Genomic DNA, 56,610 nt, shown 5'->3' on the forward strand with positions numbered 1-56,610 from the left:
GCTCTAGATCACCAGAACGTGAACATAGCAGAGCGGCTTCTTGCCCCACTGTTCCGCGACGGCTGCCCGCACCGCGCGGCGCAATGATTCAGCCATCGCATCCGGATCGCGCCGCAGCGTCCGCGAGAACCCTTTCGCCGTCGAAACCACCGTGTCGAAAACGATGTCGTCGAGCACCTCGCCGGCCATGTTCTTTTCCGGTATGCCGACGAGATCGACTTCGGGATCCTCGATCAGTTCACCCTTGGCCGTGACGGCGATCGCCACGAAGACGCAGCCGGCAAACGCCATGCGCCGCCGCTCGACGACCGCGCGCGACTTCGAATCTTCCAGGATGACGCCATCCTTGTAAAGCCGTCCTGACGGCAATTCATCAATGATGCCCGGGTCTCCGGGCCCAAGCCGGACCAGATCGCCGTTCTTGCAGATCAGGACTTTCGGCACGCCGGAAGCCCGTGCCAGCCGCGCGTGTTCGGACAGATGCAAGGCCTCACCATGCACCGGAATCAGCAGGCGTGGACGAACCCAGGAGATCATGTCCCGCAATTCGTCGCAGCGTGGATGACCGGAGACATGAACCAGCTGGGTGCGATCGGTGATGACCTCGATGCCCTGGGCCACAAGACCGTTGATGATCGCGCCGACGGCTTTTTCGTTGCCAGGAATGGTGCGTGAGGAAAAGATCACGGTGTCGCCACGGTTCAGCGTGACCTCTGGATGATCATCCCTCGCGATGCGGGCGAGCGCCGCCCTTGGCTCGCCCTGGCTGCCCGTGCACAGCGCCAGAACCTTGTCGGGTGGAAGATGGCCATAGACATCGGCGCTGCGAAAATCCTGCATCCCGTTCAGATGTCCGGTCTCGCGCGCGACCTGCACCACGCGCGCCATCGCGCGGCCGACCACCACGACCTCGCGCCCCGCTTCACGCGCGGCATCAGCCACGGCGCGCAGCCGCCCGACATTGGACGCGAACGTGGTCACCGCGACCCGGCCCTTCGCCGCCTTCACCAGATCGGCGATGGTTCTTGCAACCTCGGTTTCGGACGGCGAGCGCCCGTCCCGCACCGCGTTGGTTGAATCGCCGATCAGCGCCAGCACGCCCTCGTCGCCGAGTTCGCGCAGGCGCCGTTCGTCGGTCGGCGGCCCGATGATGGGCGTCGGATCGATCTTCCAGTCGCCGGTATGCACGACGATTCCGGCCTCGGTATGGATCGCAAGGGCATGGGATTCCGGAATCGAATGCGCCACCGGAATGAACTCGACGCCAAAGGGACCGATATCGATGCGTCCCCCCGAGGGCACGACAGTCACCGGGATATCCGGCGCATTGCGTTCGGCCGCGCATTTGGCCTCGAATAAAGCCGCGCTGAACTTCGTCGCGTAGATCGGGCATTTCAGCCGCGGCCACAGATCGATGATGGCGCCGAAGTGATCCTCATGCGCGTGCGTCAGCACGAGGCCGACGAGGTTCTTTCGTTCCTGCTCGAGAAACCGGATGTCCGGCATGATCAGATCGATACCCGGCAGATGCTCCTCGTCGCCGAAGGACACGCCGAGATCGACCGCCAGCCAGCTTCGCTGATGACGGTTACCGAGCCCGTAGATCGACAGGTTCATGCCGATCTCACCCACACCGCCGAGCGGGGCAAACATCAACTCATCAGGCCGCGCTATCATGTTGCTCCGACCGAGGCAGCCGCGCCGAAATACACATCACCGGCGGAGACAGCCACTCGCCTGCCGTCGGACGTCACGACGATCAAACAACCGTCCTTGTCGATGGTATCAAACAGGCCGGATATCGTCGATGAATTAGACCGGATCGAAACGTGTTGACCTACCCCGGCCGCCCGATCTAGCCACAGGCGCCTGATCTCGCCAAAGCCATGACCGTTGTCCCAGATGGCCCGAAACTCAGCCCAGGCCTCGGTCAGCGCCCGAAACAAATCCTCCGCACCGATGTCGATCCCGATGTCGCGCAGCGAGACCGCCGGATACGGCATTCCCCCGGGCGCGGCGGCGACATTGACACCTGTGCCGACGACAACGGCCAATCGGCCCTGTGCGACGGTCTCTGCCTCCAGCAGGACGCCCGCGAGCTTCCCCCCGCCTGCCAGCACGTCATTGGGCCATTTCAGATGAAACGTCACGTTCTCAGAGCCCGGAGACCTCATGCGCGCTTCAAGGCTGACGGTTCGCAGCGCGGCTTCGAGCGCCAGCCCCGCCGCGAAGCTCAGGGTCGCGGCGACGGCGGGCGAGGTATCGATCACCTCAAGCACGCTGCATGCCAGATTGCCCCGGGGAGATATCCAGCTTCGCTGCCTGCGGCCGCGTCCCGCTGTCTGCTCCGCCGCGACCAGCCAGATCGGGCCGGTCTCGCCCGCTCGCGCGCGCACCAGCGCTTCGGCGTTGGTCGAGCCGATGCGATCGAAGACCGCCAGTCGGTAACCAGCCGATGCAGCTCGTGGACCGAGCGAAAATGCCATTCGAACAATGCCGTCAGAACAATGACTTCGCAGCCGCCGTGGCGGCGCTGACCAGAGGCCCGGGATAGGCGAAGAACAGCATGTTGAAAAGCGCGGTCGCGGCCACGATCGAACGCAATTCGAGATGAACGGCGTCCGTCGCCTCGGCCCGCTCGTCGAAATACATCACCTTGATCACGTTGAGATAGTAGAACGCGCCGACCACGCTGGTGATGACGCCGATCACGGACAGCGCGAACAGCCCGGCCTTGATGGCCGCGCTGAAGACATAAAACTTGGCGAAGAAACCGGCCAGCGGCGGTATTCCGGCCAGGGAAAACAGCAGCATGGCAAAGCAAAACGCCAGCAGCGGATTGGTCCGCGACAATCCCGCGAAATCGCTGATCTGCTCCAGGGGCTGACCGTTACGGTTCATGGCGAGAATGACCGTGAAGGCCCCAAAAGTCATCACGGTATAGATGACGAGATACAGCACAACGCCCTGCGCGCCCTCGACCGTTCCGGCCGCGAGACCGACCAGCGCGAAACCCATGTGACCGATCGATGAATAAGCCATCAGGCGCTTGATGTTGCGCTGCCCGATCGCGCCGAACGAGCCCAGCGCCATGGACGCGATCGCCACGAAAACCACGATCTGCTGCCACTCGGCGACGACCCCTGAGAATGCCGTCAGCACCACCCGGGTGAAAACCGCCATCGCCGCGATCTTCGGCGCCGAGGCGAAGAAAGCCGTGACCGGCGTCGGCGCTCCCTCGTAAACATCAGGCGTCCACATATGGAACGGCACCACCGACACCTTGAAACAAAGGCCGGCCAGCAGAAAGACGATACCGAAGACGACGCCGATGCTGCCGCTCTTCGCAGCGGCGGCAATGCCGGCGAAGCTGACGGTTCCCGTGAAGCCATAGAGCAGTGAAGCGCCGTAGAGCAACATCCCCGACGCCAGCGCGCCAAGAACGAAGTATTTCAAGCCCGCCTCAGTCGACTTCACATTGTCGCGGTTGCTCGCCGCCACCACGTAAAGCGCAAGGCTCATCAATTCGAGCCCGAGATACAGCATGATCAGGTCAGCCGCCGAAATCAGCACCATCATGCCGACCGTCGAAAGCATCACCAGGATCGCGAACTCGAACATCCGGCGCGACTGATCCTGAAGAAACTCCCGGGACAGGACGAGCGTTGCCGCCGAGCCGAGCAAGGCGAGTATCTTCAGAAATCGCGCGAAGTCATCGACGATGAAGCTGCCGCCGAACGTAATCAGCTTGCCGCCCGGCAACAGATACACGATCACGCCGGTCCCGATCAGGACGCAGATCGCAAGACCGGTCACGAGACCGGCCGCGCGCTGGCCGCACCATGCCCCGATCAGCAGCAAAACCATCGCGCCGACCGCCAGAGCTACCTCCGGCAAGACGGGAAGAAGTTGATATCCGGCGGCCTCAAACATCATAGCTGGCGTCCCTGACCTGCCGTCATCATGGCAGCGCCGCCGCCTTGATGGCGGCTGTCGCGCTTGCGTAATTATTGACGAGATTTTGTACGGAAGCCGCCGAGAAATCGAGCACCGGCTTCGGATAAACGCCGAACAGGATCGTCAGCACCACAAGCGGCGCCAGCGTCAGGCCCTCGCGGAAAGTCAGATCCTTGATGGTCGCGAGCGACGGCTTGACCAGCGCACCGAACACGATCTTGCGATAGAGCCACAGGGCGTATGCCGCCGACAGGATCACGCCGAGCGTCGCCGCCACCGCCGTGGGAATGCTGACCTTGAAGGTTCCGATCAGCGCGAGGAACTCGCCGACAAATCCGGACGTTCCGGGCAGCCCGACATTGGCCATCGTAAAAATGAGAAACACCAGCGCATAAAGCGGCATCCGATTGACGAGCCCGCCATAGGCCGCGATTTCGCGCGTGTGCATTCGGTCGTAAACAACACCGACACATAGAAACAGCGCGCCCGACACGATGCCGTGCGAGACCATCTGGAACACGCCGCCGTGAACGCCCTGCATGGTGCCGGCAAAGATTCCCATGGTCACGAAGCCCATGTGAGCTACCGACGAGTAGGCGATCAGCTTCTTCATGTCCTCTTGCATCAGCGCGACCAGCGAGGTGTAGACGATCGCGATCGCCGACATCGCAAACACCAGCGGCGCGAAGTCATGCGACGCAAGCGGGAACATCGGCAGCGAGAACCGCAGGAATCCGTAACCTCCCATCTTCAGCAGGATCGCAGCGAGGATCACCGATCCCGCCGTTGGCGCTTCCACATGCGCATCCGGAAGCCAGGTGTGCACTGGCCACATCGGCATCTTGACCGCGAACGACGCAAAGAAGGCGAGCCACGCCCACTTCTGCAAATTGTACGGGACGGAGGTTTGCATCAGCGTCGGGATGTCGGTGGTCCCGGCGTTCCAGTAGAGCGCCATGATGGCCAGCAGCATCAGCACCGAGCCGAGCAGCGTATAGAGGAAGAACTTGAAGGTCGCATAGACGCGGCGTGGACCACCCCAGATCCCGATGATCAGGAACATCGGAATCAGACCACCTTCAAAGAACACGTAGAACAGCAGCAGATCGAGCGCCGAGAACGTGCCGATCATCAACGTTTCCAGAATCAGAAACGCCATCATGTAGGCCGGCACGCGACGGGCAATCGATTTCCAGCTCGCGACGATGCACAACGGCATCAACGCCGTGGTGAGAATGACGAACGGCAGCGAGATGCCGTCCACTCCCATGTGATAGCGAATGCCGGTGGCAAGCCAGGTCGCCTGCTCGACGAACTGGAATCCCGTATTGGTCGGATCGAAGCGCGTCACCAGGAGCAGCGACACCGCGAAGGTGACGATCGTGGTCCACAGCGCAATCCAGCGCGCGGTTCGGCTGGCGGCTTCGTCGCTGCCACGAGCCATGACGTAAATCAGAATCGCGCCGACCGCCGGCAGAAATGTCGTGACGGACAGAATAGGCCAGGTCGTCATTCTCACTGGCCTCCCGAGAACATGAACCAGGTGATCAGACCGGCAACGCCGATCAGCATCGCGAACGCATAGTGGTACAGGTAGCCCGTCTGTAGCCGGACGACATTGCGGGTGACATCGAGCACCCCGGACGAAACGCCATCGGGACCAAATCCGTCAATGACCAAGCCGTCGCCCTTCTTCCACAGGAAGCGGCCGAGCCACTTCGCCGGGCGCACGAAGATCACCTCATAGAGTTCGTCGAAGTACCACTTGTTGAGCAGAAACCTGTAGAGCATCTGATGCTCGCGCGCGAGCTGGACCGGGATATCGGGCCGGCGGATATAGAATAGCCACGCCACCGCAAACCCCAAGATCATCATCACGGTCGGCAGGAAGGCGATCGTCTTCGGAATGTGATGCATTTCCTCAAGAATGTGCGGATGCATCTTCACGGATTCCCGGAAGAACTCCTCGACCCCGTGCCCGGTGAACAATTCCTTGAAGGGAAAGCCCGCGAGGATCGAGCCGGCCGCAAGAACGCCGATCGGAATCAGCATCCAGATCGGGCTTTCATGCGCGGCTTTATAATGCGCCTGATCATGCGGCTTGCCGTGGAAGGTCTTGAAGATCAGCCGCCACGAATAGAAGGATGTTAGGCCGGCGGCCGCCACGGTCATGAGGAAGCCGTAATAGGCGAACGGATTGTGAGACACGTAGGCGGATTCGATGATCGCATCCTTCGAAAAGTATCCGGCCGTCAGCGGAAACCCGGTCAGCGCCAGCGTTCCGATCACCATGACGAAGTATGTATACGGAATGCGATCCTTCAGGCCGCCCATGTTGCGGATGTCCTGTTCGTGATGCATCGCATAGATCACCGATCCCGAACCCAGGAACAGCAGCGCCTTGAAGAAGGCGTGTGTGAACAGGTGGAACATGCCGACGGTGTAGGCCCCTGCTCCCATCGCCACGAACATGTAACCGAGCTGCGAGCAGGTCGAATACGCCACGATCCGCTTGATGTCGTTCTGCACCAGACCGACCGTCGCCGCGAAGATCGCCGTCGTCGCGCCGATGAACATCACAAAAGCCTGCGCATCCGGCGCCAATTCAAACAACGGCGACAACCGCGCCACCATGAACACGCCCGCGGTCACCATGGTTGCCGCATGGATCAGCGCCGACACCGGCGTCGGGCCTTCCATCGCGTCGGGCAGCCAGGTGTGCAGCAGCAACTGAGCCGACTTGCCCATCGCGCCCATGAACAGCAGCAGGCAAATCAACGTGAGCGCGTTGACGTCCCAGGCCAGGAAATGGATCGTCTTCCCGGTCAGCCCCGGCGCCGCGCTGAAAATGGTATCGAAATCGGTCGAGCCGACCAGCATGAACACCGCGAAAATGCCGAGCGAAAAGCCGAAGTCGCCGACACGGTTGACCACGAAGGCCTTGATCGCCGCCGCATTCGCCGACGGCTTCTGATACCAGAATCCGATCAGCAGATAGCTTGCAAGGCCGACGCCTTCCCAGCCGAAAAACAGCTGAACCAGGTTGTCCGACGTCACCAGCATCAGCATCGCGAAGGTGAACAGCGACAGATAGCCGAAGAAGCGCGGACGGTGGGGATCCTCGTCCATGTAGCCAATGGAATAGAAATGCACGAGCGACGACACCGTGGTGACCACCACCAGCATCACCGCCGTCAGCGTATCGACCCTTAACGACCAGCCGATCTGGAGATCGCCGGAGGAAATCCACGAGAACAGCGCGATCCGCGCGTCGTGATGCATGAAACCCACGTCGACCAGCGTGATCCATGACAGGACCGCCGACGCGATCAGCAAAGTGGTCGTGATCAGTTCGGCGGCGCGCGATCCTGCCGCCGGCGGTTCGCTGACGTGATGGTCGTCGTGGCCGTGGGAGTCACCATGCCCGTGATCATCATGCGCCGCCGCCGCGTGAGCATGACCGTGGCCGTCGTGATGATCGACCGCATCGCCGCTGGGATTACGCCAATGCGCGCCGAGCAGCGCGATCAGCCCGGCGAGGATCGCGCCGATCAGCGGCAGAAAGACGATTGCCTCGATCATTCACCCACCCCATGGAGCATGATCCCGCAGCCAATGCATCCATTGGCCGGAGAAAGCCGGTCCCCACTTTTCCGGATCATGCTTCAGCCCTTCATCAGATTGACGTCCTCAACCGCGATCGAACCGCGGTTGCGGAAATACACGACGAGAATAGCAAGGCCGATCGCCGCCTCGGCCGCGGCGACCGTGAGCACCAGCAGCGTGAACACCTGTCCGACGATGTCGCCCAGGAACGTCGAAAACGCCACCAGGTTGATGTTGACCGCCAGCAGGATCAATTCCACCGACATCAGGATAATGATGATGTTCTTGCGGTTCAGAAAGATGCCGAGCGTCCCCAGCGTGAACAGGATCGCGCCAACCGCCAGGTAGTGTCCGAGGCCGATTGTCATTTCACCCACTCCGCCTGGTCAGCGTCCTGCAATCCCTGCCCCGAGGCGACCTGGCGCACGCTCATGGCCATCTCGGGCGTCCGGGCGTTCTGGACGTTGATATCCTGACGCTTGACGCCGGCCCTGTGCCGCAGCGTCAGGACGATGGCGCCGATCATGGCCACCAGCAACACCATGCCGGCGAGCTGGAAGTAATGAATGTACTTCGTGTAGAGCACGAGGCCGAGCGCCTCGGTATTGCTGACGTCGCCCGGAATAGCCGCCGTGATCGATTTCGTGACCGTCGGATTGAGGGTCCAGCCCCCGACGACGAGCAGCAGTTCCAGCAGGAAGATCGCCGCGATTACCAGACCGAACGGCAGGTATTCGAGAAAGCCCTCGCGCAGTTCAGCGAAGTCCACGTCCAGCATCATGATCACGAAGAGGAACAGCACCGCGACCGCGCCGACATAGACCACGATGAGGATCATCGCGAGGAATTCCGCACCCATCAGGATGAACAGACCGGCGGCGTTGACGAACGCAAGAATGAGAAACAGAACCGAGTGCACGGGATTGCGCGACGAGATGACCATCGCGGCCGATGCAACGCACACGCCGGCGAACAGATAGAAGAACAGCGCGGGAAGGATCATGCCCCTACCTCACCGATACGGCGCGTCGAGTTCGATCGCCTTCGCGATCTCGCGTTCCCAACGGTCGCCGTTGGCGAGCAGCTTGGCCTTGTCATAATAAAGCTCCTCGCGGGTCTCGGTCGCGAATTCGAAGTTCGGTCCCTCGACGATGGCGTCGACCGGACAGGCCTCCTGGCACAATCCGCAATAGATGCATTTCACCATGTCGATGTCATAGCGCACCGTGCGGCGGGTGCCGTCGTTGCGGCGCGGCCCGGCCTCGATGGTGATGGCCTGCGCCGGACAGACCGCCTCGCACAGCTTGCACGCGATGCAGCGCTCCTCGCCGTTCGGATAACGGCGCAGCGCGTGCTCGCCGCGGAAGCGCGGGGAAATCGGATTCTTCTCGAACGGGTAGTTGATCGTCGGCTTCGGCTTGAAAAAATACCGCATGGTGAGGAAGAAAGCCGAGATGAACTCGGTCAACAGGAGCGAACGGGCTGTTGCGTTGATACTCATGACAACCTCAATTCCTCACTTCGGCGCGATGCCGGCGAACTGCAACACGCCCGCCACGATCACCACCATCGCCAGCGACAGTGGCAGGAACACCTTCCAGCCGAGCCGCATCAGTTGATCATAGCGGTAGCGCGGGACGATCGCCTTCGCCATCGCGATCAGGAAGAACATGAAGAACAGTTTCAGCGAGAACCAGATGACGCCGGGCACCCAGTTGAACGGCGGCAGGTCGACCGGCGGCAGCCAGCCGCCCATGAAAAGGATCGCGCCCATCGCGCACATGGTGGTGATCGCGACATACTCGCCGAGCATGAACAGCAGGTACGGCGTCGAGCCGTACTCGACCATGAAGCCCGCGACGAGTTCGGATTCCGCCTCGACGAGGTCGAACGGCGGGCGATTGGTCTCAGCCAGGGCCGACACGTAAAACACCACGAACATCGGCAGAAGCGGCAGCCAGTACCAGTTCAGGAACGTCAGCCACGGCAGGCCGATCAGGCTGGCCAGCCCTTTGGTATGCTGCGCCTCGACGATGGCGGAGAGGTTCAGCGAGCCTGCGCAGAGCAATACGGTGATGATGACGAAACCGATCGACACCTCGTAGGAGACCATCTGCGCCGCCGAACGCAGGGCAGCAAGAAAAGGGTACTTCGAGTTGGACGCCCAGCCGCCCATGATGATGCCGTAGATCGACAGCGACGAGATCGCGAAGATGTAGAGAATCCCGACATTGATGTCGGAGATCACCCAGTTCAGATTGACCGGGATCACCGCCCATGCCGCCAGCGCCAGCACGCAGGAGACCAGCGGCGCCAGAAGGAATACGCCCTTGTTGGCGCCGGAGGGGATGATCGGTTCCTTCAGCACGAACTTCAGAAGATCGGCGAACGACTGAAACAGACCCCATGGTCCGACAACGTTGGGGCCGCGCCGGATCTGCACCGCGGCCCAGATTTTCCGGTCGGCGAGGAGGATGTAGGCGATCGCTATCAGCAGGACGACGAGCAGCAGCACGCTCTGCGCCACCATCACGATCAGGGGCCAGAGGAAGTCCGTCCACAACGGCATTGCGAAGAAATCGGCCATCACGCTTACTCCGCTGCCGTCAGCATGCGACCCGACGCAAGACGCGAGCATTCGGCCATCACCGCCGAGGCCCGCGCGATCGGATTGGTCAGATAATAGTCGTCAATCGCGGCCTTGAACGGCGACTTCTCAATGCTGCCGCCGCTGCCCGCCAGGTCCCTGATCGCGCGGCTATCGCCGGCCTCGATCTGGTCGATCCGCATCAGGTGCGGCACCGTCCTGAACATCGCCTGCCGCAAGGCAGGCAGCGAGTCGTAACCCAGGGTCTTGCCGAGCACTTCCGACAGCGCGCGAATGATCGCCCAGTCCTCGCGCGCCTCGCCGGGCGGGAAGCCGGCCCGGTTCGCCATCTGGACCCGGCCTTCCGTGTTGACATAGACGCCGGTCTTTTCGGTGTAGGCAGCGCCCGGCAAAATGACGTCGGCGCGGTGAGCGCCGGCATCGCCATGGGTGCCGATATAAACGAGGAAAACGCCGTCCGGCGCCTTGATCTCGTCCGCGCCGAGCGAAAACAGAACATCGAGCCCGCCCGGTGCGGTCATTCGCGCTGCGTTCAGGCCGCCCTTCCCCGGCGCGAAGCCGAGATCCAGCGCGCCGACCCGCGACGCCGCATCGTGAAGCACGGCAAATCCGTTCCAGCCGTCTTTCAGCCCGCCGATATCAATCGCGAGCTTGGCCGCGGCCGCAAGAATGGCTGCGCCGTCGGGACGGGACATCGCGGCCGCGCCGACCAGCACGATCGGATTGCTGGCATTCTTCAGCACGTCGCGGAAGTTGTTCATGCCCGCCGCGAGATCCGCAAGCGACTCCCCGCCGGCGCCGAGATAGTCATACTCGTAGGTCAGATCGGCTTTCTCTCCGATCACGCCGATCCTGAGCTGTCCTGTCCGCCAGCGCTTGCGGATGCGCGCATTGAGGATCGCTGCTTCCTTGCGCGGGTTCGACCCCACGATCAGCAGCGCATCGGCCTGCTCGATGCCAGCGATGGTCGGGTTGAAGATGTAGGAAGCCCGCCCCCGCGCGGGGCTGAAGGCGTCGCCGCCCTGCACCGCCATGTTGACCGAGCCGAGTTTCGACAGCAGGTCCTTGAGCGCGAACAACTCCTCGACCGCGGCAAGATCGCCGGCGATCGCGCCGATCCGCTTGCCGTCGGCCTGCTGCACCTTCGCCGTGATGGCTGCGAAAGCCTCCCGCCACGAGGCCGGGCGCAACGCGCCGTTCTGGCGAATGTAGGGGCGATCGAGCCGCTGGGTGCGAAGCCCGTCGACGATGTGGCGGGTCTTGTCCGAGATCCACTCCTCGTTCACGGCCTCGTTGACGCGCGGCAGGATGCGCATCACCTCGCGTCCGCGCGTATCGACGCGGATGGCCGAGCCGACAGCATCCATCACGTCGATGGATTGAGTTTTTCCAAGCTCCCACGGCCGCGCCGCGAATGCGTAGGGCTTCGACGTCAACGCACCGACCGGACAGATATCGACGAGATTGCCCTGCAATTCCGACGTGAGCGCGCTTTCAAGGTAGGTGGTGATCTCCATGTCCTCGCCGCGGCCGGTCGCGCCCATTTCCGGCGCGCCGCAGATCTCGGCGGAGAAGCGCACGCAGCGCGTGCACTGAATGCAGCGGTTCATGGAAGTCTTGACCAGCGCGCCGAGATACTTGTCCTCGACCGCGCGCTTGTTCTCGGCGAAACGCGACGTATCGACACCGTATCCCATCGCCTGATCCTGCAAATCGCACTCGCCGCCCTGATCGCAGATCGGGCAATCGAGCGGATGGTTGATCAGCAGAAACTCCATCACGCCTTCGCGCGCCTTCTTCACCATCGGCGAGCGCGTGGAGATTTGCGGCGGCTCTCCGTTGGGACCGGGACGGCAATCGCGCACGCCCCAGGCGCAACTCGCGACCGGCTTCGGACCGCCCTTCACCTCGACAAGGCACATCCGGCAGTTGCCGGCGATCGACAGCCGCTCATGGTAACAGAAGCGCGGAATCTCGGCGCCCGCGGCCTCGCACGCCTGCAGCAGCGTATACTCGGCGGGCACCTCGATCTCTTTGCCGTCGATGATGAGTTTCGTCATGGCCCTACTCCGCCGCCACCATGTGCGCGGGATCGAGGATGCCCTGATCGTCGCGGTCGGCCTTATGCGAATACTGGTCGATGCGCTCCTCGATCTCGTGCCGGAAATGCGCGATCAGTCCCTGAATAGGCCAGGCTGCCGCATCGCCCAGCGCGCAGATGGTGTGGCCCTCGACCTGCTTGGTGACTTCCAAAAGCATATCGATCTCGCGCTTGTGGGCGCGGCCTTCGGCCATCCGAGTGAGCACCCGCCACATCCAGCCGGTCCCCTCGCGGCACGGCGTGCACTGGCCGCAGCTCTCGTGCTTGTAGAAATAGGAAATGCGCGCGATCGCCCGGATCAGGTCGGTCGATTTATCCATGACGATGACGGCGGCGGTGCCGAGGCCGGAGCGCAGCTTGCTGAGGCTGTCGAAATCCATCGGCGTATCGATGATCTGCTCGGCCGGCACCATGCGCACCGACGAGCCGCCCGGAATGACCGCCTTGAGATTATCCCAGCCGCCGCGGATGCCGCCGCAATGAGTATCGATCAATTCACGAAACGTGATCCCCATCGCCTCTTCGACGTTGCAGGGACGCTCGACGTGACCCGAAACGCAAAACAGCTTGGTGCCAACATTGTTGGGACGGCCGATCCCGGCGAACCACGCCGCGCCGCGCCGCAGGATGTCCGGCGCGACCGCAATCGACTCGACGTTGTTCACGGTCGTCGGGCAGCCATAAAGACCGACATTGGCCGGAAACGGCGGCTTCAGCCGCGGCTGGCCCTTCTTGCCTTCCAGACTTTCCAGCAGCGCCGTTTCCTCGCCGCAGATATACGCTCCCGCGCCATGGGCGACGTACAGATCGAACGGGAAGCCGTGGATGTTGTCCTTGCCGATCAGCCTGGCCTCATAGGCCTCGTCGATGGCCGCCTGCAAACGCTCGCGCTCGCGGATGAATTCGCCGCGTATGTAGATGTAGCCGGCATGGGCACCCATGCCGACACCGGCCAGCAGGCACCCCTCGATCAGCAAATGCGGATCGTGCCGCATGATCTCGCGGTCCTTGCAGGTGCCCGGCTCGGACTCGTCGGCGTTGACGACGAGGTAGCTCGGGCGGCCGTCGGCGTTGTCCTTCGGCATGAAGGACCATTTCATGCCGGTCGGAAATCCGGCCCCGCCGCGCCCGCGGAGTCCCGACGCTTTCATCTCGCTGACGATCCAGTCGCGGCCCTTGCCGACGATCGCCTTGGTGCCGTCCCATGCGCCACGGCGGCGCGCGCCGGCGAGCCGCCAGTCGTCGAGGCCATAGAGATTTCGGAAGATGCGATCCTTGTCGTCGAGCATCAGGTCTTGCCCTTCCTGGTCGCGTCATCGGCGGGCGGCTTCGGCATGGGGCTTTCCCGCCGGCTTGCGGAATCGGTCGGTTTCTTGGCGTCCGCATCCGTCAACGCCGGCTGAGCGGCGGATCGCCGTCCCCCGTCGCCTTTCGCCGCCGTATTCAACGTGGTCAGGCAGCCGACGGGCGCGGAAAACTGGCGGTCGATCTGAGGACCGGGCTTTGGCGGCTGGCCCGAGGCGAACCCGTCAAGCACCTTGCCGAAGTTTTCCTTCGTCAAATCCTCATAGGTATCTTTCCAGATCAGCACCATCGGCGCGTTGACGCAGGAGCCGAGGCACTCGACTTCCTCCCATGAGAAGTCGCCGTCTTTTGAGAGATGAAACGGCTCGTGATGGATACGGCTCTTGCAGACGGCGAGAATGTCCTCCGCGCCCCGCAGCCGGCAAGGCGTGGTGCCGCAGACCTGGATGTGGGCCTTCCTGCCGACCGGCTGAAGCTGGAACATGGTGTAGAAGGTCGCGATCTCCAGCATCCGGATGTAGGGCATGTCGAGCATGTCGGCCACGGTGCGGATCGCGGCCTCGGAGATCCAGCCGTCGTGCTGTTCCTGCGCGCGCCACAAGATTGCGATCGCAGCCGACGCCTGGCGACCTTCCGGATATTGCGCGATCTGCTTCCTGGCCCAAGCGAGGTTCTCCTCGCTGAACGCGAAACTCTCGGGCTGCTGTTCTTTCGGTGCCAGGCGGCGAACGGACATCGTACTCTAGTCTCTCAATGAACACGTTGCGACGCGGTCGCGTTCATGCGGTGAAAACGATCCTGCCAGAATGCGCTCGAGGTTCCGAACACGTTGTATCCAACGTGAGAGGCGACCTTGATGCGGTCCAGAATGGAGAGTTCGGTCAACGTCTCGAAGCGACCACTGGCCGGATCGTGCACGATCAGCGTCAGCGGCGTCTGTTCGAGAATGTAGCGCGATACCGTGTGGTTTCGGTCATTACCGTGCTCCTCGCACAGGATCACGGCGTCACCCTGCAGCACGCGCGTGCCACCCTTGATGGCTTCGATCTCGACGCCTTCAACGTCGAGCTTGATGAGGTGCTTGCCGCTCGGGGAAATCCGGCCCTCGTCGAGCAGGTCGTCGAGCGAAAGCACGGGTACGCTTTCCCCGCCCGCACCGGCAGCGCCCGCGATGCTGAAAGCCTCGTGCTTGGTGCCGGACAGGCGCGCAATACCACGCGTCGCGCCGATCGCGCTTTGCATCACCTCGAACCGGTCGCCGTTGATGACCGCGTTGTGAGCAAGCCTGGCGAAATTCTTCGACGAGGGCTCGATTGCGATGGCCTTGCGCGACCCGAACGGCTTGCTGGTGACCAGAACCGACCAATAGCCATAATTGGCGCCGCAATCGAGCAACGTATAGTCGACGTCGGCCGACGCGCGAAACAGCAGCTCAAGCTCCTCTTCGTACGTGAACGAACGATTCAGCAGCTTGCTCCAGTAGCCATCGCCATAGGGAAACGCGAACGTTGCATCGGGATTGAGCCGGACGGCGATATCCCGCTCCGGCAACGTCTTGCGTAGCAGGTTGGCGCACCAGTTATAGCCACGATGCGCAAACAGCGACGACACCTTGGAACCTGCCACCAGCGCCAGCGACGCCGCGCGTTCCCAGGCGTTCGCGCCCTCAAGGAGGCCGGAGGTCCGGTCGAACTGTATCGGCGGCTGTGCAATCACCGGTCGACCTCTCCAAACACGATGTCGAGCGAGCCGAGAATGGCTGAAACGTCAGCCAGCAGGTGCCCTCGACAGATGAAGTCCATCGCTTGCAGATGCGCGAAACCTGGCGCGCGTATCTTGCACTTGTAGGGTTTGTTGCTGCCGTCGGAGACGAGATAGACGCCGAACTCGCCTTTCGGCGCTTCCACGGCCGCATAGATTTCACCCGCCGGAACGTGGAAGCCCTCGGTGTAAAGCTTGAAGTGATGGATCAAAGCCTCCATCGAGCGCTTCATCTCGCCGCGACGCGGCGGGAAAATCTTGTTGTCCTCGACCGCCACCGGCCCCTGCCCGTCCGGCGCGTGCAGCTTGGCGATGCACTGCTTCATGATGCGAACCGACTGTCGCATCTCTTCCATGCGGATGAGATAGCGGTCGTAGCAGTCGCCGTTCTTGCCGATCGGAATATCGAAGTCCATCTCGGCGTAGCATTCGTAAGGTTGCGCCTTGCGCAAATCCCATGCGGCGCCCGAGCCGCGAACCATGACGCCGGAGAAACCCCATTCCCACGCCTGCTGCAGCGTGACCACACCGATATCGACATTTCGCTGCTTGAAGATGCGATTGGCGGTCAGCAGCCTGTCGAGGTCGGCGACGACCTGAAGGAACGGATCGCACCACGCATCGATGTCGTCGATCAACCGCGGCGGAAGATCCTGATGCACACCGCCGATGCGGAAGTACGCCGCGTGCATCCGAGAGCCGGAGGCGCGCTCGTAGAACATCATCAGCTTCTCGCGTTCCTCGAAGCCCCACAGCGGCGGCGTGAGCGCGCCGACATCCATCGCCTGCGTGGTGACATTGAGAAGGTGAGAAAGGATGCGTCCGATCTCGCAATAGAGCACCCGGATCAACTGGCCGCGCCGCGGCACCGCGATCCCCAGCAGTCTTTCGGCGGCGAGACAGAAGGCGTGCTCCTGATTCATCGGCGCGACGTAATCGAGCCGATCGAAATACGGGATGGCCTGAAGATAGGTCTTCTGCTCGATCAGCTTCTCGGTGCCACGGTGAAGCAGGCCGATGTGCGGATCGACGCGCTCGACCACCTCGCCGTCCAGCTCCAGCACCAGGCGCAACACGCCGTGCGCCGCCGGATGCTGCGGGCCGAAATTGATGGTGAAGTTACGCATGCCGGGAGTTACGGCGCCAAGTGCTTCTGTCATCAGCTGCCCGCCTTTCCGCCCGTCGCCTTCTCGTCACCCGGCAGCGGATAGTCAGCGCCCTCCCACGGTGACATGAAGTCGAACTTGCGAAATTCCTGGTTGAGCCGCACCGGTTCGTACACCACCCGCTTCTCGGCGTCGTCGTAACGCACCTCGACGAAACCCGTGAGCGGAAAATCCTTCCGCAGCGGATGCCCGTCGAATCCATAATCGGTCAACAAACGCCGCATGTCGGGATGCCCGGTGAAGATCACGCCATAGAGGTCGTAGGTCTCCCGTTCGAACCAGTCCGCGCCGGGAAACACGTCGATCAACGATGGCACCTGCGTGGTCTCCGAAGCGTGAGCACGCAGGCGGATGCGCGCGTTCAGCGTCGGCGACAGGAAATGATAGACCACGTCGAAACGCTTCTCACGGCCGGGATAATCGACCGCAGTCACGTCGATAAAGTTGACGAAGCGGCAGCGCCGGTCGTCGCGGATGAAGCGGGCGACCTCGACAATCTTCGCGGCCTCGACCGTCACGGTCAGTTGACCGAACGATACGGAATGATCCGTGGCCGCGCCCGGAAGCGTGGCGACGATCATCTGGCCCAAGGCATCGAGCCTGCTCTCGTCCATCCTCATCAACCTCAGCGTTCGATGGTTCCAACTCGCCGGATCTTCTTCTGCAGGAGCAGAATTCCGTAGAGCAGCGCTTCCGCCGTCGGCGGGCAGCCCGGCACGTAGATATCGACCGGCACGATGCGGTCGCAACCCCGCACCACAGAATATGAATAATGATAGTAACCGCCACCGTTCGCGCACGATCCCATCGAGATCACGTAACGCGGTTCCGGCATCTGGTCGTAGACCTTGCGCAGCGCGGGCGCCATCTTGTTGGTCAGCGTGCCGGCGACGATCATCACATCCGACTGGCGCGGCGACGCCCGCGGCGCGAAGCCAAAACGCTCGACGTCATAACGCGGCATCGAGACCTGCATCATCTCGACCGCGCAGCAGGCGAGGCCGAAGGTCATCCACATCAGCGAGCCGGTGCGCGCCCAGGTGATGAGATCGTCGGCGGCGGCGACGAAGAAACCCTTGTCGGACAGTTCGTGATTGACCTCGAGAAAGTACGGATCGCTCGCGCCGACCGGCCGGCCGGTGGCGGGGTCCAGAATCGAGGTTCCCGCCGCGCCCGTGACGGGGCCGCCGGCGTAAGCGACCTTTGCCGTGGGAGAGTTCAATCCCATTCGAGAGCGCCTTTCTTCCATTCGTAGGCAAAACCGACCGTCAGCACCCCTAGAAACACGATCATCGACCAGAAGCCTGTCACACCGAGCTTGCCGAACGTGACCGCCCAAGGAAAGAGGAACGCAACTTCAAGGTCAAAAATGATGAAAAGAATGGCGACCAAGTAAAACCTGACGTCGAACTTCATCCTGGCGTCGTCGAATGCGTTGAACCCGCATTCGTAAGCCGAGAGCTTCTCCGGATCCGGCTGCTTGTACGCGACGATGAAGGGAGCGACCAGCAGCGCAACGCCGATCGCAGCCGCTATGCCGATAAACACCACAAGCGGAAGATAGTTCTGCAAAATGCCGTTCATCGGCGCGCTTCCCCTCGCTGCGATGCTTTGCTCGCAGATTTTTGGATATTGGAACTTTTGAGAGGCTTTAGCCTAGCAAAACAGGGGTGGCAAGATAGCCTATTTTGACGCACCCGGGACGGAGATTTTGCGGCTTGACATCGAAGTCTGGAACAGCACCGGGCGATCGCCTCGCTGCTCGCTCGTCCATTGAACCACAAGCCTGAAAAATCAGGTCCGATGAAACCATTTCAGGAGTTCCGCGAAGCCGACCTGAAACAAACCGGCTGTATTGCTCTTGTCTGCAAACAAAGAAACGCCGCGAAGCGGAGGCAAGTTATGAACCATTCGATGCAGAGCGCAGACCGCGCCACCCATGTGAAGATCGTGATTGTCGCGCTTGTCGCAGGCGCCGTGCTGACAGCTTTCGGGACTTCCCTTCGCCCGAACACCGACGTCGTCCAGACCGTTCATGTGATCAAGGCCGGACAGCCAACGATGGTCTCCAGTTCGGGAACATCGGTCGTGAGATGATCCTGACGTCCCGCGGGATCATCCGCCATAAGCGTTTGATTTAGTTAATCTTCCATAGCGTTTTCGAGTGAGGTCGATGACCTGTTCGCTCGAAAACGTTCTCGCCGCATATCATTGCGCGCGGCCCCCATCGTCTTGCGTTCAGCGCACGCGCTTCTAAATCGTGCCCTATCCGAGAAGGAAAGGAGGACGATATGAAGCTCTTTGCATCAATCCTTCTTGCCGCGGGTACCGTCGCGATGACGTCTGCGGCACGCGCGCTGCCAATTCCGCCAGCGCCGAACGTTCCAGGCGCCGCCACGCAAGTCGGTTGGGTCAGCGGCCCAGGATAGCATCTCACCCCATGGGGCAATTGCGCCCCGAACCGGGCCCTTCTATCGGCCATGGGGCTATCGGGGAGGCTATTGGGGTCCGCCCCGCTTCTTCGCACCCCCACCCTATTGGCGTCCGTGGCCTCACCCCGGCTATTGGCGGCGCTGGTAAGTCATGGAGCCCGGCTTTACGCCGGGCTTTTTCCGGCGCGGGGTTCGAGAAGTCGCGCTCCCTTGTGAACGCCACGCCACGGCAGGACGGCTTTCCGGCCGCCGAGGCCCATTGCCGCCCGGCTTTCTACGCACGCACCAGCCAGAACTCGACCGCCGTCGCAACGGCGATCGCAAGGGCAATGCCTCCCACAAGAATCCAGTTGACCGGATACTTTTGCTTGAAGGCCCTCACGCCGCGCCACCACGCAATGCCCATCAGGACAAAGGCGGCAATCAACAGCAACGGGAGCAAGGATGTCGGGAAAAAGGATAGATCGAGCATCAGCCGGCGCGATCATCGCGAATAAGACGGAAAAGGCGAATCCCAACTGAAGGGACGATAAGCCTATGAAACCGGCCCGGAAACTGGCGCGAGAGACGGGACTCGAACCCGCGGCCTCCGCCGTGACAGGGCGGCGCTCTAACCAACTGAGCTACTCCCGCGGATGCCGTGTATCCGCAATGTGGAGAGGGCTTAAAGGCGAGACCTTTCCAAGTCAAGGCGGTTGCGGATCTCCTTCATTGGCAGGTCTTTCCGAGGCGCCGATTTAAGAAATACGCTATTTGCAGGCGAAACCGCGAGGCCGGCACCTCCCCGAATCAAACAAGGGCTGATACGCCTTGCTTACCGAAACAGCAAAGACGAGGAGAGCCATATCATGGCGAAGAAGGCAGCGACCCCGAGCACCGTGACGCTCAAGCATCTCGCGGCGGCCCTAGCCGAGGACCATGAATTGTCAAAGAAGGCCGCCGAGGCGATTCTGAGCGACATGGTCACGCTCATCACCAAGCATCTCAAGAAGGGTGATCGCATCCGCATTGTCGGACTCGGTATTCTCCAGGTCCGTAAGCGCGCCGCCCGCAAGGGGCGTAATCCGGCCACCGGCGAGGAAATTCAGATCAAGGCCTCCAAGAAGGTCGCGTTCCGCGCCGCCAAAGAACTCAAGGAAGCCATCTGACCAGAATGCCGGGTCTAAAACACTCCGTTCAATCACTGGAGGATTGGCCCGCATTCAACCGATTGCCAACGCAAGGCCGGGGTCTCACCTGGCGAGGTTGATTCCCTGCTTTACGGCTCTGCCCTGGATTTCCGATGGCCGCTCTCCTGACGTTCAATCACACGGTAACGGAGCGCTTCCTTCGCTATGCCGCCATTGATACCCAGTCCGATCCGGCGTCTTCGAGTTATCCTTCCACCGAGAAGCAGAAGGATCTCGGGCGTCTGCTGGTGAGCGAGTTGCAGGAACTCGGCATCGCGGATGCTCATCTCGATCCGCACGGCTACGTGTACGCGACGCTTCCGGCGAATAGCTCGAAGCAGGTTCCGGTTATCTGCTTCTGCTCGCATATGGACACGTCGCCGGACTGTTCAGGCGCAAACGTCAAACCACAGATCATCCGGAACTATCGCGGCGGCGACATCCCTCTCCGCGGCGATCCGTCGCAGACCATCCGCGCAGCAGATCATCCTGCGCTGGCTGATCAAGTCGGCAACGACGTCATCACGTCCGACGGCACCACGCTGCTCGGCGCCGACAATAAGGCCGGCGTTGCGGAAATCATGGATGCGGTCCAGGTCCTGCTCGCCAATCCGAAGATCAGGCATGGCACGATCAGAATCCTGTTCACGCCCGATGAGGAAATCGGACGCGGCGTCGACAAGGTCGACCTGAAAAAACTTGGCGCGGACTTCGCCTACACAATCGACGGCGAAACCGCGGGTCATATCGAGGACGAAACGTTCTCGGCCGATGCCGCGCTTATTACCATCAAGGGAGTCAGCGCCCATCCCGGATTCGCCAAGGGAAAGATGGAACATGCGATCAAGATCGCATCCCGCATTGTGGAGCGGCTCCCCAAGAATACCTGTTCGCCTGAGACCACCGACGGCCGCGAAGGCTTCCTGCATCCGACCGACATCAGCGGCACGCTCGAGAGCGCGGCGCTGAGCCTCATCGTGCGCGATTTCACGGAAACGGGCCTGATCGAGAAGGAGGCCCTGCTGAACGACATCATCCGCGATGTCATGACGGACTTCCCGCACTCGACCTGTGGGCTGGAAATTCGGCCGCAGTATCGCAATATGAAAGAGGTTGTGGATCGTCACCCCGAGGTTATCGACCACGCGATGGAGGCAATCCGCCGCGCCGGTCTGACGCCGGTCAAAGGCAGCATTCGCGGCGGCACGGACGGTTCGCGGCTGTCATTCATGGGACTTCCCTGTCCCAACATCTTCGCCGGCGAACACGCCTTCCACTCGCGCACGGAGTGGGTCAGCGTGCAGGACATGGAAGCTGCCGTGAGAACCATCGTGCACCTCGCCGCGATCTGGGAAGAACGCGCCTGAAGGCGCGGTTGTCGCAAATAACGGCAGACGCCGACGACGCAGGCTTGCTTCTGCCCGAGAATGCTACAACGTGAGCATCGTATTGCTCCTCGTCGTCCCGGCGACCACGTAACCGCACTCCAGCATCAGCGCGATGCAGTCCGTCGACCATTCCGAGCGCGACAAGTGTTCGATAACGATGGCTTGAGGCCAGATCGATCGCGGCGCGTCCTGGAAAAATCCGACCAGAACCCGGTCTTCGTAACCCTCGACGTCGATCTTCAACGCATGGACATGCCGGATGCCCGCCCTCTCCAGAGCCTGCCGCAACTGAACCGAGCGCACCGTGATCGCATCCCTCGACGCGCCGGCGCTGACAACGTGGCTGGCCCCGAGATTGTTGCCATCCGTCGCGATCAGCAGGTCGCCGTCGCTCTCTCCTGCCGCGGCCTGCATCAGGTGGACATTGCGGGACCCGGATGCTTCGCGGTTGAAGGCCAGTCTCTCATAGGCAACCGGATGAGGCTCAATGGCGAGAACAACCCCTCCAGCGCCGACGTGCTGCGCCATCGCCAGTGCATATGTCCCGACATTGGCTCCGATATCGACGAAGCATCCGCCAACCGTCGTGTGCTTACGCAAAAACTGCAATTCCTCGAGGTTGTAATCGGGATTCAGCAGAGCGCCGCGCTCCGTGCCGCTGTACTGATGATAAAATCTGAAAGACGCTCCCTGATAGGTATCGTCGATCGGTCCGGGCCGGAGCAGATCGAGAAGCCGCGACATCGCGGGACGAAATGCGCCCCGCCTGAGGCGCGACCGTCTCACGGCATGGAGAAGTTTTTTCTGTGCCCAGTTGGGTGCGAGTGAACCGAACGGCCGCGCGAACATCGTTAATCTTTCCTAAATGTCGGCTGATATGATCCTCGAATCATCGAGGATTCAAGAATGCTACGCACCATTTCGCTTGCGGCCATCGGAGTCGCCATGATGGGAGCGACGGGATCAGCCGCCGACCTTCCGGCGCATAGCCGCATCGGAAAAATTTTCGCGGAGCCGGCGCCTCCACCGGTCCGCGTCGCGCAGGAGAAAGATTATCCCGAAAGCGTGCTCTACCGTTTTCGGATTCCGCCGCCGGTGCCGGGCTATTACGGAAGGCCGAACGATTTCTACTATCGCCCGTATTATGAGGATCGGCCGGTGATCTCGCTCTATTTCGACCGATTGCCCTACGCCTGCGGCCTGTACGGATATTGCTAGAGCCACCACCCGAAAGCCGGAGCCAGTTTTCAGTCAAACAATGCGCCGCGATTACAGGTTGCGCGCGGTCACGATCCAGATCGAGGCGGGAAGCACCACCGTCTGATCCCGGGCGAACGGAGCAAGAGCTTCCCGGATCGAGTTCTCCGCGGCGGCGATGACCTCAGCAGGCTGCCCGTCAAGCGCGCGGCTGGCGGGACCGATCTGAAGCGCGGACTTGACCGCGGCATCCAGTCCGCCGCCGACCGAGATGTCCAACGCAAGCTCGCAGGCCTCCATCTTTACGTCGGAGAATCCGGCCTGGCCGAGAATGCGATGAACACGCTCTTCGGACGCGAACGAGAAAGGACCGGGATCTTCCGGCCCGAGATCCGGCAGCTTCGGAACATGCTTGTAGGCAGCCTGGAGCGGAGCCATCAACCAGGGATTGAGGCGAGGTTCCCGCCAGCAAATGAATGCCAGGCGGCCGAGGGGCCGCAACGCCTTGCGCAGGTTCGCGAACGCTGAGACTGGTTCGGCGAAAAACATCACGCCAAACCGGGAAGCGATCAAATCGAACCGCGCCGGCCGGAATGGGTAATCGGCGGCATCGGCCAGCCGGAACTCCACCCGGCCCGCCTGCGGCGTGATCCGCCTTGCCCGCTCCAGCATCGGCGCCGACACATCGATTCCCTGGACGTAGCCGGAAACACCGACTTGCTCGGCGAAGGCGCGTGTGGTCGCACCGCAGCCGCAGCCGACGTCTATGATGCGTTCGCCGGGCACGGCTCTGGCCCGATCCAGCAGAATGGTGGAAACCGGCTCCAGCAGTTCATCCTGCACACGCTGACGATCGGCCCAGCGCTCGCCACCGGGTCCATTCCAGTAAGCGATCTGGTCCGCGTTTTTTGTCTCAGGAAACCCCGCCATCGCCGCTCCCACGAAATTCGGGCGATCGCCCTTCACAAAATCCGTGACTTAAGCCCGATTATGAAGATAACCACGTCATCCATAGCGTTTTTCAAGCGCAGCATATCCGCCGGACCAGCCCGGAGCAAAACCAGAACACAACCTATCATACCCAGGCAGTCGGGGATATTCCGCGATGTGACCGCGTGAAGTCCGGCGCAGGCGGGTAAAGCAACGGCTGGACCGAGAATTCGGATCACGTAAAAAGCATGCATCTCGCATACGCCACAGCAGCGAGGTTGCCCGCAGTTCGCACCAGGATGGAGGAGACGAGATGGCTGATGAGGAAGACAAGACGATCGTCGAACAAGGCCCTTCCATTGGCGAGTACCGCCGGGAGTCTATTCCGGAATACATCATCGATTCGAGCGGCGCCCGTTTTGATTTTGATCGCATCGCCCTTGAAGGCGATGGCGGCCTCGAACCATCGCAACTGGCCCGAAATGAATGCCTTATCGCGCCAGGTCTGATCTATCGCAGAGCTTCGTCATGATCGATGCGAGTGTAAGCAAAGCGTCTGCGGCTTCTGGTTTGCACCGGGATCGACGGGCGAGCCGTATCCGATAGACTGCAGCTGCGGACAGCAGCTTGCATGCAGGGATACGTCGGGGCAAAATAAGGAGCCGAGGGCGGCTAGCTCAGCTGGTTAGAGCATCTCGTTTACACCGAGAGGGTCGGGAGTTCGAATCTCTCGCCGCCTACCAATTACTTAGCTGTTTTTGATTCGGCTCCCCGACAGTTTTCCCGAACTTTCCGGCCTAGGGGCGCTCCAATGAAGCGCTCCGCTATCCACCCTTTCCACATTCATGACCCTCGACGGGCGGGCACAGTCACATCCATAACATAACGCAAAAACGGCGCCCTCCAGGGGCGCCGTTTCATCAATCATGGTCCATGACGTTCAGTGGGCGGTCAGGCCACCGGCCGCCTCGTCAGCGGCATCGGGATTGACCGGGAGCTTGGTATCCTCCTCCCAGACAATCGGCTTGGGCTGCCGCACCAACGCCTTGGCGATCACCTCGTCCATCCGGGCGACCGGAATGATCTCCAGCCCGCCTTTGATGGCTTCGGAGATCTCCGTGAGGTCCTTGGCATTCTCATCCGGGATGAGCACCGTCTTGATGCCGCCTCGCGCCGCCGCCAGCAACTTCTCCTTGAGGCCGCCGATCGGCAACACCCTGCCCCGCAGCGTGATCTCGCCCGTCATCGCGATGTCGCGCCGGATCGGAATCCCGGTCAGCACCGACACGATCGTCGTCGCCATCGCAACACCGGCCGACGGACCATCCTTCGGGGTAGCACCCTCGGGAACGTGAACGTGGATATCGCGCCGCTCGAACAGCGGCGGCTCGATCCCGAAGGTGATCGCGCGCGAGCGGACGTAGGAAGCCGCCGCCGAGATCGATTCCTTCATCACGTCGCGCAGGTTGCCGGTCACCGTCATGCGTCCCTTGCCGGGCATCATCACGCTTTCGATCGTCAGCAACTCACCGCCGACGTCAGTCCATGCCAGACCGGTCACGACGCCGACCTGATCGTCGGTTTCGATCTCACCGAAGCGATACTTCGGCACACCGAGGAATTCCTCGACGACCTTCTCCGTGACTTCGACCGACTTCTTCTTCGAGAGCATCAGTTCCTTCACCGCCTTGCGGGCGAGTGTGGATAGCTCACGTTCCAGATTGCGCACGCCCGCCTCGCGGGTGTAGCGGCGAATGATCAGCAGAAGCGCCTCGTCATTGATCGACCACTCCTTCGAATCCAGACCGTGCTTGCTGAGCGCGTTCGGAATGAGGTGCTTGCGAGCGATCTCGACCTTCTCGTTCTCGGTGTAGCCGGCGATCCGGATGATCTCCATGCGGTCCATCAACGGTCCGGGAATATTCAGCGTATTCGCCGTCGTGAGGAACATCACGTTGGAGAGATCGTAATCGACCTCCAGATAGTGGTCGTTGAACGTCGAGTTCTGCTCGGGATCGAGGACCTCAAGCAGGGCCGACGACGGATCGCCTCGGAAATCCGCGCCCATCTTGTCGATCTCGTCCAGCAGGAATAGCGGATTCGAGGTCTTGGCCTTGCGCATCGACTGGATGATCTTGCCGGGCATCGAGCCGATATAGGTCCGGCGGTGACCACGGATCTCCGCCTCGTCGCGCACGCCGCCAAGCGAGACGCGCACGAATTCGCGGCCCGTCGCCCGCGCGATCGACTTCCCGAGCGATGTCTTGCCGACGCCGGGAGGACCGACAAGGCACAGGATCGGCCCCGTCAGCTTGTTGGCGCGCGACTGCACCGCCAGATACTCGACGATGCGATCCTTGACCTTCTCAAGCCCGTAGTGATCGGCGTCCAGCACCTCCTGGGCGGCGTTGAGATCCTTCTTCACCTTGGACTTCTTCGCCCACGGAATCGATAGCAGCCAATCGAGATAGTTGCGCACCACCGTGGCTTCGGCGGACATCGGAGACATCTGCCGCAGCTTCTTCAGCTCGTGCTGGGCCTTCTCGCGAGCCTCCTTCGAAAGCTTGGTCTTGGCGATCTTCTCTTCGAGGTCGGCGAGTTCGTCACGGCCCTCGTCGTCGCCGAGTTCCTTCTGGATCGCCTTCATCTGCTCGTTGAGGTAGTACTCGCGCTGGGTCTTCTCCATCTGGCGCTTGACCCGCGAGCGAATGCGCTTCTCGACCTGCAGGACGGAGATCTCGCTCTCCATCAGGCCGAGCACCTTCTCCAGACGCGCGGTGACCGACAGCGTCTCAAGGATGCCCTGACGATCCGCGATCTTGGCGGCCAGGTGCGACGCGACGGTATCACCGAGCTTGGCGAAATCCGTGATCGCCTGCACGACACCCACCACTTCGGGCGAGATCTTCTTGTTCAGCTTCACGTAGCTTTCGAAATCCGACACGACCGAACGCGACAGCGCTTCGGCTTCGACGCTGTTGGTGTCGGTATCAGCCAGCGCGACCGCCGTCGCCTCGTAGTAGTCGGTGCGGTCGGAATAGGCCTCCACGCGCGCCCGCTCAAGACCTTCCACCAGCACCTTCACCGTGCCGTCGGGGAGTTTCAGCAGTTGCAGCACGCTGGCGAGCGTTCCGATCTTATAAATTGAATCTGGCGCGGGATCATCGTCCGACGCATTCTTCTGCGTCGCAAGCATGATGAGCCCATCGTTCTTCATCACCTCTTCCAGCGCCCTGATCGATTTCTCGCGGCCTACGAACAGCGGCACGATCATGTGCGGGAAGACAACGATGTCGCGAAGCGGAAGCACGGGATAGGCATGGATTTCGCCGTGGACTATAGCTGGCCGGGGTTTTGAGGCGGTCATAGCCTTGTTCCTTTTGTTGCGCCCCCCTGTTCGCAGCCGCATATCATGCGCAACCGCCACAAGGTGCCGAGTTTCCTGAGAAGAATGGGCCCTTGCGAACCGAGGCCTCACCTGCCCGAGGTCGTGAGCGGCCAACGCAGCGCGTCGCCGCCGACAGCATTAGGTGGCCATCCACCGCCGACGTGTCAAGTGAAGGAAATCAGCGGCTTGTAAGCTGGGAGAGACCACCCGCCGGTAAAGCATAACGAACTCGCGGTTAACCCACCCGCGAGTCGAACCGGCGGCAGACTGCGCCAATATGTCCTTATCAGGCGCTGGCGCTGCTTTCGCTCGCGCGATCGGTGCGATCCGCGTAAATGTACAGCGGTCGCGCGGTTCCTTCGACCACTTCGCGCGAGATCACGACCTCCTCGACCCCTTCCAGGCCCGGAAGATCGAACATGGTTTCGAGCAGGATGCTTTCGAGAATCGAACGCAGGCCCCGCGCGCCGGTCTTGCGCTCGATCGCCTTGCGCGCCACCGCGCCCAGCGCCTCGTCGGCGAACGTCAGCTCGATATTCTCCATTTCGAACAGCCGCTGATACTGCTTCACCAGCGCATTCTTGGGATCGGTCAGAATCTTTTTCAGCGATGCCTCGTCGAGATCCTCGAGCGTGGCCACGACAGGCAGACGCCCGACAAATTCCGGAATCAGGCCGTACTTGAGCAAATCCTCGGGCTCGACATGCCTGAAGATTTCGCCGGTGCGGCGGTCTTCCGGCGCAAGCACCTGCGCCGCGAAACCGATCGACGTCGTGCGCCCTCGCGCGGAGATGATCTTCTCCAGGCCGGAGAACGCGCCGCCGCAGATGAACAGGATATTCGTCGTATCGACCTGCAGGAACTCCTGCTGCGGATGCTTCCGGCCGCCCTGCGGCGGAACGGACGCGACCGTGCCTTCCATGATCTTCAACAAGGCCTGCTGCACGCCCTCACCCGATACGTCACGCGTGATCGAGGGATTGTCGGACTTGCGCGAGATCTTGTCGATCTCGTCGATGTAGACGATGCCGCGCTGCGCGCGCTCGACATTGTAGTCCGCGGACTGCAACAGCTTCAGGATGATGTTCTCGACATCCTCGCCGACATAACCGGCCTCGGTCAGGGTCGTCGCGTCCGCCATGGTAAAGGGAACGTCCAGGATACGCGCCAGCGTCTGCGCGAGCAGCGTCTTGCCCGATCCGGTCGGGCCGATCAGCAGGATGTTCGACTTCGCGAGTTCGACGTCGTTGTGCTTGGTCTGATGATTAAGCCGCTTGTAGTGATTGTGGACGGCGACCGAAAGCACCTTCTTGGCGTGGCCCTGCCCGATGACGTAGTCGTCCAGGACCTTGCAGATCTCCTTCGGAGTCGGAATGCCGTCGCGCGACTTCACCAGCGAGGACTTGTTCTCCTCGCGAATGATGTCCATGCAGAGTTCGACGCATTCGTCACAAATGAATACGGTCGGGCCCGCGATCAGTTTGCGAACCTCGTGCTGACTCTTGCCGCAAAACGAACAATACAGCGTATTCTTGGAGTCGCCCGTACCGACCTTACTCATTCCTGTCTCCGTCCGACGTTCGATCCCGCCTGTTCGCCTGCTCACCCGCTCCGATCCGGCACATCCGGCGCAATGAGATTACATATGACCAAAGTCCGTATCAGAAAAGACCCCGCGCCCTCAACCCCGCGCGGATCGCAGGCTCACCCGATTCTCCCGTGCGTACCACCAGTTGAAACCCGGCAACCGCACCATGGTGCCCCGACTCTCAAGAATTCGCTAATCGGCCAGTCATCTCCTATCCGGCGATAGCTGATCCGAACTCAGGGCGGCGATCCCTCTCCCCGATTAATCCAGCCTTGCGCCATCATCACGCGGATACGTCGCGGAAGGACGAAGGAACTTTTCGGAAACCATCGCCGTAAAATCGCGATGACCCGGACCGGATCGAATCAGCCGGCCCTTCCGTTGTCGCTGGACCGTACCCTGATACGTTACGACGAAGCTTTCGGCGCGGCCGGTTCCTCAGCGCGCTTGTCGATCACCTTGTCGACGATGCCAAAGTCGCGAGCCATGTCAGCCGTAAGGAACTTGTCGCGCTCCAGCGCATCCTCGATCGCCTGATAGGTTTGTCCTGTGTGCTTGACGTAGATCTCGTTGAGCCGCTTCTTGAGGCTCAGGATCTCCTGCGCGTGCAGCATGATATCCGTCGCCTGCCCCTGGAAACCGCCGGAGGGCTGGTGAACCATGATGCGCGCGTTCGGCAACGCGTGCCGCATATCCTTCTCGCCCGCCGCCAGCAGCAACGAACCCATTGAGGCGGCTTGTCCGGTGCACAGCGTTGCGACCGGCGGACGAATGAACTGCATCGTGTCGTAGATCGCCAGACCCGAAGTCACCACGCCACCCGGCGAATTGATGTACATCGAGATTTCTTTCTTCGGATTCTCCGCTTCCAGAAACAAAAGCTGCGCGACGACCAGCATCGACATATTGTCTTCGACCCCGCCGGTCACGAAAATGATGCGCTCCTTCAGCAGCCGGGAGAAGATGTCGTAAGCCCTCTCGCCGCGGTTGGTCTGCTCGACCACCATCGGCACGAGGTTCATGTAGGTTTCCACTGGATCGCGCATTGATCACCCAAAAGTTTGTGTCAGCGGTTGGCGACGAACATCCGGGACGAAACCGGGAGACTTCAATTCTTCCCCGTGCGGATGAATGTCCATGATGCAGGATTCGGCAAGCACCGCCCACAGATATAAGTTCATCGCTCGGGCGACAAGACTGAACCGGACGGCTTTCCGCTTCTGACGGAATTCAGAAGCAGGCTTCTATGATTTTGATTTGATGCGTTTTTCTTCAGGCTGACCAGCATCCATCCTCGGGTCAGGAGTCCCGAGGACATGCGTCGCTCGAACGATACAGGCCACGCCGGAATCGAAGGTACACCGGCAGCCCTTTCGATTCGGCTTCGCCGGGAATCTCGCCCGGCGCTTGGGTTCCCGATGGCGGCCCCGGTTGCGATGCGGCGCCAATCAGAGTCATCGGACCCGGCGCCGCTCACATCTCGGCGCTATGCGCCTCGTGCTCCTTGAAAAGATCCTCGCGCGTCACGCTCTTTTCCGTGATCGTGGCGAGCTCAAGGATGAAATCCACGACCTTGTTCTCGAACAGGGGCGCGCGAATCTGAGCCAGCGCTTGCGGGTTTCGCTGATAGTAATCCCAGATCTCCTTTTCGCGGCCCGGCGTCTGGCGAGCGCGACTGATCAACGCACGGTTGATTTCATCGTCCGCGACCGTGATTCCATTCTTTTCGCCGATCTCCGAGAGCACCAGGCTGAGCCGTACCCGGCGGTCGGCAATCCGGCGGTACTCGGCCTTGGCCTCTTCTTCGGTGGTGTTCTCGTCAGCGAAGGTCTTTTTCTCTTTTTCCATCTCCGCCATGATGGTTTTCCAAACCTGCTCGAACTCCTCCTCCACCAGGGTCGGGGGCGCATCGAACTTGTGGGTCTCGTCGAGGCGATCGAACAAGGCGCGCTTGACGTGCTGCCTCATCGCCCGGGCGAATTCGGCGCTGAGCTGCTCGCGGACGACCTGCCTCAACTGATCGAGTTCTTCCAGGCCGAGCAGCTTGGCGAACTCATCGTCGATCTTGAGATCCTCCGGCGCCTCGATCAGGCTCACCGTGGTCTCGAACTCGGCATCCTTCCCGGCAAGCTCGGAGTCGGCATAGTTGCCGGGGAACGATGCCTTGACCGTGCGCGTTTCTCCCACCCCGGCTCCGACCAGCTGCTCTTCAAAACCCGGAATGAGGGCGTTAGATCCCAGCACGACCAGAATATCCTCGCTGCTTCCGCCCTCGAAAAGCTCGCCGTCGATGGTGCCCTTGAACGAAATGGTGATGCGATCGCCATTCTCGGCCTTCGCACCTTCCGCCCTGGTGGTGTAGGTGCGGTTCTGTTCGGCGATCCGTTTGACGGCTTCATCGACATCGGCGTCGCTCACGTCGACCACCGGCTTCTCGAGGGTAAAGGACTTGAAGTCCGCCAGTTCGATCGGCGGCACGACCTCGATCGCCACGCTGTAGCTGAGATCGGACTTGCCCGCGAGGATGTCCTCGATTTCCTTCGATTCCGAAGGCATCGTGACCTTGGGATTGCCTGCAAGCTTGAGGCCGCGGTCGTTGACGATCTGCATGTTCGTGTCGCGGATCGTATCCTCGATGGTCTCGACCATCACGGAGCGGCCATAAAGCTTCTTGAGATGGTCGACCGGCACCTTCCCGGGGCGAAAGCCGTTGATCTTCACCTTGTCCTTGAGGTTCACGAGCCGCTCATCCGCCTTGGCCGTGATCTCGGCGGCGGGAATGCTGACCTGGAACTCGTGCCTCAGTCCCTCGGAGAGGGTTTCGTTCACCTGCATGGCGTCAATCTTCTTCCGCTCGATCCGGCGGAAACGGCCGGATCATTGTCAATCGGTCGATGCGCGGCGAAACGCCTGCATCGGTGTACGGCCGGCATATATCCGATCTGGATAGCTGCCTGAATGGTTACTGCTCAAACGCTTTAGCGCTTGGTGCGGGCGGAGGGACTCGAACCCCCACAACTTTCGTCACTGGAACCTAAATCCAGCGCGTCTACCAATTCCGCCACGCCCGCCAGTGGAACTAGGCGCATCAATCCGGCCTGCGATACCGAGCATGATGCCGAAAAATGCGAAGCGGATTTCGGTAGACGTCATGCTCCAACGAGTTGAAATCAGGCATGCCGACGAGGCTGGGTTTTCATCTCCCGCCGTCATCGACGCGCTCGATGCGGCGGGCTTATAACATGTGGAGACTGGTTCGCAGCAAAAAAATGGCTGCTCGGCCCAGCCGCTGGCGGCTGGACAGAGTCCGAAGAACATGATCCGCATTGGCATATGATGCTTCGTCCTGTTCGATTAACCCGGCGGCATCTTCTGGCCGGTTTCGGGGCAACCGCCGTGGCAGGTCCCGCGGCTCCGATTCATGCCCGATCGCAAGACCCGCAAAGGCTCGCCATCGACGCGATGCCCGCCCCCCTTTCACTCGGGCCGGATCATCACGAAACCACGGTCTGGTCCCTGAGGACCGGCGGCTCCTCCCAAATTCCGCGCTTCCGTCAAGGCGAGAGCGTGGACGCTGTCGTAACCAACGGCCTGACGACGCCATTGGTTCTGAACTGGCGCGGACCAGATGGCGCGGCCGCCATCGAGCCCCTGACCGCCCGCTCCTCCATCTCGCCGGGCAGGACCGACCGCTACGCATTCCCTTTACGGCAGGCCGGGACTTTCATGTGCGACGCCCGCCTGCTGGGAGACGGTATGACCCGGCCCTCGCCCGCGCAGGCTCTGATTGTGGAGGAACGGGAGCCGATCGAGGCTGATCGTGACGAGGTCATGCTGATCGAGGACTGGCGGCTGGACGCCGAAGGACGGCCTGTCGCGCCCGGCCCGACCGAAAACGAAAAAAAGATTGGACCGCCTCTCTACCTGGTGAACGGCAAGCCGTCGCTCGACCTCAACCTTCACGTCAACGAGCGGCTCAGGCTGAGGGTCATCAATGCCTGTCAACGCAATGCGATTGCTCTTGCAATCCAAAATCTGGATGTGCGGATCATGGCGATCGACAGCCAGCCCGCGGAGCCGTTTCTGGCGCGCAACGGGAGGTTGGTGCTTGCTCCGGGAACACGGATCGACGCCATCATAGACGCCACGCTTCCGGCGGGGACGGCATCTGCCATCACCCTGCATGACGGCGGCGGCAACCCGCGTCAGATCGCCCTCCTGAAGGTTTCCGATAGGCCGGCGCGATCCGCTCCGCTGCCCACGCCGACAGCGTTGCCGTCCGCCAACCTGCCGGCGCAGCTCGATCTCAGGAACGCGTTGCGTACCGACATGCCGCTGATCTCCCCTGCAGGAACTTCGTCATGGGATCGACCTGCGCTCTTCAGCACGCGCAGGGCACCCGCCTTCCGAATCAAACGCGGCCGGACCGCCGTGCTCGCGCTAAAGAACACGACAACAACGCCCAGGGTGTTTCATTTGCATGGTCATCACGCCCGCCTGCTGGACCGCCTCGACGACGGCTGGAAACCGTTCTGGCTGGATACGGTGCTGGTCGATGCAGGGCAGACCCAGCGTATCGCCTTTGTTGCCGACATTGCCGGAGCATGGCTGATCGAGACCATGGCGGTGGAATGGAGCGCGCCGCGGCAGGTCGGCTGGTTCGCGGTGGAATAACCAGAACTATCATAATCTTAGTAGTCAATCTCGAACCGATCGTAGAGCCGCCGCAGGACCGCGGGCAGAACCTCGGGCAAATCCTCGGCGATCAGGCCCGGCCCCGCCTCGCGCCCGGTCTCGCCGTGCATCCATACCCCCATGCACGCCGCCTCGAAGGCCGCCACGCTCTGCGCCAGCAGGCCGCCGATGATGCCGGACAGCACGTCGCCCGAGCCTGCCGTGGCGAGCCATGGCGGGGCGTTGGCCGCAATGGTCGCGCGTCCGTCCGGCGAAGCCACCACCGTGTCAGCCCCCTTGAGCAGAACAACCGCTCCCGCACGCCGCGCCGCGTTCCGCACCCGCTCAAGTTTTGATCGAAGTGGATGTTTATTACTCATCTCGCTGAAAAGTCGATGGAATTCGCCTTCGTGCGGCGTCAGGATAATGTCGGAGCTTCCCGACTGCCTGATGGTCTCGAACAGACGATCCGGGGTATCGGCGAAGCTCGTCAGCGCGTCGGCGTCGAGCACCAGCGCCCGTCCGGCTGCGAGGACCGTGGAAACAAGGGCGCGGGTTTCCTGGCCGATCCCGGCGCCAGGCCCGATGACGCAGGCATTGAGACGCCGATCCGCCAGGACTTCCGCGAAGCCGGCCGCGCCGTTCATGCGGCGCACCATCACGGCGGTCAGCGCAGCGGCGTTCGCGCCCAGCGCATCGTCCGGCGAGAGCACGGTGACGAGACCGGCTCCGGCCCGCAGCGCGCCCCGCGCGGACAGTCGGGCCGCACCCGTTGATGTCAGATGGCCGGACACGACAACGGCATGGCCGCGCGCGTATTTGTGTCCGTCGATATGTGGCGCGGGAAACGCACCTTGCCAATAATCCGGGGTATTCTCGAAGGTTACAGGCCAAATCTCGTCCAGCACCGTATCGGCGATGCCGATATCGGCCACGCGAACCCGGCCGCAATGAATCCGGCCCGGCAGCAGCAGATGCGCGGGTTTCTTGCGAAAGAACGTGACCGTCTCGGTCGCACGGATCGCAGCGCCCATGACCGCGCCGGTGGTGCCGTTGATGCCGCTCGGCAGATCGATGCTGAGCACCGGCGCACCGTTGGCCATGATGGCTTCGATCGTCGCGAGAGCGTCGCCCTTGACCGGCCGGTTGAGGCCCGCGCCGAACAGCGCGTCGATGATCAGCGCGGGCGAACCGAGCGCGGAGAGGTCGCAAGGCAGCACAGGCCCTTTCCAGCCTTTGGCCGCGAGCGCGGCGTCACCCTTGAGACTGTCTCGCTCGCCCAGCAGGATGAGCGAAACCTCGTAGCCGCGCGCCGCCAGTTCTGTCGCGGCAACGAACCCGTCGCCGCCGTTGTTGCCGCATCCGGCGACAACCAGGATCGGTCCTTTCTCCGCAAGGTCGGCGGCCGCGTTCGCGACCGCCTGCCCGGCACGCAGCATCAAGGCGAAGCCCGACACGCCTCCCGCGATCGCGAGCCGGTCGGCCTGCTCCATTTCGCCGGTCGTCAGAATCTCCATGGCCCTGAACCCGATCGGGCAAGCTGCCCGTCTCGCAATCTCACCGCTGCACAAAAATTAAGCCGATTGCCTGTTTTATAGTCGAATGAGTGCCCGGACACCCGACCCCAGCCTGCCGGGATCCTCTTGATCGTATGATAGCATGGATATTCTTGTGGATTTACGTGTTGGCACGAACCCTGCTTTCAGAAAGAAAATTCGACCAGTGTGTCCACTGGCAGGCAATGAAGCGTGTCCCGCGACTTTGTGTTCGTCCGAAATCCAGTGCATGACCGCTGCTGCAGGCGGCAGTGTGAGCGCGCATCAGCCACTGGCTGGACATTGGAAGCGCCAGGAGACGTTCAATGAAGAAGATCGAAGCCATCATCAAACCGTTCAAGCTCGACGAAGTAAAGGAAGCCCTTCAGGAGATCGGATTGCAAGGCATCACCGTGATCGAGGCAAAAGGCTTTGGCCGGCAGAAAGGGCACGCTGAGCTCTATCGCGGCGCGGAGTACGTGGTGGACTTCCTGCCCAAGGTCAAAATCGAGATTGTGATCGGCGATGATCTGGTCGAAAAAGCCATCGAAGCCATCAGGCGCGCCGCCCAGACGGGCCGCATCGGCGACGGCAAGATCTTCGTATCCAATATCGAAGAGGCCATTCGGATCCGAACGGGAGAATCCGGCCTCGACGCCATCTAAATCCTTTGAGAACGACATCACTCATTAAGCCATCCCGACGGCCGCTTCGCGCCGGCGATTACGACGACCAGCAGAGACAAGGGGTGTTTATGAAGACCGCCAATGACGTCCTGAAATCAATCAAGGACAACGACGTAAAATACGTCGATCTGCGTTTCACCGATCCGCGCGGCAAGTGGCAGCATGTCACCTTCGACATCAGCATGATCGACGAAGAGTTTTTCGCCGAAGGCACGATGTTCGATGGCTCATCGATTGCCGGCTGGAAGGTGATCAACGAGTCTGACATGACGCTGATGCCAGATCCGGCGACGGCGACGATCGATCCGTTCTTCGCGGAAACCACCATGGTGCTCACCTGCGACATCCTGGAGCCGTCCACGGGCGAGCCGTATAACCGTGACCCTCGCGGAATCGCCAAGAAGGCCGAGGCGATGGTGAAGTCGATGGGCATCGGCGATACGGTCTATGTCGGCCCGGAAGCCGAATTCTTCGTGTTCGACGACGTGCGCTTTCAGACCACGCCTTACAATACCGGCTTCAAGCTCGATTCCGCCGAACTGCCGACCAATTCCGATACCGAATATGAGGGCGGCAATCTCGGTCATCGCATCCGCACCAAGGGCGGCTACTTCCCGGTTCCACCGCAGGACTCGATCCAGGACATGCGCTCGGAGATGCTCGGCGCCATGGCCCGCATGGGCGTGAAGGTCGAGAAGCACCATCACGAGGTGGCGTCCGCCCAGCACGAACTCGGCATGAAGTTCGATACGCTGACCTACATGGCCGACCAGATGCAGGTATACAAATACTGCATTCACCAGGTCGCGCACATCTACGGCAAGACCGCCACCTTCATGCCGAAGCCGGTCTACGGCGACAACGGCTCGGGCATGCACGTTCACCAATCGATCTGGAAGGACGGCAAGCCGACCTTCGCCGGCAGCAAGTACGCCGACCTGTCGGAAACCTGCCTGTACTACATCGGCGGCATCATCAAGCACGCCAAGGCGATCAACGCCTTCACCAACCCGTCCACCAACTCCTACAAGCGGCTGGTCCCTGGATACGAGGCGCCGGTGCTGCTCGCCTATTCGGCGCGCAACCGCTCCGCCTCCTGCCGCATCCCCTACACCACCTCGCCGAAAGCCAAGCGCGTCGAGGTTCGTTTCCCCGACCCGATGGCCAATCCGTATCTCGCCTTCGCGGCGATGCTGATGGCGGGCCTCGACGGGATCAAGAACAAGACCGATCCCGGCCCCGCCATGGACAAGGACCTCTATGACCTGCCGAAGGAAGAACTGAAGCAGATTCCGACGGTCTGCGGCTCATTGCGCGAGGCGCTGGAAAGCCTCGATAAGGATCGCGCCTTCCTCAAGGCCGGCGGCGTATTCGACGACGACTTCATCAACGCCTTCATCGAATTGAAGATGACAGAGGTGGAGCGCTTCGAGATGACGCCGCATCCGGTCGAATTCGAAATGTACTACTCGCTGTAACCGGCAACCTGCGCTGCCTCTCCACAGCTTTCGAGAATCTGAAGGGCGCCCATCACAAGGCGCCCTTTTTGTTGATGGTCGTGGCCCGCAAGGGTCGCGGCCCGCTTGATCCTTGCCGCGTTTGCGGAAAGAGTGCCTGCCTTGGGAATCGGTGAGGTTCAGCGTGGACGGTTTGCCTGAAAGTCAGGGCTTCGAACGGCAGTCTCTTGCCCGCTCCATCGCGGCCGGCGGGATCGGCATTATCGCCTTCGGCGCGGTCCTCGCATTGGCCTGGTATTCGTCGGCGACGCTGTTGATGCTGTTCGCTGGCGTCCTGTTCGGCGTGTTCCTTACGGCCATGGCCGATCTGCTGCGCCGGGTGTTCGGCGGCAACCAAACCCTGCGGCTGGTGATCGTCTGTATCCTGTTCACCGGCCTGTTGTCCGGAGTGGTTGTGCTCGGCGGCGCGACCATCGCCCAACAGGCCACGGCCTTGAGTTCGACCCTCCGTGCGCAGTTGGGCAACGCCAGGGATTTTCTGGAGAAGCAAGGGGTCGACACCAGCTTCCTCAACGTGGGCGCGAAGACGCCGTCAACCGACAACGGCGTCACGCCGATCCCCGCCCCCTCAGCATCGCCGTCGCGCGGCCCGAAACTTCCCGATGCCAGCACGATCGCGTCCGGAACCGGCGCGATCGTCAGTCAGACCATCAAAATTCTGGCGCGTGTTTTTGAGGGCGTCGGCAACTTCTTCATCGTCATATTCCTCGGACTGCTGCTGGCGGCACAGCCCAAGGTCTATCGAGACGGCATCCTGCGTTTCGTGCCGAGACAACGGCTCCCCGAAGCAGCAAGTCTCATCGACGACGTCAGCGAAACGCTGCGCCGCTGGTTGCTCGGCCAGATGGCCACAATGGCGTCGCTGTTCCTTTTGACATGGATCGGGTTGACTCTGATCGGCATTCCCGGCGCCCTCGTGCTGGGCTTCATTACGGGCCTCCTGACATTCATCCCCAATATCGGCGCCATTCTCGCGGGTACGCTCATCGTGCTGGCGAGCCTCGGCTCCGGACTCACCGCGATCATCAGCGCCTTCATGCTCTATCTCGCCGTGCAGTTTCTGGAAGGCAACGTGCTGACGCCGCTGATCCAGCGCCACGCCATCAGCATTCCGCCGGCGACGTTGTTCGCGGCGCAGATCTTCCTTGGTGTGCTGTTCGGCGTGTGGGGTCTGGCGCTGGCGCTGCCGTTGATCGCGGTCATCAAGGTCGTGCTGAACCACGTCTGGCCGGATCAAACCGCGACCGTATAGAGCTAACCTTGTTCAACCGCTGAAAGCCGTCACCGTTTCGGTGTGCTCGACCTCGGGGGGCGAGGCGAAGAATGGCCCGACCAACTCGCGCCATTCGGTAAAATTCGAGGATTCACGAAAATCCACGACGTGGTTCTCAAGCGTTTTCCATTTGATCAGCAATCTGTAGCGTGACGGCCTCTCGACAGACCTGTGCAACTCGCAGCTTTTCCAGCCCTTGCAGCGCTTGAAGATCGTTTCAGCTTGCGACACGGCCGCCTCGAAATCTTCCTCGCTGCCGGGCTTGATCTCGATTTGCGCGATTTCGGTGATCATGTCAGCGGACCCTTCATATGCCTTCCGTCTGTACCGCAACGGACCGTAACCGTGAAGCGGAACGGCAAGCATCTCAGGCCGTCCTCTAGCGCTTTCGAGCGAAGCATGCTCTCGGCTTGACCCGAGGATGGAATCCGGTTCGCGTAAAGAAAACGCGTTATTCAACAAGCCGGAGTCTTTCATCGTTTCCATGAAACGTTGAAAGACTCGCGCCGGGCCGATGGGCGCGGATGCAGAAGGAATGTCGCGTCAGGAGGTTCCGGAAACGGGCGGCCGATCTTGCCGCCAGCTTCGCCCTGTTCCGGAAGAAACTCAGAGCCTATACAGAATCTGGTCGGTCCAGAAGCGCTCGAGGCGATGCAACGACTTGTTCAGCGTTGCGAACTCCTCGTTCGAAATGCCGCCGACCTGCTCGACGGTCTTGACGTGCTTCTGATAGAGCGCATCGACGATGCGTCGGATTTCCTGCCCCTGCGCGGTCAGGCGGATTCTCACCGAGCGGCGGTCGACGCGCGAACGCTGATGATCGAGAAACCCAAGCTCGACGAGCTTCTTCAGATTATAGGAAACGTTGGAGCCGAGATAGTAGCCGCGGGTCCGCAGTTCACCGGCCGTCAGTTCCTTGTCGCCGATGTTGTAGAGAAGAAGCGCCTGCACCGAGTTGATGTCGGCCCGACCACGACGATCGAATTCATCCTTGATGACATCGAGCAGTCTGCGGTGCAGCCGCTCGACCAAGGTCAACGCCTCGAGATAGAGCGACTGCACCGGTGCCTGACCGGCGACCTGTTCCGCGGGCTCGTGAGCCTTCGCAACGGCTTTCATGATGACATCCCCTGTTGTCGTTTTTTCGACTTGTTCGACGAAACTTGTGTCCCGCCTGATAGCCATGACCTTAGGGGAGGCGTTTGAAGATCAGCTTAAATAAGACAATAAAGACATCATGAATTTAAGAGAGTAAATCGCCGATTAAGCTGTCATATCAAGGCATTTAGCAACCTTTCATTGACGCTTCCACGGCCCTGTTCATGCTTCGTGTGCCGCTCCTGTCGCATTCAGAAACAGCGCCGTTCAAATTCGAAACATTCGGTCAATACAGATAACCAGGCCGTTAGGGTCACCGAATTCTTACCCTGAAAAATTCTCGGAAAACTTTAGGGGACCGCGATCAGGAAACATGAAGTCCGTTGCCGTGCCCCTCAGGTGCTTGTCCCTTCTCATTTATAGGCGCGCTATGGCGGCCGTTCCCGCGCCGCCATCCATGCCAGCCCGAGATAGGCCATGAGCATTGCCGTTTCCAACCCGACGATGACCAGGTTGCCGCCGTAGATCACCGGAAACATGAGTTCGACGACCGCCATCGAGACCACCGTGGTCAGCCACACGACAGCGCCCCATGGCGTGGCCAGCCAAAGACCCACGGCGGCCACAAGCTCGATCACGGCGAAGTAGACCGTCGCCGCCTGCCAGGCCACCGTCTGGTTTTCAAAGGCGTCGTCCTCGCCGCCGATGAATCCGGTCAACTGAGCCCAATGATAGAGCCCGACGGCGAGCGACAGCATCGCCATGACCCGCAGAAAAACCACCAGACGCCCGGTCCAGAGATTGTCATCGGTCTCCGTGCGGGCCGTCGGGCTTCCCGCCACCGGCATGGCTTGATCTCGCTGGATCTGCCCGCGCGATGAGGTTTTAGACGTCAGGATGCTCATAACCGGACCCCACACAGCCGTGCGAGCCCGCTTCATGGCTTCCCGGAACCATAAAATCAATTGCATTGCATCGAGGTGCATGAGCGCGGTGACGAAGCCGGTTCCTGGTGCTACATAAAACGGGTTCGGTTCTGGCCTTCAGGAGTGTCGGCAACATGGCGATAAAATACGGGCGTCCCATTGAAATGCGGGATGGACCCCGCCGCGATGCCGCAGTCACCGCCGCTCCGCTTGATCTCGTCGCCCGGCTCCGTCGCAACCGCAAGGCGGAATGGGCGCGCCGCCTGGTCCGCGAAAACGTTCTGACCACCGACGACCTCATCTGGCCGCTGTTCGTCGCCGATGGCGCCGACAGGCGGACGCCCGTCCCCTCCATGCCCGGTGTCGACCGTCTCAGCGTGGACGAATGCGTGCGTGACGCGGAACGGGCGCTCGAACTGAACATCCCCTGCATCGCTCTCTTCCCCTATACCGATCCGGCCCTGCGGGATCTCTCCGGCAGCGAAGCCCTCAATGCGAAGAATCTGGTCTGCAAGTCGGTCCGGGCCATCAAGCGGGAGTTTCCGGACCTCGGCGTGCTCTGCGACGTGGCGCTCGATCCCTTCACCAGTCATGGCCATGACGGTCTGGTCGAGGACGGCAGGATCCTCAACGACGAGACCGTCGCGGTGCTGGTCCAGCAGGCGCTGGTGCAGGCGGAAGCCGGTTGCGACATCGTCGCTCCGTCCGACATGATGGACGGCCGCGTCGGCGCAATTCGAAGAGCCCTGGACGAGGCCGGGTTCGTCGATGTGCAGATCATGGCCTATGCCGCGAAGTATGCATCCGCGTTTTACGGCCCGTTCCGCGACGCCATCGGCTCGGCCAAGGCGCTCACGGGAGATAAACGCACATACCAGATGGATAGCGCCAACTCCGATGAAGCTCTGCGCGAAGTCGAACTCGATATCGCCGAGGGCGCCGACATGGTGCTGGTGAAGCCGGGAATGCCCTATCTCGACATCGTGCGGCGCGTAAAGGACACGTTCGGAATGCCGACCTTCGCCTACCAAGTGTCGGGCGAGTACGCGATGATCGCGGCCGCCGCCGGCAACGGCTGGATCGATCGCGACCGGGCGATGATGGAAAGCCTCGTCGCCTTCAAACGCGCCGGCGCCGACGGCGTGCTCACCTATTTCGCGGCGGCAGCGGCGGAGAAACTGAAACAGAACCGCTGACGCGCCCCCTCCCCGCGATCGTTCCGTCCACGCCTCCGGGCCTGCCCAGGGCTTGCAACCCGGGCAGCACGTCGCCATCTCGAAGGACGCTTCCGCCTCCATCAGAAGCGGAAAGTCTCTTGGAAAGTCTCTTGGCTGAGCGCCGTGGAGGACTGGACATGACCGACGGTAACTCCGACAACGCCCGCGGCGGCGACTCCGCCGGGTTCCAGCGGCACGCGTTCGACCTCTGGATGCAGCCCGAGCTGTTTCGCGGTGTTCTGGTGCGGCGTTTTTTTGCGTTTCTGATCGATCTGCTGGTACTTTCGATACCCGTGATCATCGGCGTGATCTTCATCGCGATGCTTGGGATCGTCACGCTCGGCTTCGGATGGGCGCTGTTCTGGCTGGTCTCGCCCGCCTCCCTGATCTGGGCCGTCTTCTATTACGGCGCATCACTCGGCGGCCGACATTCGGCGACGATCGGGATGCGGGCCATGGGTCTGGAAATGCGAACCTGGTCCGGCGAGCGGAGCTATTTTGTTCTCGGCGCCATGCACGCGATCCTGTTCTGGATCTCGGTGTCGATATTTACGCCGCTGATCCTGATGGTCGGCCTGTTCAACAACCGGCGGCGCATGCTGCATGACATGTTGCTGGGAACCGTCATCATCAACTCGGATCTTGCGACCGCTGCGCAACCATCTGGAAGCTATTGATATGGCGGCAACCCGGATTGACGGTCAGCCTCGGGGGCGCGATGCTGGAGCACAATCTGTTTCGGAGACTGACAAGGCGCCGTGACCCAGCACTCGCGTGACACACCGCAATTCTATCTGACGGCGCCTTCGCCGTGTCCGTATTTGCCCGATCGCAGCGAACGCAAGGTATTTACCCATCTGGTCGGCGAAAAGGCGGGCGAACTCAACGATCTGCTCACCCATGGCGGTTTTCGCCGCAGCCAGTCGATCGCCTACCGTCCGGCGTGCGACCAGTGCCGCGCCTGCGTTTCCGTACGGGTCATCGCTGATGAGTTTCAGTTGTCGCGCGGGGCTCGCAGGGTGCTGGCGCGCAACGCCGACATCGCCGGCAGCCTGCGTGCCGCAACGCCGACGTCAGAGCAATATTCGATATTCCGCGCCTATCTGGACCAGAGACATCGCCACGGCGGCATGGCCGATATGACGGTGCTGGATTACGCGATGATGGTGGAAGACAGCCACGTTGAAACCCGCATCATCGAATATCGCCGGCGCGGCACGGATGGCGGCGATAACAGACGCGGCGATCTTGTGGGAGTGGCGCTCACCGATGTGTTGAGTGACGGGCTCTCCATGGTCTATTCGTTCTTCGATCCGTCCGAGCAACACCGCTCGTTTGGCACCTTCATGATCCTCGATCACATATCCCGCGCGCGACAACTGGGCCTGCCCTATGTGTATCTCGGTTACTGGATCGAGGGGTCGCGTAAGATGGATTACAAGGGCCGCTTCCTGCCACAGCAGCGCCTTGCGCCCACGGGCTGGCTGCGGGTGGATGCTGACGGCGAAACACAGCACGAAACAAGAGAATAGAGCAGGCCGGCCTGCGTCCCATGCCGCGGTCTATCCGGCAAACGTGTCCGCCAGCAGCTTCACGTTCAGGACCACGATCAGGCCAGCGACGATCCACGCCGCGACGGCGGTTCCGGTTGAAATCGCGAACTGACCCATCTTGCGCCGGTCCGAGACGAAGCGGACCAGCGGGATCACCGCGAACGGCAACTGCATAGACAGCACGACCTGGCTGAGAACCAGAAGCTGCGCGGTGCCGCTGTCGCCATAGATGGCCGTGACGACGATAACAGGCACGATGGCGATGCCGCGCGTGACGAGCCGCCGCGCCCACATCGGCATCCGCAAATGCAGAAAGCCTTCCATCACGATCTGGCCCGCGAGCGTCGCCGTCACCGTGGAGTTAATGCCGGAGGCGAGAAGAGCGACAGCGAACAATGTCGAGGCGATTCCGAGACCGAGCAGCGGCGACAGCAGCTTGAACGCGTCGCCGATTTCGGCCACCTCGGTGTGGCCGCTGCCGTGAAACACCGCTGCGGCCACGATCAGGATGGCGGCGTTGACGAACAGGGCCAGCATCAACGCTATCGTACTGTCGGCTGTTGCCCATCGGATCGCGGTCCGCCGGCCTTCGTCGGTGCGCGGATAAGCCCTGGTCTGCACGATCGACGAATGCAGATAGAGATTATGCGGCATGACCGTCGCGCCGATGATGCCGATGGCGATGTAGAGCATCTCAGGATTGGTGACGATCTCGCGCGAGGGCGCGAAGCCGCGCAGAACCTCGGCGACCGGCGGCGCGGCGGCAATGATCTGGATCGCAAAGCAAACCGCGATCACGATCAACAACGCGACCACGAAAGCCTCAAGGAAGCGGAAACCTCGGTTCATCAGCAGCAACAGCAGAAAGGCATCCAGCGCCGCGATCAGCGCGCCGCCGATCAGCGGAATGCCGAACAGTAATTGCAGCGCGATCGCCGTGCCGATCACCTCTGCCAGATCGCAGGCGATGATCGCGGCCTCACAGGCCAGCCAGAGCATGCAATTGACGGGCCGCGAGTAGCTGGCGCGGCATGCCTGCGCGAGATCAAGACCAGCGGCGATACCGAGCCGCGCCGCCAGCGCCTGCAACAGGATCGCCATGAGGTTCGACAACAGGATGACGGAGAGTAGCGTGTAGCCGAACTGCGAGCCACCGGCGATGTCCGTGGCCCAGTTGCCGGGGTCCATGTACCCCACCGAGACCATGTAGCCCGGCCCCGCAAAGGCAAAAAGGCGGCGCAGCCAGTGCCCGTCCGCGGGAACCAGCACCGTCGCATGGACCTCCTCAAGGCTTGGACGGGCTGACGCTTCCGAATGCCAGCCAGTCTTCGTCGAAAGGGATCCCTGCGACGGCTCCGGTACCGGTTCGGGCGTCAATGCAGGTGTTTTCACATCCATTGACCCCGTATGGACCAAGTATAACTTTATTGCAACTCATTTGCAAATGCATTTAGCGCTGAGGCGCAGGCGGGTTCGTGACCACCTATTTGGCGCGACGCAGTGGTCCCGCTCAACTTATCGTCCGGATCATGGCTTCAGCGCTCGCGAAGCGCGTACGCCAGACGCCGGAAACTAACGTTGGGTGTTCTCGCCGTATTCCCCGACGGCGGGAGAAGTCAGCAGATCGAGCACCCTTTCGGGAGGACGGCAAATCCGCGCGCCCTTCGGCGTTTCCACGATGGGCCGCTGAAGCAGGATCGGATGGGCCACGATGAAATCAAGAAGCTGGTCATCGGTCCATTTGGGATTGCCGAGATCGAGTTCGGCATAGGGTGAGCCGTTCTCCCGCAGCAGCCCGCGTATGGATAGCCCGATGGCGTCAGCCAGCGCGCGAAGCCGCGCGCGGTCCGGCGGACGCTTGAGATACTCGATAATCACCGGCTCTTCGCCGCTTTGCCGGATTATCGCCAGCGTGTCGCGGGACTTGCTGCAGGACGGATTATGATAGATCGTCACGGTCATCGTCGGCATCCGTTCAGATATCTGCGCACGAGGTCAAATCGCCCGGCCGAACTTGTTCGACTTCGGCAGGCCGTGCGCGAGGCGTCCGGCGTCGGCGCGGTTGCCGCGCCAGTCGGACAGATCCTTCCAGCTCAAGCTCTGCTCGCGGCCCGCGGAGTCCTTCCACGTCAGGCCGATCTTCGAATCGAATACGGCAACGTCTGACAGACCCGCACCCTTGTACTTCTGCAGCCGCACGCCGCGGCCGCGCGCCATCTCCGGCACCTGATCGAGCGGGAAGACCACCATCTTGTGGTTGGTGCCGATGACCGCGACCTGATCGCCCGCGACCGTCGTGATCGCTTTCGCCTCGTTCGGCATCTCGACGTTGAGCACCTGCTTGCCCTTGCGCGTCGTGCTGACGCAATCGTCCTCATTGACGACGAACCCCTGCCCTTCGTGGCTCGCGATCAGGAATTTGCGCCCGCCGGTGTGGACGAACAGCGACACGAACGCCGCGTCCTGTTCCAGATCGATGAACAGGCGGATCGGTTCGCCATGCCCGCGTCCGCCCGGCAGCTTCGCGACGTCGAGCGAGTAGAATTTTCCGTTGGTGGCGAACAGCAGCAGCTTCGACGTGGTTTCAGCAAAGAACGCGAAGCCGAGCTTGTCGTCGGTCTTGAAGGACAGGTTCGACAGATCCTCGACGTGGCCTTTCAGTGTCCGCACCCATCCCTTGTCGGATACGACGACCGTGACCGGCTCACGCTCGACCAGCGACTCTTCCAGCGCGGCGAGATCATGCTCGGGCGCGTCCGCAAAAACGGTGCGGCGTTTGCCGAGCGGCGTCCTGGGGCCGAACACGTCGCGCACATTGCGCACCTGTTCGCCGACCTTCTCCCACTGCCTGGCTTCGGAGCCCAGCACGGCATTGATGCCCTTGAGTTCCGCCCGCAGGTCCTTGTCCTCGGTACGTATTTCCATTTCCTCGAGCTTGCGCAGGCTGCGCAGGCGCATGTTGAGGATGGCTTCCGCCTGGACCTCCGTCAGCTTGAACGCCTTTATCAAGGCCGGCTTCGGCTCGTCCTCGGTGCGGATGATCCTGATGACCTCGTCGATGTTCAGATACGCGATCAGGTAGCCGCCAAGCACTTCCAGCCGATGCTCGATCTGCGCCTTGCGATGGGCCGAACGCCGCAACAGCACGTCGCGCAGATGATCGAGCCATTCGCGAAGACATTCCGCGAGGCCGACAACCTTCGGAATCTTGCCCTTGATCAGGACGTTGAGGTTCAGTGAAATGCGGCTTTCAAGCTCCGTGAGCCTGAACAGCGATTCCATCACCAGTTCAGGATCGACGTTGCGCGACTTCGGCTCGATGACGACGCGAATGTCTTCGGCCGACTCGTCCCTGATGTCGCCGACCAGCGGCAGCTTCTTCTCGTTGAGGAGTTCGGCGATCTTCTCGATCAGCCGCGACTTTTGCACCAGCCACGGAATCTCGGTGACGACGATCACCCAGGTGCCGCGCGCGCCCTCCTCGCGATGCCACTTGGCGCGGGTACGGAAAGCACCCCTTCCGGTCGCATAGGCCTCGGCGATGCTCTCCTTGGAATCAATGATGATGCCGCCGGTCGGAAAGTCCGGCCCCTTGACCCATTTCAGCAGCGACTTCGACTTTGCGTCCGGCTTGTCGATCAGGTGCAGCGCGGCGTCGCAAAGCTCGGCTGCGTTGTGCGGAGGGATCGCGGTGGCCATGCCGACCGCGATACCCTGCGCGCCGTTGGCGAGCAGGTTCGGAAAGCCACCGGGCAGCACCACCGGCTCGCGACTCTGGCCGTCATAGTTGGGGCGGAACTCGACGGCGTCCTCGTCGATGCCGTCGAGCAGCAGCCGCGCCACGTCGGTCATGCGCGCTTCAGTGTAACGGTAGGCTGCCGGATTATCGCCGTCGATGTTGCCGAAGTTACCCTGGCCGTCGACCAGCGGATATCGCGAGGCGAAATCCTGCGCCAGCCGCACCATGGCGTCGTAGATCGCCTGATCGCCATGAGGATGGAATGAGCCCATCACATCGCCGACGATCTTGGCGGACTTCTTGAAGGCCGAGCCTGGATCGAGCCGCAGCAGCCGCATCCCGTAGAGGATACGCCGATGCACGGGCTTCAAGCCGTCCCGCGCATCCGGCAAAGCGCGGTGCATGATGGTGGACAGCGCGTAGGCGAGATAGCGCTCTTCCAGCGCCTCCCGAAGCTGCACCTCGGCAATTTCGGCCGGCTCGGCCGGAATCAATCTTTTTCCCATGAGGACGGGTTAACGCCTGCCGAGTCCGGCGACAAGGCGTGAATGACCTCTCATGTCGAGGGAGGGTTCAACTCAGCCATGACGCGCGCGCCGTCCGCAATTGCCGCTGTCCGCTTTCGCACCACCGCATTGATGAACCCGGCGCGCGCGTCGGAATGGCCCTGCCCGCGCGGTTCCAGCACATGGCGCAGCAGGAAGCGCCCGGTCAGTTGGAAGCCGTCCAGCAGGTCTTGTTCCGACCAGCCGTCTTGCTCGTCATGGGTGACGCGCAGAAACGGCGGCAGCGGCAACAGCCGGTCACGCCAGGGCTCGCCGGCCTGCCGAGACACCGCCCCGCCCGATTTCGGGGAAACGTAGATGAGGTCACCGGTTGCGCCGGTGGCCGCGCAGGCCGACAGATCGAGGCCGAAACCGAGTTCGCTCAGCATCGCCAGTTCAAACCGGATCAGATGGATCGCCGCGCCGCCCGCCTGATCAAAATCGTCCAGCGTCCGTTCCAGCATCGCAAAGATGGCTTCATGCGGATCGCGCTCGGGCAACAGGCGCGCCAACGCCGCCAGATGGGTCACGCCATAGGTTGCATGTGACGAGGCGAGCAGGCTCGCCGCGCGCATCCGCGTTCCTTCCAGCGCGTAGGTACCGAGATGCTCGTCGAGCCGCGCCCGCCACAGCGCGCTGACCGAATTCCCGGGTTGCAACAGCGGACGCATCCGTGATCCGGTCCCGCCACGCACGAGACCGAGATGACGTCCATGACTGCGGGTCAACAGCTCGACGATCGCCGAGGACTCGCCATGCCGCCGCACCCCAAGCACGATGCCGTCGTCAGTCCATTCCATGGCGTCAGCCTACGGTATCGTTCCCTTTCGCAGCAATCCGATTGCACCGGCTTGCCGCGTCATTCGAACCAGTCTTCCGCGTCATCGGAGAATGAAAAATACAGACCGGCTCCCGCCAGACCGGTTGAAAAAAAATCGATCGCGAACGCCGGGGTCAGTCCACCGTTCAATGAACCGAGCAGCGACAGCACCGAAAGCGCGAGCGCGACGACCAGCGCCCATCGCGCCCAATTCTTCCGTTGCCGTGCGGCGAGCCACACCAGCAGCAGAAAGAAAATGAACACCATGACGACGAACGTATCGGCGCTCGCCGCAGCCGCCCGATCGACACGGTCGGACGGACGCGCGATGAACGCAGCCGACAACGTATCGATCAGGAGCGAAAGATACAGCAGAACCTCAAACCGCAGCACGTTTCTCGGGATCGTCATGCCGTAGCCCCCGCCTATTCCTTGGGAAACTCCAGTCCCATTTCCCGATAACGGTTTGGATCGTCGCCCCACTTCTCACGCACCTTCACGAACAGAAACAGGTGCACCGGCTGGCCGATAATCTCGCCGATCTCCTTGCGGGAGGAGGCGCCGATCGACTTTATCGTCGCGCCGTTCTTTCCCAGTACGATCTTACGCTGACTGTCGCGTTCGACAAAGATGGTCTGCTCGATGCGAACCGACCTGTCGTTGCGCTCGGTCCAGCTGTCGGTCTCGACCGTCGATTGATACGGCAGTTCCTGATGCAGATGCCGGTAGATTTTCTCGCGGGTGATTTCGGCGGCGAGATGACGTAGCGGGGCGTCCGACATCTGGTCTTCCGGATAGTGAAACGGCCCTTCCGGCACGCGCCCGGCCAGCGCGAGGCGCAGATCATCGACGCCGTCGCCCGACAGCGCCGACACCATGAACGTTTCCTGGAACGCAAGACGTTCATTGGCCGCGCCGGCCAGCGCCAGCAGCTTTTCGCGGGCAACGAGGTCGATCTTGTTCAGCACCAGAATTTTCGGATGCGCCACGCCGGCGAGCTTCGTCAGGATGGCGTCTGCCTCTTCATCGATGCCCGAGCGCGCGTCGAGAAGCACGCAGACGAGATCGGCGTCGTGGGCCCCGCTCCATGCGGTCGAAACCATGGCGCGATCGAGCCGCCGCTTCGGGACGAATATTCCGGGGGTGTCGACGAGAATGATCTGGGCGTTGTTCTCGATAACGATGCCGCGGATCAGCGCGCGGGTGGTCTGCACCTTGCGCGAGACGATCGTGACCTTGGAGCCGACCAGCGCGTTCACCAGCGTCGACTTGCCGACATTCGGCGCCCCGATCAACGCCACGAAACCGCATCGCGAGGTCGGGCCGGCCTCGCTCACTTGACACCTTCACGAGCGATCATGGCGGATGCCGCGGCCTTCTCGGCCGCGCGCTTGCTGCCGCCGATACCTTCCGAGGACTCCAGCCCCGGCAATTCGACCGCAACGCGGAAGCGCGGATCGTGATGCGGCCCGGTACGCTCCACTTCGCGGTAAACCGGCGTCGGCAGCCCCTTGCCCTGCGCCCACTCCTGCAACACGGTCTTGGGGTCGCGCAGCGGCCGCACCGGCTTGCGCATCCGCTCGAGCCAGTTGCGCTCGACGAAAGCAGAGGCCGCCGCATAGCCGCCATCGAGATAGACCGCGCCGATCACCGCCTCGCAGATGTCGCCGAGCACGGACCGGCGCAGCCGCGCTCCCACGCCAGCGCCGACCGCGCCGAGCTTGACGCCCTCTTGCAGATCGAGCGACTTGGCGACATCGATACAGGTCTCCTTGCGCACGAGATCGGCCAGGCGCTTCGATAATTCGCCTTCGTCCGCCTTGGGAAACGCGCGGTAGAGCATGTCGGAGACCACAAGACCAAGCACATGATCGCCGAGAAATTCGAGACGCTGATAGCTATCGCAGCGTCCGCGCGATGACTTCAGCGCCGAGACATGGGTGAAAGCCGTTGTGAGCAGCGAGATATCGGCGAACGTATGGCCGAGCCGCTGTTCGATCGCCGCCATGATCGCCTTGGTGCTGGTCCGGGCGCGCTTCTTCTTCGGGACAGGCGCCACCGGCTCCGTGCCCGACGGCGCGGCTACGTCTTCGGAGGTCGGAACGGGCTTAATGTCAGCCGATTCATCCATCATCGTACGATGGAGAACATGCGATTCCAGCGGACGGCGGCGGGCCAGCGCCAGACCTGCCAGGCATGCTCTCCCTCCGCGATCGAAAAGAAGATCATCTGCGCGCGACCGACCAGATTCTCGAGCGGCACATAGCCGACCGCGGAAAGCACGCGGCTGTCGGTCGAGTTGTCGCGGTTGTCGCCCATCATGAAGAAATGACCGGGCGGTACAACGTAGACATTGGTGTTGTCGTAAAATCCGTTGTCGACACAATCGAGCGTCTTGTAAGTGACGCCGTTCGGCAGCGTTTCCTGCCATTGCTTGACGCGCGCCGTCGCATCAGAGCCGCAAGGATCCTCACCGACGAAATCCGGCAGCCTTTCGCGCTGCACCGGGGCGTCGTTGATGTACAGCAGGCCCTCCTTCATCTGGATGCGGTCGCCCGGCAGTCCGATCACCCGCTTGATGTAGTCGGTGGTGTTGTCCTTCGGCAGACGAAACACTACGACATCGCCCCTGCTCGGCTCGGAGCCGAACACCCGTCCCGAAAACAGCGGCGGCGAGAACGGGATGGAGTAATGACTATAGCCGTACGAGTACTTCGAAACGAACAGATAGTCGCCGACCAGCAGCGTTGCCTTCATCGATCCCGAAGGGATGTTGAATGGCTGAAACAGGAAGGTCCGGATCACGAGCGCGATGATAAGAGCGTGGATCACGACACGGATGGTCTCGCCGACGCCGTTCTCAGTTTTGGTTCCGGATGTCACGCTCATCTCTTCCCTATGTCGGTGGCCGCCGCCTGGAAGCGATGGCAAAGCGCCTCTATGCGAAACGCGCCCGCTCCGCACACAATGCAGTGAATTCTGGCAGTCGACGAATCCGCAGGCAATTCGTCACGATTTGAGCTGATTCATCCTGATCTAGATAGCCTGCGGCGTTTTAGACGGTTGTTGGCGGCCACGCAATCAACCGCGTCGCGAAAAACAGATAACTAACTGATAAACAACATATTTTAGTTTAAGCTGCCCGGAACCGGTTCAAGGTCTTCCTGGTGCGAAGGCCGAAATTATGACGAAAGCCTGCGCCAGCGGCCAGTCGTCCGTAAGGCTCACGTCAATGCGGACCTCAAGGCCGGGGGGCGTGAGCAGTTGCAGCCGCTGCAGCGCCCCGCCCGTAAGCATCATGGAGGGTTGCCCGGCCTGAAGATTGACGACGCCCATGTCCCGCCACCATACACCCTGACGGATTCCGGTCCCGAGCGCCTTGGCGCACGCCTCCTTCGCGGCGAATCGCTTCGCATAGGTGGAGACCACCATTTTCTCATTGGTGGCGCGACGCTCCGCCTTGGCCCGCTCGACCTCCGTGAAGACCCGGTTGAGAAACCGATCGCCGTGACGCTCGATGACTTTCGCCACCCGGCGGATATCGATCAGGTCGGATCCGATGCCAATGATCATGCCGTCCGCGTCTTCAGTGTCGCGCGTCCGCGATCCATGGCCGCTCGCATGGTGCGAACGGTCTCGGCGATGCCGACGAGCAGCGCCTCGCCCATCATGAAGTATCCGATGTTCAGTTCGGTGATCTCGGGCAGCGCCGCGATCGTCTCCGCCGTCGCGTAATCGAGGCCATGGCCGGCATGAACCTCGAGGCCCGCCGACCTGGCCAATGCGGCGCCTTCGACAATGCGGCGCCACTCCGCATCCGCCTTTCCGCTGTCACCCTCGACGACAGCATCGCACCAGCCGCCGGTGTGAATCTCGATCACGGGCGCGCGCAGTTTCGCCGCCGCCTCGATCTGCCTGGGATCGGCGGCGATGAACAGCGAGACCCGGATGCCGGCGTCGTTCAGTTTCGCGATGAAAGGCGCCAGCGCGTTGTATTGGCCAGCCGCGTCGAGACCGCCTTCAGTGGTCAGTTCCTCGCGCCGCTCGGGGACCAGACAGACGGCGTGCGGCTGGGTGGCCAGCGCGATCCCCTGCATCTCCGCCGTCGCCGCCATCTCAAAATTGAGGGGCTTTCCAATCTCGGCCTTGAGCCGCGCCATGTCGGAATCGCGAATATGACGGCGATCCTCGCGCAAATGCGCGGTGATGCCGTCGGCGCCGGCCGCGATCGCGGCAAGCGCTATTCGCACCACATCCGGCCGATCGCCACCGCGCGCGTTGCGGATGGTGGCGACGTGATCGACATTGACTCCAAGGCGTAGGGATTGAGAACTGGACATCGAATGACTCTTGATCTGCTCCGCATCGCGGAAGCTCGGCATCGCGACGTTAAAGAACGTGCTCTCTCGAATGAAGAACTGGATGTAGTGTCAGGGACGATCGATTGCGACGCCCTTTCATAGCATCTAGTGGTCCGATTCTAACATTCGCATCCGCGATGCGCGGCCGAATGGGTCGCGAATGCCAAATTTACTCCACTAGAGCCTTTCCGCGTCTGATTGAATCGGCAGCGAACTCCAGTTAACCGTTGACCCGTTCGACCCGCGCCACAACGTCCTTGGCGCGCAACTGGGCGATGATGGCGCTGAGATGCTTGAGGTCATAGACTTCGAGATCAATGGTCATTTCGGTGAAGTCGGGCGAACGCCTGGTCATGCTGATGTTGTCGATATTGCCGTCGTGCTCGGCGATCACGGTCGCGACCTGTGCAAGGCTGCCGGGTTCATTGAGGCTATCCAGCACGATGCGCGCGGGGAATCGCTGCGGCGCCGTGTCATCGACATCCCAGCGAACGTCGAGCCAGCGCTCGGGCTCTTCCTCGAAATCCGTCAACGCCGGCGATTGAATCGGATAGATCGTGATGCCCTCACCGGGGGTGACGATGCCGACGATACGGTCGCCCGGCACCGCGCCGCCATTGGGCGCGAATTTGATCGGCAGGTCAGAATTGATGCCGCCTATCGGAATCACCGACGGGCCGCGAGCGGGATCCAGCGGCGTTTTCAGTTTGAGTTTCGCCGTCAGGCTCTTCTTGACGCCCGGGCCGCCAACCCGCTCCTCCTTGTAGTCCGGGTACATCGCGCGCGCGACATCGGCGGCGCGCATCTCGCCCCGCCCTACCGAAGCCATGACATCCTCGATCGTGGCTCGCGCCAGCCGGGGCAACGCGCCGGTGAGCTTGTCGTCGGCGTATTCGATCTTCGCACGGATGAACAGACGCTCAACGATCCGCCGGCCAAGGCTGACATACTGACCGCGCACAGCGGCTCGCGTGGCGCGCCGGATCGCCGCCCTCGCCTTGCCGGTGATCGCAAGCGATTCCCAGGCGGATGGCGGCGCGGACTGGGCGGCCGAGGTCAGAACCTCGACCTCGTCTCCATTCTGCAATCGCGACGACAGCGGCGCAAACTTGCCGTTGATCTTGCAGCCCACCGTGCTGTTGCCGACATCGGTATGCACGGCATAAGCGAAGTCGATGACATTGGCGTGCCGCGGCAGCGCGATCAGCTTCCCCTTCGGGGTGAAGCAGAAGACCTGATCGTGAAACAGTTCGAGCTTGGTGTGTTCGAGGAACTCCTCCGGATTGGCGCTTTCCGACAGCACTTCGATGGTATGACGCAGCCAGGCGAACGCATTGGACTCCCGATTGAGCAATTCCGTCGGCGAGCCCGCGCCATCCTTGTAAAAGGCATGGGCGGCGATGCCGTGCTCGGCGATACGATCCATCTCCTCGGTCCGCAGCTGCAATTCCACGCGCTGATTGCCCGGTCCGATCACCGTGGTGTGGATCGAGCGATAGTCGTTCTGCTTCGGCGTCGAGATATAGTCCTTGAAACGGCCCGGCACGACCGGCCACGTCATGTGGACCACCCCGAGGGCGCGATAACAGGCTTCGACATCAGGCACCACGACGCGAAATCCGAAAATATCGGAAAGCTGCTCGAAACCGACCGATTTTCGTTCCATCTTGGTCCAGATCGAAAACGGCTGCTTGCGACGGCCCGCCACGCGCGCGGCGATACCCTTGTTGGCGAGACTGGTCGTGAGCTGGCTTTCGATCTCACCGATCAGGTTGCGGTTACGCTCGGCCAGCGCATCGAGCCGCTGCGCCACCACCCCGTGGGCTTCCGGATCGAGGGTCTGGAACGCCAGATCCTCAAGCTCCTCGCGCATTTCCTGCATGCCCATGCGGCCCGCGAGCGGCGCGTAGATGTCGAGGGTTTCCTCGGCGATGCGCTGACGCGACGCCGGCGGCACGAACTCGAGCGTGCGCATGTTGTGCAGCCGATCCGCCAGCTTGACCAGCAGCACGCGAACATCATCGGCAATCGCCAGCAGCAGCTTGCGCAGATTTTCGGCCTGCTTGGCCTCGCGCGAGACCAGTTCCAGCCGCTTCAGCTTGGTCAGGCCCTCGACCAGCGCGCCGATCTCCGGCCCGAACATGTTGTCGATCTCGGCGCGGGTGGCCTCGGTGTCCTCAATGGTGTCGTGCAGCAGCGCCGCGACGATGGTGGCGTCGTCAAGCTTGAGGCCGGTCAGAATGGCCGCCACTTCAAGCGGATGGGAAAAATAGGGATCGCCCGACGCCCGTATCTGTTCGCCATGAGCTTTCATGGCATAGACGTACGCCCGGTTGAGCATATCCTCGTTGGTGTCGGGGTTGTACGAGCGCACGCGTTCGACCAGGTCGTATTGACGCATCATGCGCGGGCGCGGCGGCTTGACAGGGGCAGCCGGCGGCGGCGGCGTCACGACCGGGTCGGTCGCGGCCTCCATCTGCTGCCTTTTGCCAGACCAGCCTGTCATAGAACCGAGTGTCTTCATCGCGAGGAAACCGCCCTTCACCCCCGTATCTACACCTATAGCGTTTTCGAGCGAAGTGGCTACCGATTCGCGCGAAGAAAACGCGTCAAATCAAAATCATAGAGCACCGCTTCTGATTCTGTCGGAAACGGAAAGGCTCCGGATTGTTCCGGCCGAAAGTCGAATTCGACGTTCAGGCACGCTGGTTTTCGTTATCCAGGCCGGGGCACACCCGCGCAGCCGGTGCGGCGATCAACTCTGTCGGCTGAACGCAAAAGCCCGGACCAGGTCCGGGCTTAGAGATTCGCTTCTGATGAAATCAGAAACGAGGCTCTATAATCTTACTTTGACGCGTTTTTTCACGCAAACCGGTATCCACTTCGCTCGAAAACGTTGGAGACCTCCAGTCGGTGAGGAGCCGATCATTCATCCTCTTCGGGCTGTTCCTCGGGAGGCGCCAGTCCCTCCAGGCCCTTCAGCAGTTCTTCCTCGGTCATGCGCTCGACCGCGACCTCGGTATCGTCCGCATCGACGCTTGCCCCGGCCGAACCGATCAAGGGCACGGTGTCGGACTCGGGCTCGTCGACCTCGACGAACTTCTGCAAGGAATGAACCAGCTCTTCGCGCATATCCTCCGGGGAGATGGTCTGTTCGGCGATCTCGCGAAGCGCAACGACAGGATTCTTGTCGTTATCGCGGTCGATCGTCAGCTGCGAACCCGACGAAATCATCCGGGCGCGATGTGCGGCCAAAAGAACCAGGTCAAACCGGTTGTCGACCTTATCAATGCAATCTTCTACGGTGACGCGCGCCATCGCCTGTCGCTCCGTTGAGGCTGAAACTGGTGAATATACGCGCTAGGTATAGAGCGTTTGAGGGTTTCGCAACAGGGAATTTAACATTTGGCGCGAAGGCCGGTCTCTGATACCCGTTACGGGAGCCAGAAGGCCGGCGTCCGGAGAAGCGGAACAGAGTCCCCGATCGGACAAGAATTCGCTTCATTGCTTCTCCATTATATCCTCAACGCTGCCCTTGCCTCAACCTCATTGCGCCTATTGTCTTCTTCAGTCTGATTCGCGAAACGCGATTTGAATCATTGAACCGTGAGGCTGGACTTCAGTCGCACCAATAGCGCGCACAACGATCACGAGAACGCTCGATGCCATCTGCCTCCAACAAGATCGCGCTTTTCATCGATGGCGCCAATCTTTACGCAACCGCCAAGACGCTCGGCTTTGACATCGACTACAAGCGCCTCCTGAAGGAATTTCAGTCCAGAGGCACCCTCGTCCGCGCTTTCTATTACACGGCGATCATCGAGGATCAGGAATACTCCTCGATAAGGCCGCTGATCGACTGGCTCGACTACAACGGCTACACGGTGGTCACCAAAGCCACCAAGGAATTCATCGACGCCAGCGGCCGCCGCAAGGTCAAGGGAAACATGGATATCGAACTTGCGGTCGATGCGATGGAGTTGGCCGAGCACGTCGACCAGATCGTGCTGTTTTCGGGCGACGGCGATTTCCGCTCCCTCGTCGAAGCGGTGCAGCGCCGCGGCGTTCGC

General features: G+C 61.6%; 53 protein-coding genes and 3 tRNA genes (1 of these 56 only partly in view). 14 read left to right on the plus strand and 42 right to left on the minus strand.

Annotated features, from left to right (window positions below):
• Positions 1-3: 3 nt before the first annotated feature.
• From NWI01_RS09825 to NWI01_RS09905, 17 genes are all read right to left on the minus strand, one after another.
• Entirely contained in the window at positions 4-1,674 is a 1,671-nt protein-coding gene (locus tag NWI01_RS09825) for a ribonuclease J (protein ID WP_181410428.1), read from the minus strand.
• Positions 1,674-2,486 carry a biotin--[acetyl-CoA-carboxylase] ligase gene (locus NWI01_RS09830; protein WP_141383677.1) on the minus strand — a complete coding sequence of 271 codons (813 nt, stop codon included), beginning with the start codon at positions 2,484-2,486 and terminating at the stop codon, positions 1,674-1,676. The genes NWI01_RS09825 and NWI01_RS09830 overlap by 1 nt, the downstream gene beginning before the upstream one ends.
• 13 nt (positions 2,487-2,499) lie before the next feature.
• The gene (gene nuoN, locus NWI01_RS09835) at positions 2,500-3,936 is read right to left on the minus strand and encodes an NADH-quinone oxidoreductase subunit NuoN (RefSeq protein WP_141383678.1); all 1,437 of its coding nucleotides are present in this window, start codon (positions 3,934-3,936) and stop codon (positions 2,500-2,502) included.
• Between the two features lie 25 nt (positions 3,937-3,961).
• Positions 3,962-5,470 (minus strand): NADH-quinone oxidoreductase subunit M, encoded by a 1,509-nt coding sequence (locus NWI01_RS09840; protein ID WP_141383679.1) that lies wholly within the window; start codon positions 5,468-5,470, stop codon positions 3,962-3,964.
• A gap of 2 nt (positions 5,471-5,472) precedes the next feature.
• The gene (nuoL, locus tag NWI01_RS09845; protein ID WP_141383680.1) at positions 5,473-7,539 is read right to left on the minus strand and encodes an NADH-quinone oxidoreductase subunit L; all 2,067 of its coding nucleotides are present in this window, start codon (positions 7,537-7,539) and stop codon (positions 5,473-5,475) included.
• An 83-nt stretch (positions 7,540-7,622) separates the two neighbouring features.
• Positions 7,623-7,931, minus strand: a complete 309-nt coding sequence (nuoK, locus tag NWI01_RS09850; protein WP_011315133.1) for an NADH-quinone oxidoreductase subunit NuoK — start codon at positions 7,929-7,931, stop codon at positions 7,623-7,625.
• Positions 7,928-8,566: an NADH-quinone oxidoreductase subunit J gene (locus tag NWI01_RS09855; protein ID WP_141383681.1), complete on the minus strand. Its 639-nt coding sequence runs from the start codon at positions 8,564-8,566 to the stop codon at positions 7,928-7,930. Before NWI01_RS09855 ends, nuoK begins: the two co-directional genes overlap by 4 nt.
• A 9-nt stretch (positions 8,567-8,575) precedes the next feature.
• The gene (nuoI, locus tag NWI01_RS09860) at positions 8,576-9,064 is read right to left on the minus strand and encodes an NADH-quinone oxidoreductase subunit NuoI (protein ID WP_011315135.1); all 489 of its coding nucleotides are present in this window, start codon (positions 9,062-9,064) and stop codon (positions 8,576-8,578) included.
• A gap of 15 nt (positions 9,065-9,079) precedes the next feature.
• The gene (gene nuoH, locus NWI01_RS09865) at positions 9,080-10,150 is read right to left on the minus strand and encodes an NADH-quinone oxidoreductase subunit NuoH (protein ID WP_141383682.1); all 1,071 of its coding nucleotides are present in this window, start codon (positions 10,148-10,150) and stop codon (positions 9,080-9,082) included.
• A gap of 5 nt (positions 10,151-10,155) precedes the next feature.
• Positions 10,156-12,231, minus strand: a complete 2,076-nt coding sequence (nuoG, locus tag NWI01_RS09870) for an NADH-quinone oxidoreductase subunit NuoG (RefSeq protein ID WP_141383683.1) — start codon at positions 12,229-12,231, stop codon at positions 10,156-10,158.
• 4 nt (positions 12,232-12,235) lie between these two features.
• Positions 12,236-13,561 carry an NADH-quinone oxidoreductase subunit NuoF gene (gene nuoF / locus NWI01_RS09875; protein ID WP_141383684.1) on the minus strand — a complete coding sequence of 442 codons (1,326 nt, stop codon included), beginning with the start codon at positions 13,559-13,561 and terminating at the stop codon, positions 12,236-12,238.
• A complete protein-coding gene (gene nuoE / locus NWI01_RS09880) occupies positions 13,561-14,313 on the minus strand; it encodes an NADH-quinone oxidoreductase subunit NuoE (RefSeq protein ID WP_141383685.1) in 753 nt (250 codons plus the stop codon). Before nuoE ends, nuoF begins: the two co-directional genes overlap by 1 nt.
• A gap of 14 nt (positions 14,314-14,327) precedes the next feature.
• Positions 14,328-15,290 carry an FkbM family methyltransferase gene (locus NWI01_RS09885; RefSeq protein ID WP_181410429.1) on the minus strand — a complete coding sequence of 321 codons (963 nt, stop codon included), beginning with the start codon at positions 15,288-15,290 and terminating at the stop codon, positions 14,328-14,330.
• Positions 15,290-16,498, minus strand: a complete 1,209-nt coding sequence (locus NWI01_RS09890) for an NADH-quinone oxidoreductase subunit D (protein ID WP_141383687.1) — start codon at positions 16,496-16,498, stop codon at positions 15,290-15,292. The genes NWI01_RS09885 and NWI01_RS09890 overlap by 1 nt, the downstream gene beginning before the upstream one ends.
• Positions 16,498-17,118, minus strand: coding sequence for an NADH-quinone oxidoreductase subunit C (locus tag NWI01_RS09895; protein WP_141383688.1), 621 nt, complete (start codon positions 17,116-17,118; stop codon positions 16,498-16,500). The genes NWI01_RS09890 and NWI01_RS09895 overlap by 1 nt, the downstream gene beginning before the upstream one ends.
• A gap of 11 nt (positions 17,119-17,129) precedes the next feature.
• Positions 17,130-17,732, minus strand: a complete 603-nt coding sequence (locus NWI01_RS09900) for a NuoB/complex I 20 kDa subunit family protein (RefSeq protein ID WP_244613712.1) — start codon at positions 17,730-17,732, stop codon at positions 17,130-17,132.
• Positions 17,723-18,088: an NADH-quinone oxidoreductase subunit A gene (locus NWI01_RS09905; protein ID WP_141383690.1), complete on the minus strand. Its 366-nt coding sequence runs from the start codon at positions 18,086-18,088 to the stop codon at positions 17,723-17,725. Before NWI01_RS09905 ends, NWI01_RS09900 begins: the two co-directional genes overlap by 10 nt.
• Before the next feature lie 318 nt (positions 18,089-18,406).
• Between NWI01_RS09905 and NWI01_RS09910 the strand changes: the two genes are divergently transcribed.
• Entirely contained in the window at positions 18,407-18,601 is a 195-nt protein-coding gene (locus NWI01_RS09910) for a hypothetical protein (RefSeq protein WP_141383726.1), read from the plus strand.
• A 609-nt stretch (positions 18,602-19,210) separates the two neighbouring features.
• On the opposite strand, the gene NWI01_RS09915 is transcribed toward NWI01_RS09910, so the two are convergent.
• Positions 19,211-19,408 carry a hypothetical protein gene (locus NWI01_RS09915; RefSeq protein WP_141383691.1) on the minus strand — a complete coding sequence of 66 codons (198 nt, stop codon included), beginning with the start codon at positions 19,406-19,408 and terminating at the stop codon, positions 19,211-19,213.
• 84 nt (positions 19,409-19,492) lie between these two features.
• Positions 19,493-19,569, minus strand: a tRNA-Asp gene (locus NWI01_RS09920).
• Positions 19,570-19,739: 170 nt separating this feature from the next.
• Here NWI01_RS09920 and NWI01_RS09925 point away from each other — a divergent pair.
• Both NWI01_RS09925 and pepT read left to right on the plus strand, forming a co-directional pair.
• Positions 19,740-20,084 (plus strand): HU family DNA-binding protein, encoded by a 345-nt coding sequence (locus NWI01_RS09925; protein WP_283809244.1) that lies wholly within the window; start codon positions 19,740-19,742, stop codon positions 20,082-20,084.
• Between the two features lie 134 nt (positions 20,085-20,218).
• Positions 20,219-21,472: a peptidase T gene (gene pepT, locus NWI01_RS09930; RefSeq protein ID WP_141383693.1), complete on the plus strand. Its 1,254-nt coding sequence runs from the start codon at positions 20,219-20,221 to the stop codon at positions 21,470-21,472.
• Between the two features lie 63 nt (positions 21,473-21,535).
• Here pepT and NWI01_RS09935 read toward each other — a convergent pair whose 3' ends face one another.
• On the minus strand, positions 21,536-22,342 hold the full coding sequence (locus NWI01_RS09935; RefSeq protein WP_141383694.1) for an FkbM family methyltransferase: 807 nt from the start codon (positions 22,340-22,342) through the stop codon (positions 21,536-21,538).
• 57 nt (positions 22,343-22,399) lie between these two features.
• On the opposite strand from NWI01_RS09935, the gene NWI01_RS09940 reads away from it, so the two are divergent.
• The gene (locus NWI01_RS09940) at positions 22,400-22,711 is read left to right on the plus strand and encodes a hypothetical protein (protein WP_141383695.1); all 312 of its coding nucleotides are present in this window, start codon (positions 22,400-22,402) and stop codon (positions 22,709-22,711) included.
• Positions 22,712-22,762: 51 nt separating this feature from the next.
• Here NWI01_RS09940 and NWI01_RS09945 read toward each other — a convergent pair whose 3' ends face one another.
• Positions 22,763-23,620 carry a class I SAM-dependent methyltransferase gene (locus NWI01_RS09945; protein WP_141383727.1) on the minus strand — a complete coding sequence of 286 codons (858 nt, stop codon included), beginning with the start codon at positions 23,618-23,620 and terminating at the stop codon, positions 22,763-22,765.
• A gap of 313 nt (positions 23,621-23,933) precedes the next feature.
• Here NWI01_RS09945 and NWI01_RS09950 point away from each other — a divergent pair, with 313 nt between their 5' ends.
• Together NWI01_RS09950 and NWI01_RS09955 are read left to right on the plus strand one after the other, a co-directional pair.
• A complete protein-coding gene (locus NWI01_RS09950) occupies positions 23,934-24,152 on the plus strand; it encodes a hypothetical protein (protein WP_041344977.1) in 219 nt (72 codons plus the stop codon).
• Between the two features lie 134 nt (positions 24,153-24,286).
• Positions 24,287-24,363: transfer RNA gene (locus tag NWI01_RS09955), tRNA-Val, on the plus strand.
• 197 nt (positions 24,364-24,560) lie between these two features.
• Here the strand turns inward: NWI01_RS09955 and lon are convergent.
• The 5 genes from lon to NWI01_RS09980 all read right to left on the minus strand — a co-directional run bounded on the left by lon (position 24,561) and on the right by NWI01_RS09980 (position 31,667).
• Positions 24,561-26,987 carry an endopeptidase La gene (gene lon / locus NWI01_RS09960; RefSeq protein WP_141383696.1) on the minus strand — a complete coding sequence of 809 codons (2,427 nt, stop codon included), beginning with the start codon at positions 26,985-26,987 and terminating at the stop codon, positions 24,561-24,563.
• 307 nt (positions 26,988-27,294) lie between these two features.
• Positions 27,295-28,569, minus strand: coding sequence for an ATP-dependent Clp protease ATP-binding subunit ClpX (gene clpX / locus NWI01_RS09965; protein ID WP_141383697.1), 1,275 nt, complete (start codon positions 28,567-28,569; stop codon positions 27,295-27,297).
• Between the two features lie 434 nt (positions 28,570-29,003).
• Complete coding sequence (locus tag NWI01_RS09970) at positions 29,004-29,642, minus strand: ATP-dependent Clp protease proteolytic subunit (RefSeq protein WP_141383698.1); 639 nt, start codon at positions 29,640-29,642, stop codon at positions 29,004-29,006.
• A gap of 427 nt (positions 29,643-30,069) precedes the next feature.
• A complete protein-coding gene (gene tig / locus NWI01_RS09975) occupies positions 30,070-31,431 on the minus strand; it encodes a trigger factor (protein ID WP_141383699.1) in 1,362 nt (453 codons plus the stop codon).
• A gap of 151 nt (positions 31,432-31,582) precedes the next feature.
• Positions 31,583-31,667: transfer RNA gene (locus NWI01_RS09980), tRNA-Leu, on the minus strand.
• A gap of 262 nt (positions 31,668-31,929) precedes the next feature.
• Between NWI01_RS09980 and NWI01_RS09985 the strand changes: the two genes are divergently transcribed.
• On the plus strand, positions 31,930-33,270 hold the full coding sequence (locus tag NWI01_RS09985) for a multicopper oxidase family protein (protein ID WP_181410427.1): 1,341 nt from the start codon (positions 31,930-31,932) through the stop codon (positions 33,268-33,270).
• Between the two features lie 17 nt (positions 33,271-33,287).
• Here NWI01_RS09985 and NWI01_RS09990 read toward each other — a convergent pair whose 3' ends face one another.
• Positions 33,288-34,787, minus strand: coding sequence for an NAD(P)H-hydrate dehydratase (locus NWI01_RS09990; RefSeq protein ID WP_141383701.1), 1,500 nt, complete (start codon positions 34,785-34,787; stop codon positions 33,288-33,290).
• Positions 34,788-35,131: 344 nt separating this feature from the next.
• On the opposite strand from NWI01_RS09990, the gene NWI01_RS09995 reads away from it, so the two are divergent.
• From NWI01_RS09995 to NWI01_RS10005, 3 genes are all read left to right on the plus strand, one after another.
• Positions 35,132-35,470: a P-II family nitrogen regulator gene (locus NWI01_RS09995; RefSeq protein ID WP_011315159.1), complete on the plus strand. Its 339-nt coding sequence runs from the start codon at positions 35,132-35,134 to the stop codon at positions 35,468-35,470.
• Positions 35,471-35,559: 89 nt separating this feature from the next.
• On the plus strand, positions 35,560-36,969 hold the full coding sequence (glnA, locus tag NWI01_RS10000) for a type I glutamate--ammonia ligase (protein ID WP_141383702.1): 1,410 nt from the start codon (positions 35,560-35,562) through the stop codon (positions 36,967-36,969).
• A gap of 151 nt (positions 36,970-37,120) precedes the next feature.
• Positions 37,121-38,260 carry an AI-2E family transporter gene (locus NWI01_RS10005; protein WP_141383703.1) on the plus strand — a complete coding sequence of 380 codons (1,140 nt, stop codon included), beginning with the start codon at positions 37,121-37,123 and terminating at the stop codon, positions 38,258-38,260.
• 12 nt (positions 38,261-38,272) lie between these two features.
• On the opposite strand, the gene NWI01_RS10010 is transcribed toward NWI01_RS10005, so the two are convergent.
• The 3 genes from NWI01_RS10010 to NWI01_RS10020 all read right to left on the minus strand — a co-directional run bounded on the left by NWI01_RS10010 (position 38,273) and on the right by NWI01_RS10020 (position 40,284).
• Positions 38,273-38,575 carry an antibiotic biosynthesis monooxygenase family protein gene (locus NWI01_RS10010; RefSeq protein WP_141383704.1) on the minus strand — a complete coding sequence of 101 codons (303 nt, stop codon included), beginning with the start codon at positions 38,573-38,575 and terminating at the stop codon, positions 38,273-38,275.
• 312 nt (positions 38,576-38,887) lie between these two features.
• Positions 38,888-39,403, minus strand: coding sequence for a transcriptional regulator LdtR (ldtR, locus tag NWI01_RS10015; protein WP_041344982.1), 516 nt, complete (start codon positions 39,401-39,403; stop codon positions 38,888-38,890).
• 404 nt (positions 39,404-39,807) lie between these two features.
• Positions 39,808-40,284 (minus strand): DUF6163 family protein, encoded by a 477-nt coding sequence (locus NWI01_RS10020; protein WP_141383705.1) that lies wholly within the window; start codon positions 40,282-40,284, stop codon positions 39,808-39,810.
• 155 nt (positions 40,285-40,439) lie between these two features.
• Between NWI01_RS10020 and hemB the strand changes: the two genes are divergently transcribed.
• From hemB to NWI01_RS10035, 3 genes are all read left to right on the plus strand, one after another.
• Complete coding sequence (hemB, locus tag NWI01_RS10025) at positions 40,440-41,501, plus strand: porphobilinogen synthase (RefSeq protein WP_141383706.1); 1,062 nt, start codon at positions 40,440-40,442, stop codon at positions 41,499-41,501.
• 158 nt (positions 41,502-41,659) lie between these two features.
• On the plus strand, positions 41,660-42,199 hold the full coding sequence (locus tag NWI01_RS10030) for an RDD family protein (protein WP_141383707.1): 540 nt from the start codon (positions 41,660-41,662) through the stop codon (positions 42,197-42,199).
• Positions 42,200-42,280: 81 nt separating this feature from the next.
• The gene (locus tag NWI01_RS10035) at positions 42,281-43,054 is read left to right on the plus strand and encodes an arginyltransferase (protein WP_141383708.1); all 774 of its coding nucleotides are present in this window, start codon (positions 42,281-42,283) and stop codon (positions 43,052-43,054) included.
• A gap of 30 nt (positions 43,055-43,084) precedes the next feature.
• Here NWI01_RS10035 and NWI01_RS10040 read toward each other — a convergent pair whose 3' ends face one another.
• From NWI01_RS10040 to rpoZ, 12 genes are all read right to left on the minus strand, one after another.
• Positions 43,085-44,473 (minus strand): Nramp family divalent metal transporter, encoded by a 1,389-nt coding sequence (locus NWI01_RS10040; RefSeq protein WP_141383709.1) that lies wholly within the window; start codon positions 44,471-44,473, stop codon positions 43,085-43,087.
• Between the two features lie 174 nt (positions 44,474-44,647).
• Positions 44,648-45,037 (minus strand): arsenate reductase (glutaredoxin), encoded by a 390-nt coding sequence (gene arsC, locus NWI01_RS10045; RefSeq protein WP_141383710.1) that lies wholly within the window; start codon positions 45,035-45,037, stop codon positions 44,648-44,650.
• Positions 45,038-45,070: 33 nt separating this feature from the next.
• Positions 45,071-47,320: a DNA topoisomerase IV subunit A gene (gene parC / locus NWI01_RS10050; RefSeq protein WP_141383711.1), complete on the minus strand. Its 2,250-nt coding sequence runs from the start codon at positions 47,318-47,320 to the stop codon at positions 45,071-45,073.
• Between the two features lie 50 nt (positions 47,321-47,370).
• Entirely contained in the window at positions 47,371-48,159 is a 789-nt protein-coding gene (gene recO / locus NWI01_RS10055; protein WP_141383712.1) for a DNA repair protein RecO, read from the minus strand.
• A gap of 59 nt (positions 48,160-48,218) precedes the next feature.
• Positions 48,219-48,590 carry a hypothetical protein gene (locus NWI01_RS10060; RefSeq protein ID WP_141383713.1) on the minus strand — a complete coding sequence of 124 codons (372 nt, stop codon included), beginning with the start codon at positions 48,588-48,590 and terminating at the stop codon, positions 48,219-48,221.
• Between the two features lie 14 nt (positions 48,591-48,604).
• Complete coding sequence (gene era, locus NWI01_RS10065) at positions 48,605-49,516, minus strand: GTPase Era (protein ID WP_141383714.1); 912 nt, start codon at positions 49,514-49,516, stop codon at positions 48,605-48,607.
• Positions 49,513-50,313: a ribonuclease III gene (rnc, locus tag NWI01_RS10070; RefSeq protein ID WP_141383715.1), complete on the minus strand. Its 801-nt coding sequence runs from the start codon at positions 50,311-50,313 to the stop codon at positions 49,513-49,515. The genes era and rnc overlap by 4 nt, the downstream gene beginning before the upstream one ends.
• Positions 50,310-51,068: a signal peptidase I gene (lepB, locus tag NWI01_RS10075; protein WP_141383716.1), complete on the minus strand. Its 759-nt coding sequence runs from the start codon at positions 51,066-51,068 to the stop codon at positions 50,310-50,312. Before lepB ends, rnc begins: the two co-directional genes overlap by 4 nt.
• A gap of 264 nt (positions 51,069-51,332) precedes the next feature.
• Positions 51,333-51,752, minus strand: a complete 420-nt coding sequence (acpS, locus tag NWI01_RS10080) for a holo-ACP synthase (protein ID WP_141383717.1) — start codon at positions 51,750-51,752, stop codon at positions 51,333-51,335.
• Positions 51,749-52,519, minus strand: coding sequence for a pyridoxine 5'-phosphate synthase (locus tag NWI01_RS10085; RefSeq protein ID WP_141383718.1), 771 nt, complete (start codon positions 52,517-52,519; stop codon positions 51,749-51,751). Before NWI01_RS10085 ends, acpS begins: the two co-directional genes overlap by 4 nt.
• A 241-nt stretch (positions 52,520-52,760) precedes the next feature.
• The gene (locus tag NWI01_RS10090; protein ID WP_141383719.1) at positions 52,761-55,046 is read right to left on the minus strand and encodes a RelA/SpoT family protein; all 2,286 of its coding nucleotides are present in this window, start codon (positions 55,044-55,046) and stop codon (positions 52,761-52,763) included.
• Between the two features lie 419 nt (positions 55,047-55,465).
• A complete protein-coding gene (gene rpoZ, locus NWI01_RS10095; RefSeq protein WP_011315179.1) occupies positions 55,466-55,858 on the minus strand; it encodes a DNA-directed RNA polymerase subunit omega in 393 nt (130 codons plus the stop codon).
• A 344-nt stretch (positions 55,859-56,202) separates the two neighbouring features.
• On the opposite strand from rpoZ, the gene NWI01_RS10100 reads away from it, so the two are divergent.
• Positions 56,203-56,610, plus strand: partial view of a LabA-like NYN domain-containing protein gene (locus NWI01_RS10100; RefSeq protein WP_141383720.1) — the 5' portion only. It continues 210 nt past the right edge of the window; the window shows 408 of its 618 coding nt (coding positions 1-408); the start codon lies at positions 56,203-56,205; the stop codon falls past the right edge of the window.

The organism is Nitrobacter winogradskyi, from assembly GCF_006539545.1.
GTDB lineage: Bacteria > Pseudomonadota > Alphaproteobacteria > Rhizobiales > Xanthobacteraceae > Nitrobacter > Nitrobacter winogradskyi_A.

What these genes read in the sequence shown, in the direction of transcription:
- NWI01_RS09830 (WP_141383677.1), bottom strand. Translation starts at nt 2,486, where the DNA reads ATGGCATTTTCGCTCGGTCCACGAGCTGCATCGGCTGGTTACCGACTG.
- nuoN (WP_141383678.1), bottom strand. Translation starts at nt 3,936, where the DNA reads ATGATGTTTGAGGCCGCCGGATATCAACTTCTTCCCGTCTTGCCGGAG.
- NWI01_RS09840 (WP_141383679.1), bottom strand. Translation starts at nt 5,470, where the DNA reads ATGACGACCTGGCCTATTCTGTCCGTCACGACATTTCTGCCGGCGGTC.
- nuoL (WP_141383680.1), bottom strand. Translation starts at nt 7,539, where the DNA reads ATGATCGAGGCAATCGTCTTTCTGCCGCTGATCGGCGCGATCCTCGCC.
- nuoK (WP_011315133.1), bottom strand. Translation starts at nt 7,931, where the DNA reads ATGACAATCGGCCTCGGACACTACCTGGCGGTTGGCGCGATCCTGTTC.
- NWI01_RS09855 (WP_141383681.1), bottom strand. Translation starts at nt 8,566, where the DNA reads ATGATCCTTCCCGCGCTGTTCTTCTATCTGTTCGCCGGCGTGTGCGTT.
- nuoI (WP_011315135.1), bottom strand. Translation starts at nt 9,064, where the DNA reads ATGAGTATCAACGCAACAGCCCGTTCGCTCCTGTTGACCGAGTTCATC.
- nuoH (WP_141383682.1), bottom strand. Translation starts at nt 10,150, where the DNA reads ATGGCCGATTTCTTCGCAATGCCGTTGTGGACGGACTTCCTCTGGCCC.
- nuoG (WP_141383683.1), bottom strand. Translation starts at nt 12,231, where the DNA reads ATGACGAAACTCATCATCGACGGCAAAGAGATCGAGGTGCCCGCCGAG.
- nuoF (WP_141383684.1), bottom strand. Translation starts at nt 13,561, where the DNA reads ATGCTCGACGACAAGGATCGCATCTTCCGAAATCTCTATGGCCTCGAC.
- nuoE (WP_141383685.1), bottom strand. Translation starts at nt 14,313, where the DNA reads ATGTCCGTTCGCCGCCTGGCACCGAAAGAACAGCAGCCCGAGAGTTTC.
- NWI01_RS09890 (WP_141383687.1), bottom strand. Translation starts at nt 16,498, where the DNA reads ATGACAGAAGCACTTGGCGCCGTAACTCCCGGCATGCGTAACTTCACC.
- NWI01_RS09895 (WP_141383688.1), bottom strand. Translation starts at nt 17,118, where the DNA reads ATGGACGAGAGCAGGCTCGATGCCTTGGGCCAGATGATCGTCGCCACG.
- NWI01_RS09900 (WP_244613712.1), bottom strand. Translation starts at nt 17,732, where the DNA reads ATGGGATTGAACTCTCCCACGGCAAAGGTCGCTTACGCCGGCGGCCCC.
- NWI01_RS09905 (WP_141383690.1), bottom strand. Translation starts at nt 18,088, where the DNA reads ATGAACGGCATTTTGCAGAACTATCTTCCGCTTGTGGTGTTTATCGGC.
- NWI01_RS09910 (WP_141383726.1), top strand. Translation starts at nt 18,407, where the DNA reads ATGAACCATTCGATGCAGAGCGCAGACCGCGCCACCCATGTGAAGATC.
- NWI01_RS09915 (WP_141383691.1), bottom strand. Translation starts at nt 19,408, where the DNA reads ATGCTCGATCTATCCTTTTTCCCGACATCCTTGCTCCCGTTGCTGTTG.
- pepT (WP_141383693.1), top strand. Translation starts at nt 20,219, where the DNA reads ATGGCCGCTCTCCTGACGTTCAATCACACGGTAACGGAGCGCTTCCTT.
- NWI01_RS09935 (WP_141383694.1), bottom strand. Translation starts at nt 22,342, where the DNA reads ATGTTCGCGCGGCCGTTCGGTTCACTCGCACCCAACTGGGCACAGAAA.
- NWI01_RS09940 (WP_141383695.1), top strand. Translation starts at nt 22,400, where the DNA reads ATGCTACGCACCATTTCGCTTGCGGCCATCGGAGTCGCCATGATGGGA.
- NWI01_RS09945 (WP_141383727.1), bottom strand. Translation starts at nt 23,620, where the DNA reads ATGGCGGGGTTTCCTGAGACAAAAAACGCGGACCAGATCGCTTACTGG.
- NWI01_RS09950 (WP_041344977.1), top strand. Translation starts at nt 23,934, where the DNA reads ATGGCTGATGAGGAAGACAAGACGATCGTCGAACAAGGCCCTTCCATT.
- lon (WP_141383696.1), bottom strand. Translation starts at nt 26,987, where the DNA reads ATGACCGCCTCAAAACCCCGGCCAGCTATAGTCCACGGCGAAATCCAT.
- clpX (WP_141383697.1), bottom strand. Translation starts at nt 28,569, where the DNA reads ATGAGTAAGGTCGGTACGGGCGACTCCAAGAATACGCTGTATTGTTCG.
- NWI01_RS09970 (WP_141383698.1), bottom strand. Translation starts at nt 29,642, where the DNA reads ATGCGCGATCCAGTGGAAACCTACATGAACCTCGTGCCGATGGTGGTC.
- tig (WP_141383699.1), bottom strand. Translation starts at nt 31,431, where the DNA reads ATGCAGGTGAACGAAACCCTCTCCGAGGGACTGAGGCACGAGTTCCAG.
- NWI01_RS09985 (WP_181410427.1), top strand. Translation starts at nt 31,930, where the DNA reads ATGATGCTTCGTCCTGTTCGATTAACCCGGCGGCATCTTCTGGCCGGT.
- NWI01_RS09990 (WP_141383701.1), bottom strand. Translation starts at nt 34,787, where the DNA reads ATGGAGATTCTGACGACCGGCGAAATGGAGCAGGCCGACCGGCTCGCG.
- NWI01_RS09995 (WP_011315159.1), top strand. Translation starts at nt 35,132, where the DNA reads ATGAAGAAGATCGAAGCCATCATCAAACCGTTCAAGCTCGACGAAGTA.
- glnA (WP_141383702.1), top strand. Translation starts at nt 35,560, where the DNA reads ATGAAGACCGCCAATGACGTCCTGAAATCAATCAAGGACAACGACGTA.
- NWI01_RS10010 (WP_141383704.1), bottom strand. Translation starts at nt 38,575, where the DNA reads ATGATCACCGAAATCGCGCAAATCGAGATCAAGCCCGGCAGCGAGGAA.
- NWI01_RS10020 (WP_141383705.1), bottom strand. Translation starts at nt 40,284, where the DNA reads ATGAGCATCCTGACGTCTAAAACCTCATCGCGCGGGCAGATCCAGCGA.
- hemB (WP_141383706.1), top strand. Translation starts at nt 40,440, where the DNA reads ATGGCGATAAAATACGGGCGTCCCATTGAAATGCGGGATGGACCCCGC.
- NWI01_RS10030 (WP_141383707.1), top strand. Translation starts at nt 41,660, where the DNA reads ATGACCGACGGTAACTCCGACAACGCCCGCGGCGGCGACTCCGCCGGG.
- NWI01_RS10040 (WP_141383709.1), bottom strand. Translation starts at nt 44,473, where the DNA reads ATGGATGTGAAAACACCTGCATTGACGCCCGAACCGGTACCGGAGCCG.
- arsC (WP_141383710.1), bottom strand. Translation starts at nt 45,037, where the DNA reads ATGACCGTGACGATCTATCATAATCCGTCCTGCAGCAAGTCCCGCGAC.
- parC (WP_141383711.1), bottom strand. Translation starts at nt 47,320, where the DNA reads ATGGGAAAAAGATTGATTCCGGCCGAGCCGGCCGAAATTGCCGAGGTG.
- recO (WP_141383712.1), bottom strand. Translation starts at nt 48,159, where the DNA reads ATGGAATGGACTGACGACGGCATCGTGCTTGGGGTGCGGCGGCATGGC.
- NWI01_RS10060 (WP_141383713.1), bottom strand. Translation starts at nt 48,590, where the DNA reads ATGACGATCCCGAGAAACGTGCTGCGGTTTGAGGTTCTGCTGTATCTT.
- rnc (WP_141383715.1), bottom strand. Translation starts at nt 50,313, where the DNA reads ATGATGGATGAATCGGCTGACATTAAGCCCGTTCCGACCTCCGAAGAC.
- lepB (WP_141383716.1), bottom strand. Translation starts at nt 51,068, where the DNA reads ATGAGCGTGACATCCGGAACCAAAACTGAGAACGGCGTCGGCGAGACC.
- acpS (WP_141383717.1), bottom strand. Translation starts at nt 51,752, where the DNA reads ATGATCATTGGCATCGGATCCGACCTGATCGATATCCGCCGGGTGGCG.
- NWI01_RS10085 (WP_141383718.1), bottom strand. Translation starts at nt 52,519, where the DNA reads ATGTCCAGTTCTCAATCCCTACGCCTTGGAGTCAATGTCGATCACGTC.
- NWI01_RS10090 (WP_141383719.1), bottom strand. Translation starts at nt 55,046, where the DNA reads ATGACAGGCTGGTCTGGCAAAAGGCAGCAGATGGAGGCCGCGACCGAC.
- rpoZ (WP_011315179.1), bottom strand. Translation starts at nt 55,858, where the DNA reads ATGGCGCGCGTCACCGTAGAAGATTGCATTGATAAGGTCGACAACCGG.